The organism is Streptomyces sp. NPDC043952, assembly GCF_056435325.1.
The window spans coordinates 1-57,671 of record NZ_JBWKES010000001.1 but is presented as its reverse complement, the minus strand read 5'-3'; the positions used below and the strand labels follow the sequence as shown (position 1 = coordinate 57,671).

At 71.4% G+C, this 57,671-nt stretch carries 47 protein-coding genes and 2 tRNA genes (1 of these 49 running past the window's edge); 40 read left to right on the top strand and 9 right to left on the bottom strand.

What is annotated here, in order from left to right:
- A protein-coding gene (locus AC069R_RS00245; RefSeq protein ID WP_478763190.1) for an ROK family protein crosses the window boundary here: on the bottom strand, nt 1-1,057 show its 5' portion. 143 nt of this gene lie to the left of the window's left edge; 1,057 of the gene's 1,200 nt are visible here — the first part of the coding sequence; its start codon is at nt 1,055-1,057; the stop codon falls past the left edge of the window.
- 472 nt (nt 1,058-1,529) lie between these two features.
- Here AC069R_RS00245 and AC069R_RS00240 point away from each other — a divergent pair, with 472 nt between their 5' ends.
- Nucleotides 1,530-2,111 (top strand): biotin transporter BioY, encoded by a 582-nt coding sequence (locus AC069R_RS00240; RefSeq protein ID WP_478763188.1) that lies wholly within the window; start codon nt 1,530-1,532, stop codon nt 2,109-2,111.
- 222 nt (nt 2,112-2,333) lie between these two features.
- On the opposite strand, the gene AC069R_RS00235 is transcribed toward AC069R_RS00240, so the two are convergent.
- The gene (locus AC069R_RS00235; protein WP_478763186.1) at nt 2,334-3,755 is read right to left on the bottom strand and encodes an amino acid permease; all 1,422 of its coding nucleotides are present in this window, start codon (nt 3,753-3,755) and stop codon (nt 2,334-2,336) included.
- A 315-nt stretch (nt 3,756-4,070) separates the two neighbouring features.
- Between AC069R_RS00235 and AC069R_RS00230 the strand changes: the two genes are divergently transcribed.
- From AC069R_RS00230 to AC069R_RS00160, 15 genes are all read left to right on the top strand, one after another.
- Complete coding sequence (locus tag AC069R_RS00230) at nt 4,071-4,556, top strand: ribose-5-phosphate isomerase (protein WP_478763184.1); 486 nt, start codon at nt 4,071-4,073, stop codon at nt 4,554-4,556.
- Between the two features lie 224 nt (nt 4,557-4,780).
- Entirely contained in the window at nt 4,781-5,590 is an 810-nt protein-coding gene (locus AC069R_RS00225) for an Fpg/Nei family DNA glycosylase (RefSeq protein WP_478763182.1), read from the top strand.
- A gap of 125 nt (nt 5,591-5,715) precedes the next feature.
- A complete protein-coding gene (locus tag AC069R_RS00220) occupies nt 5,716-6,894 on the top strand; it encodes a SpoIIE family protein phosphatase (protein WP_478763181.1) in 1,179 nt (392 codons plus the stop codon).
- A 137-nt stretch (nt 6,895-7,031) separates the two neighbouring features.
- On the top strand, nt 7,032-7,364 hold the full coding sequence (locus AC069R_RS00215; protein WP_397985943.1) for a hypothetical protein: 333 nt from the start codon (nt 7,032-7,034) through the stop codon (nt 7,362-7,364).
- A 42-nt stretch (nt 7,365-7,406) separates the two neighbouring features.
- Nucleotides 7,407-7,721, top strand: a complete 315-nt coding sequence (locus tag AC069R_RS00210; protein WP_478763179.1) for a pore-forming ESAT-6 family protein — start codon at nt 7,407-7,409, stop codon at nt 7,719-7,721.
- Nucleotides 7,722-7,749: 28 nt separating this feature from the next.
- On the top strand, nt 7,750-8,151 hold the full coding sequence (locus AC069R_RS00205; protein ID WP_478763178.1) for a DUF6507 family protein: 402 nt from the start codon (nt 7,750-7,752) through the stop codon (nt 8,149-8,151).
- On the top strand, nt 8,148-10,667 hold the full coding sequence (locus AC069R_RS00200; RefSeq protein WP_478763176.1) for a YwqJ-related putative deaminase: 2,520 nt from the start codon (nt 8,148-8,150) through the stop codon (nt 10,665-10,667). Before AC069R_RS00205 ends, AC069R_RS00200 begins: the two co-directional genes overlap by 4 nt.
- A 28-nt stretch (nt 10,668-10,695) precedes the next feature.
- Nucleotides 10,696-11,172 (top strand): SUKH-3 domain-containing protein, encoded by a 477-nt coding sequence (locus AC069R_RS00195; RefSeq protein ID WP_478763174.1) that lies wholly within the window; start codon nt 10,696-10,698, stop codon nt 11,170-11,172.
- 13 nt (nt 11,173-11,185) lie between these two features.
- Complete coding sequence (locus tag AC069R_RS00190) at nt 11,186-11,551, top strand: YwqJ-related putative deaminase (RefSeq protein ID WP_478763680.1); 366 nt, start codon at nt 11,186-11,188, stop codon at nt 11,549-11,551.
- Nucleotides 11,552-11,774: 223 nt separating this feature from the next.
- Nucleotides 11,775-12,293, top strand: a complete 519-nt coding sequence (locus AC069R_RS00185) for an HD domain-containing protein (protein WP_478763172.1) — start codon at nt 11,775-11,777, stop codon at nt 12,291-12,293.
- A gap of 44 nt (nt 12,294-12,337) precedes the next feature.
- A complete protein-coding gene (locus AC069R_RS00180) occupies nt 12,338-12,634 on the top strand; it encodes a hypothetical protein (RefSeq protein WP_478763171.1) in 297 nt (98 codons plus the stop codon).
- Between the two features lie 13 nt (nt 12,635-12,647).
- Nucleotides 12,648-14,003 (top strand): type VII secretion integral membrane protein EccD, encoded by a 1,356-nt coding sequence (gene eccD / locus AC069R_RS00175; RefSeq protein WP_478763170.1) that lies wholly within the window; start codon nt 12,648-12,650, stop codon nt 14,001-14,003.
- Between the two features lie 25 nt (nt 14,004-14,028).
- Complete coding sequence (locus tag AC069R_RS00170) at nt 14,029-15,171, top strand: MinD/ParA family ATP-binding protein (protein ID WP_478763169.1); 1,143 nt, start codon at nt 14,029-14,031, stop codon at nt 15,169-15,171.
- A 47-nt stretch (nt 15,172-15,218) separates the two neighbouring features.
- The gene (eccCa, locus tag AC069R_RS00165; protein ID WP_478763168.1) at nt 15,219-19,196 is read left to right on the top strand and encodes a type VII secretion protein EccCa; all 3,978 of its coding nucleotides are present in this window, start codon (nt 15,219-15,221) and stop codon (nt 19,194-19,196) included.
- Between the two features lie 22 nt (nt 19,197-19,218).
- Nucleotides 19,219-20,649 carry a DUF6177 family protein gene (locus AC069R_RS00160; protein WP_478763166.1) on the top strand — a complete coding sequence of 477 codons (1,431 nt, stop codon included), beginning with the start codon at nt 19,219-19,221 and terminating at the stop codon, nt 20,647-20,649.
- Between the two features lie 114 nt (nt 20,650-20,763).
- On the opposite strand, the gene AC069R_RS00155 is transcribed toward AC069R_RS00160, so the two are convergent.
- Entirely contained in the window at nt 20,764-21,951 is a 1,188-nt protein-coding gene (locus AC069R_RS00155) for an acyltransferase family protein (protein WP_478763164.1), read from the bottom strand.
- A gap of 461 nt (nt 21,952-22,412) precedes the next feature.
- Here AC069R_RS00155 and AC069R_RS00150 point away from each other — a divergent pair, with 461 nt between their 5' ends.
- On the top strand, nt 22,413-22,607 hold the full coding sequence (locus AC069R_RS00150) for a hypothetical protein (protein ID WP_397985955.1): 195 nt from the start codon (nt 22,413-22,415) through the stop codon (nt 22,605-22,607).
- Between the two features lie 18 nt (nt 22,608-22,625).
- On the opposite strand, the gene AC069R_RS00145 is transcribed toward AC069R_RS00150, so the two are convergent.
- From AC069R_RS00145 to AC069R_RS00135, 3 genes are all read right to left on the bottom strand, one after another.
- Nucleotides 22,626-23,300: a TetR-like C-terminal domain-containing protein gene (locus tag AC069R_RS00145; RefSeq protein WP_478763163.1), complete on the bottom strand. Its 675-nt coding sequence runs from the start codon at nt 23,298-23,300 to the stop codon at nt 22,626-22,628.
- Nucleotides 23,297-23,683, bottom strand: a complete 387-nt coding sequence (locus AC069R_RS00140) for a VOC family protein (protein ID WP_478763162.1) — start codon at nt 23,681-23,683, stop codon at nt 23,297-23,299. The genes AC069R_RS00145 and AC069R_RS00140 overlap by 4 nt, the downstream gene beginning before the upstream one ends.
- A 127-nt stretch (nt 23,684-23,810) precedes the next feature.
- Nucleotides 23,811-23,884, bottom strand: a tRNA-Gly gene (locus AC069R_RS00135).
- Nucleotides 23,885-24,045: 161 nt separating this feature from the next.
- Here AC069R_RS00135 and AC069R_RS00130 point away from each other — a divergent pair.
- The 5 genes from AC069R_RS00130 (at nt 24,046) to clpX (ending at nt 29,058) form a co-directional block, all read left to right on the top strand.
- A tRNA-Pro gene (locus tag AC069R_RS00130) sits at nt 24,046-24,122 on the top strand.
- 210 nt (nt 24,123-24,332) lie between these two features.
- Nucleotides 24,333-25,703, top strand: a complete 1,371-nt coding sequence (gene tig / locus AC069R_RS00125) for a trigger factor (RefSeq protein WP_478763160.1) — start codon at nt 24,333-24,335, stop codon at nt 25,701-25,703.
- A gap of 557 nt (nt 25,704-26,260) precedes the next feature.
- The gene (locus tag AC069R_RS00120; protein ID WP_397987296.1) at nt 26,261-26,866 is read left to right on the top strand and encodes an ATP-dependent Clp protease proteolytic subunit; all 606 of its coding nucleotides are present in this window, start codon (nt 26,261-26,263) and stop codon (nt 26,864-26,866) included.
- A 70-nt stretch (nt 26,867-26,936) separates the two neighbouring features.
- Complete coding sequence (locus tag AC069R_RS00115) at nt 26,937-27,602, top strand: ATP-dependent Clp protease proteolytic subunit (protein WP_397985959.1); 666 nt, start codon at nt 26,937-26,939, stop codon at nt 27,600-27,602.
- A 169-nt stretch (nt 27,603-27,771) separates the two neighbouring features.
- Nucleotides 27,772-29,058 carry an ATP-dependent Clp protease ATP-binding subunit ClpX gene (clpX, locus tag AC069R_RS00110; RefSeq protein WP_093477665.1) on the top strand — a complete coding sequence of 429 codons (1,287 nt, stop codon included), beginning with the start codon at nt 27,772-27,774 and terminating at the stop codon, nt 29,056-29,058.
- A gap of 116 nt (nt 29,059-29,174) precedes the next feature.
- Here the strand turns inward: clpX and AC069R_RS00105 are convergent, their stop codons facing one another.
- Complete coding sequence (locus AC069R_RS00105; RefSeq protein WP_478763158.1) at nt 29,175-30,212, bottom strand: hypothetical protein; 1,038 nt, start codon at nt 30,210-30,212, stop codon at nt 29,175-29,177.
- A gap of 137 nt (nt 30,213-30,349) precedes the next feature.
- Between AC069R_RS00105 and AC069R_RS00100 the strand changes: the two genes are divergently transcribed.
- The 11 genes from AC069R_RS00100 (at nt 30,350) to AC069R_RS00050 (ending at nt 46,071) form a co-directional block, all read left to right on the top strand.
- Nucleotides 30,350-32,974, top strand: a complete 2,625-nt coding sequence (locus AC069R_RS00100; protein WP_478763156.1) for a valine--tRNA ligase — start codon at nt 30,350-30,352, stop codon at nt 32,972-32,974.
- Between the two features lie 402 nt (nt 32,975-33,376).
- Nucleotides 33,377-34,891, top strand: coding sequence for a bifunctional tetrahydrofolate synthase/dihydrofolate synthase (gene folC / locus AC069R_RS00095; RefSeq protein ID WP_478763154.1), 1,515 nt, complete (start codon nt 33,377-33,379; stop codon nt 34,889-34,891).
- A 10-nt stretch (nt 34,892-34,901) separates the two neighbouring features.
- Nucleotides 34,902-35,255, top strand: coding sequence for a DUF4233 domain-containing protein (locus tag AC069R_RS00090; protein WP_397985963.1), 354 nt, complete (start codon nt 34,902-34,904; stop codon nt 35,253-35,255).
- A gap of 65 nt (nt 35,256-35,320) precedes the next feature.
- Nucleotides 35,321-35,734: a nucleoside-diphosphate kinase gene (gene ndk, locus AC069R_RS00085; RefSeq protein ID WP_397985964.1), complete on the top strand. Its 414-nt coding sequence runs from the start codon at nt 35,321-35,323 to the stop codon at nt 35,732-35,734.
- A 208-nt stretch (nt 35,735-35,942) separates the two neighbouring features.
- Nucleotides 35,943-36,962 (top strand): rod shape-determining protein, encoded by a 1,020-nt coding sequence (locus tag AC069R_RS00080; RefSeq protein WP_046421714.1) that lies wholly within the window; start codon nt 35,943-35,945, stop codon nt 36,960-36,962.
- A 180-nt stretch (nt 36,963-37,142) separates the two neighbouring features.
- Nucleotides 37,143-38,153 carry a rod shape-determining protein MreC gene (gene mreC, locus AC069R_RS00075; protein ID WP_478763152.1) on the top strand — a complete coding sequence of 337 codons (1,011 nt, stop codon included), beginning with the start codon at nt 37,143-37,145 and terminating at the stop codon, nt 38,151-38,153.
- 13 nt (nt 38,154-38,166) lie between these two features.
- Nucleotides 38,167-38,844, top strand: a complete 678-nt coding sequence (gene mreD / locus AC069R_RS00070; RefSeq protein WP_397985966.1) for a rod shape-determining protein MreD — start codon at nt 38,167-38,169, stop codon at nt 38,842-38,844.
- Nucleotides 38,845-39,010: 166 nt separating this feature from the next.
- The gene (gene mrdA, locus AC069R_RS00065; RefSeq protein WP_478763150.1) at nt 39,011-41,269 is read left to right on the top strand and encodes a penicillin-binding protein 2; all 2,259 of its coding nucleotides are present in this window, start codon (nt 39,011-39,013) and stop codon (nt 41,267-41,269) included.
- Nucleotides 41,266-42,462, top strand: coding sequence for a rod shape-determining protein RodA (rodA, locus tag AC069R_RS00060; protein ID WP_478763148.1), 1,197 nt, complete (start codon nt 41,266-41,268; stop codon nt 42,460-42,462). Before mrdA ends, rodA begins: the two co-directional genes overlap by 4 nt.
- A 77-nt stretch (nt 42,463-42,539) precedes the next feature.
- Complete coding sequence (locus AC069R_RS00055; protein ID WP_478763146.1) at nt 42,540-44,039, top strand: CYTH and CHAD domain-containing protein; 1,500 nt, start codon at nt 42,540-42,542, stop codon at nt 44,037-44,039.
- 70 nt (nt 44,040-44,109) lie between these two features.
- Nucleotides 44,110-46,071, top strand: coding sequence for a TIGR03960 family B12-binding radical SAM protein (locus AC069R_RS00050; RefSeq protein ID WP_478763144.1), 1,962 nt, complete (start codon nt 44,110-44,112; stop codon nt 46,069-46,071).
- Between the two features lie 45 nt (nt 46,072-46,116).
- Here the strand turns inward: AC069R_RS00050 and AC069R_RS00045 are convergent, their stop codons facing one another.
- Nucleotides 46,117-47,058, bottom strand: a complete 942-nt coding sequence (locus AC069R_RS00045) for a YhjD/YihY/BrkB family envelope integrity protein (protein WP_478763142.1) — start codon at nt 47,056-47,058, stop codon at nt 46,117-46,119.
- A 196-nt stretch (nt 47,059-47,254) separates the two neighbouring features.
- Here AC069R_RS00045 and AC069R_RS00040 point away from each other — a divergent pair, with 196 nt between their 5' ends.
- The 7 genes from AC069R_RS00040 (at nt 47,255) to obgE (ending at nt 57,053) form a co-directional block, all read left to right on the top strand.
- Nucleotides 47,255-48,031 carry a TIGR03936 family radical SAM-associated protein gene (locus AC069R_RS00040; protein WP_478763141.1) on the top strand — a complete coding sequence of 259 codons (777 nt, stop codon included), beginning with the start codon at nt 47,255-47,257 and terminating at the stop codon, nt 48,029-48,031.
- 263 nt (nt 48,032-48,294) lie between these two features.
- The gene (locus AC069R_RS00035; protein ID WP_478763139.1) at nt 48,295-52,800 is read left to right on the top strand and encodes a ribonuclease E/G; all 4,506 of its coding nucleotides are present in this window, start codon (nt 48,295-48,297) and stop codon (nt 52,798-52,800) included.
- Nucleotides 52,801-52,919: 119 nt separating this feature from the next.
- Entirely contained in the window at nt 52,920-53,672 is a 753-nt protein-coding gene (locus tag AC069R_RS00030) for a phosphocholine cytidylyltransferase family protein (RefSeq protein WP_478763137.1), read from the top strand.
- Nucleotides 53,660-54,727, top strand: a complete 1,068-nt coding sequence (locus AC069R_RS00025) for an iron-containing alcohol dehydrogenase family protein (protein WP_478763135.1) — start codon at nt 53,660-53,662, stop codon at nt 54,725-54,727. Before AC069R_RS00030 ends, AC069R_RS00025 begins: the two co-directional genes overlap by 13 nt.
- A 170-nt stretch (nt 54,728-54,897) precedes the next feature.
- Nucleotides 54,898-55,218, top strand: coding sequence for a 50S ribosomal protein L21 (gene rplU / locus AC069R_RS00020; protein WP_009188585.1), 321 nt, complete (start codon nt 54,898-54,900; stop codon nt 55,216-55,218).
- Nucleotides 55,219-55,232: 14 nt separating this feature from the next.
- On the top strand, nt 55,233-55,487 hold the full coding sequence (gene rpmA, locus AC069R_RS00015; protein WP_030779398.1) for a 50S ribosomal protein L27: 255 nt from the start codon (nt 55,233-55,235) through the stop codon (nt 55,485-55,487).
- A 120-nt stretch (nt 55,488-55,607) separates the two neighbouring features.
- A complete protein-coding gene (gene obgE / locus AC069R_RS00010; protein ID WP_478763133.1) occupies nt 55,608-57,053 on the top strand; it encodes a GTPase ObgE in 1,446 nt (481 codons plus the stop codon).
- A 105-nt stretch (nt 57,054-57,158) separates the two neighbouring features.
- Here obgE and AC069R_RS00005 read toward each other — a convergent pair.
- Nucleotides 57,159-57,671: UTP--glucose-1-phosphate uridylyltransferase (locus AC069R_RS00005; protein WP_478763132.1), on the bottom strand; the 513-nt coding region annotated here is incomplete at its 5' end.

Here is a 57,671-nt window from a genome sequence, read left to right as displayed (position 1 = left end):
GCGCGTCGAGGCATTCCTCGAAGTGGATGACCCCCACCTCGGTGACCACGACCGTCTCCGGGTTGAGCACATCGAGCAGCAGCGCCGCCGCCCGTCCCGTCGCCCGTGCCCGCTCCACCAGCAGCCGCCGGGCCACCGCGTCCCCGCCCGCCGCCGCGGCCACCACGCGCATCGGGTTGGCCGAGCCGGTGACCCCGGCCGCCCGCGCCCTGCGGCACAACGTCCGTTCCCCCAGCTCCACCTGGAGGCAGCCGGTACGCCCGCACGGGCACGGCTCGGTGCCGCCCGGCACCGGCAGATGCGCGATGGCGCCGGCCGCGGACCGGGGGCCGTGGTGCACCTCGTCATGGGTGGCGAACGCGGCGTCGACCACATTGCCCACGAACAGATGCAGCACACTCCGGCTGCCGCGGGCCCGCCCGAACAGCCGCTCCCCGTTCACCAGCGCCCGTGCGTGCCCGTCCACCTCGACCGGCAGACCGGTACGGGCGGCGAGCAGGTCCCGCACCGGCACCTCCCGCCAGCCCAGCAGCTCGTGCTCCACCACGGTGCCCGTCGCCCGGTCCACCCAGCCGCCGACGGCGAGTCCGACCCCCAGCGGGCGGCGCCCCGGCGCTTGCGCGAGCAGCGCGGCGATCCCCTCGGCGGCCCGCGCCAGCACCCGCGCGGGATCGGTCCCTTCGTGCTTCAGCTCGCGCCGGGCCAGCACCCGGCCGCGCAGGTCCAGCAGCGCCACCGTGGTGTACGGCACCGCCACATGCACCCCGCCCACCACGAACCGGGCGTCGTCCAGCTCCACCGGCACATGCGGCCGGCCCACCCCGCGCGAACGGCGCGGCACCGGCGACTCCCGGATCAGCCCGAGCCCGGCGAGCCGCGCACAGTGCTCGGTCACCGACGCGGGCGACAGGCCGGTCAGCCGCGCCACCGTACTGCGCGCCACCGGCCCGTGCTCCAGCACGGAGCGCAGCACGACGCTGGCACTGGTGCGCCGCCGGTCGCGGTCGGCGGCGCGCGGTACGGGGGAGACAAGGGTGGAGGCCGCGCTGCGGGGCATGGAGAACCGTCCTCGGGAGCCGGTGCGTCGGAAGACCGGAAAGGACGGGGCGGCGCCAGGAAGGGGCCCGCCCCTATCCCGAGCGACGACAGGTGGCCGTGCCCTGCCGCCGCAGGTCGACATAGCGACGCGACGTGAAATACCGGGCCTGGGCAACCATGCCCCCGAAGCTAGCAAAGCCCTGACCCCCTGCCCACCCCGCGCCCACCGACCGAGACGACCGGGGCCGGCGCACCAGGGGCCACCCCCTCTTTGGTGGATCCCTACAGACCCGCCGCCGACTCCCGGAGTCTGCCGGAGCACCCCACCTCAGTGACCACCGTCACGCCGTACCCGGTGTGAACCGTACTTTTGTGCAGAGCCCACCAAGCTGCCGATCAACCCTTTGTCGAGCGCTGACGGTGATCGCGTTCGGGGCGCCGGTATAGCGTCGCGATGTTCCCACCTGTCCCCTTCTCCCCGCGGAGTCCCCATGAGCACCGCCACCGTCAGCGCCCGTCCGGGTGCCGTCCTCGCCGATCTGCTGCCCGCCTCCCGCGCCCGCGACGCCGCCCTCGTGCTCGGCGGTGCCGCGCTCACCGGGCTCGCCGCCCAGCTCTCGGTGCCCGTGCCCGGCTCCCCGGTGCCGGTGACCGGCCAGACCTTCGCCGCGCTGCTGGTGGGCACCGCCCTCGGCGCCCGCCGCGGCTTCCTCTCCCTCGCCCTGTACACGCTGGCCGGCATGATCGGCGTGCCGTGGTTCGCGGAGGGCGACTCCGGCACCGGCGCGGTCTCCTTCGGCTACGTCCTCGGCATGCTGCTGGCCTCCGCCGTCGTGGGCGCCCTCGCCCGCCGCGGCGCCGACCGCTCCCCGCTGCGCATGGCGGGCACGATGATCCTCGGCTCCGCCGTCATCTACGCCGTCGGCGTGCCGTACCTGGCCCTGGCCGCCCACCTCTCCCTCGGTCAGGCGGTCGCCGCCGGCCTCGTCCCGTTCCTGATCGGCGACGCCCTCAAGGCCGCCCTCGCGATGGGGCTGCTGCCCACCGCGTGGAAGTTCGCGGGCAAGCGCTAGTCGCCGACCGGCACCACGACGGCCGCGGGGGGGGGGGGGGGGGGGGGGGGGGGGGGGGGGGGGGGGGGGGGGGGGGGGGGGGGGGGAGGGGGGGGGGGGGGGGGGAGGTAGTGTCGACAACGCCCCAACCCCCCCCCCCCCCCCCCCCCCCCCCCCCTCCCCCCCCCCCCCCCCCCCCCCCCCCCCCCCCCCCCGCGGCCGTCGTACGTCCCGAGCCGTGGGTCAGCCGATGGAGACCTTGTCCACCGCGGCCTCGGCGGCCGGGGCCGGACGGTCGCCCGTGACCCTCTGCTTGATGAAGGAGATCGCCACCACGATCGCCGCGACGAGCAGCGACAGCAGCACGGTCTCGCGGCCGTCGTGCGCGGTGTCGAACAGCATGTACACCAGGACCGCCACGATCACCGCGGCCGCCGCCCAGGTCAGGTACGGGTACAGCCACATCCGCACGACGAGCTTCTCCGGCGCCTCGCGCTGGATGATCCGGCGCATCCGCAGCTGCGAGAAGCAGATGACCAGCCACACGAACAGGGCCACCGCACCGCTGGAGTTGACCAGGAAGAGGAAGACGGTGTCCGGGAACTCGTAGTTGAAGAAGACCGCCACGAAGCCGAAGACGACCGACGCCAGGATCGCCCACATCGGCACACCGCGCGAGGTGGTACGGGCGAACGCCTTCGGCGCGTCACCGCGCTGGCCCAGCGAGAAGGCCATACGGGAGGCCGTGTAGAGGCCGGAGTTGAGACAGGACAGCACCGCGGTCAGCACGATGACGTTCATGATCTGGCCGGCGTGCGCGATGCCGAGGGAGTTCAGCGCGGCGACGTACGAGCCCTGCTTCACCAGCGAGGCGTCGTTCCACGGCAGCAGCGTGACCACGACGAGGATCGAGCCCAGGTAGAAGACGCCGATACGCCAGATGATGCTGTTGGTGGCCTTGGTGACCGCGCGCTGCGGGTCCTCCGACTCGCCGGCGGCCAGGGTGGCGATCTCGCTGCCCATGAAGGAGAAGACGACCAGCAGCACACCGGTGAGGATCGCGCCCGGACCGTGTGGCAGGAACCCGCCGTGACTGGTGAGGTTCGCGAAGGACGCCTTGTCGGTGTGCGCGCCCGGCAGCACACCGAAGATCGCGAGCAGGCCGACGACGATGAACGCGGCGATCGCCACGACCTTGATGCCGGCGAACCAGAACTCGAACTCGCCGTAGGAACCGACCGAGACGAGGTTCGACGCGGTCAGCACCAGCATCACGATGAGCGCCCAGCCCCACTGCGGCACCGCCGGCACCCAGCCGGCCAGGATCTTCGCGCCGGCCGTTCCCTCGACGGCGAGCACGACGACCCAGAAGAACCAGTACAGCCAGCCGATGGAGAAACCGGCCCAGCGGCCGAGCGCGCGGTCGGCGTGCTCCGAGAAGGAGCCGGAGGACGGGTTGGCGGCGGACATCTCGCCCAGCATGCGCATCACGAGGACGACGAGGGTGCCGACGAGGGCGTAGGACAGCAGAATGCCCGGTCCGGCCGCGGCGATGCCGGAGCTGGAGCCGACGAACAGCCCGGCGCCGATCACACCACCGATGGCGATCATCGTCAGGTGCCGGTTCTTGAGGCCTGCTTGAAGTCCGGAACCAGGAGGGGTCATGGACGGATTCCTTTGCGCCTGTTGAGCGGGGGTTCCCGTACGGAAAACGGGGTGCCGTGTGGGGTCCGGTACGGGATTCGTACGAGCGGTGTACGAGTCGGTCCAGTGAATCCGAGGCGAACGAATTCGGGAACCTCTGAATCCGGATTGTTACTTGAGGTTCCCTTGAGGTTCTATGGTCCTGCTCACATTTGACGACGAACTCCGTAGGTCTCCCGGTGTCGCATGACTCACCCCCGGACGCCTTGACGGACGCCCTCCGGATGCCGTGGACCCCCGGCTGCTGCCCCGATTCCGGCGTGTCACACTCGTGTCATGCGCGTGTACCTCGGCTCCGACCATGCGGGCTTCGAACTCAAGAACCACCTCGTCGAGTGGCTCAAGGCGGCGGGGCACGAGCCCGTCGACTGCGGGCCGCACATCTACGACGCCCAGGACGACTACCCGCCCTTCTGCCTGCGCGCCGCCGAGCGCACGGCCGCCGACCCCGACGCCCTCGGCATCGTGATCGGCGGCTCCGGCAACGGGGAGCAGATCGCCGCGAACAAGGTGAAGGGCGTGCGCGCCGCGCTGGCGTGGAGCGAGGAGACGGCGTCGCTGGGCCGCCAGCACAACAACGCCAACGTGGTGGCCGTCGGCGCGCGGATGCACAGCACCGAGGAGGCGACCAAGTTCGTCGAGACGTTCCTCGCCACGCCGTTCTCCGGTGACGAGCGCCACATCCGCCGCATCGACATGCTGACCGCGTACGAGACCACGGGCGACCTCCCCCCGATCCCCGCCCACCACCCCCAGCAGTAACCCTCCCTTCTCTTCCCCGCGCCCACCCCTCGCCGACCCGCTCGGCGACGGGTGGGTGCCGCGCGTACGGGGCGACAAGGGCGGGCGCCGCCGCAGGACAAGGGCGGGCGCCGCGCGTAGGGGCGGGCGAGGCGCGCCTAGGCTGAGGGGGTGAGGGGCGCCCTCCGGCCGAGCGAGACGGGCGGGTGGGCGGCACGGAAAAGGACAGGAAAGGACGGCCCGCCTTGCCGGAAGGGCACACGATTCACCGGTTGGCGCAGGACTACGCCGCCCGCTTCCAGGGCACCGCCCCCCGCGTCACCAGCCCCCAGGGCAAGTTCTCCGACGCCGCCGCCCTGCTGGACCGCGCCGAGCTGACCGCCACCGAGGCCCACGGCAAACACCTCTTCCTGCGCTTCCGCGACACCGACTGGGTCCACATCCACCTCGGCCTGTTCGGCAAGGTCGGCTTCGGCGACGCCCCCGCGCCCCCGCCCACCGACACCGTCCGGCTCCGGCTCGCGAACGACCTGTCGTACGTCGATCTGCGCGGCCCCACCACCTGCGCCCTGATCACCGGGGACGAGAAGCGCGCCGTCCACGCCCGCCTCGGCCCCGACCCGCTCCGCGAGGACGCCGACCCGGCGGCGGCGTACCGGAAGATCAGCCGCAGCCGCACGACGATCGCCGCCCTGCTCATGGACCAGAAGATCGTGGCCGGCGTCGGCAACGTCTACCGCGCCGAGGTCCTCTTCCGCCACGGCATCGACCCCTACCGCGCGGGCCGCGACCTCAGCCCCGCCGAGTGGGACGCCCTCTGGAGCGACCTCGCCGCCCTGATGCGCGAGGGCGTCCGCCACAACCGGATCGACACCGTACGACCGGAACACACCCCCGAGGCCATGGGCCGCCCGCCGCGCGTCGACGACCACGGCGGCGAGGTCTACGTCTACCGCCGCGCCACCCAGCCTTGCCACATCTGCGGCGACCACATCCGCACCGCCGGCCTCGCCGCCCGCAACCTCTTCTGGTGCCCCACCTGCCAGAAGCACTGACACTCCTTCGGGTGGGTTTACGGAATTCCGGTGCCTGAGCGAACCTGTGAACCCGCGCCCCGCACGGGGGACAAGCAGGACCTCCCGTGCCAAGCGGCCGGTGCGATGGATAGGGTCCCGAACTAATGGCAGCAGGACGAGACACGCGCGCGAAGGCCGACACGCTCACGGCCCGGTGGAAGATGCAGTGGCACCGGGCCCGCGTCGGGCTGCGCAGAAGCGCCGTCGACTACTTCCGCGGCGACGGCCCCGACTGGATCGCCTTCGCCGGCCTGCTGCTCACCGTCCCGCTTTTCGCGGCCATGACCCTGTTCGACTCCGTGTGGTGCTCCCCGGCCCTGCTGGTCCTGCCGATCGTGGCCGGCGGGCTGCTGCTGCGCCCGGCCAGCCTGCTCGGCCTGTACGCGGCCGCGGCCACCGCGCTGATCGTGGAGTCGGTACGCCTGGGCCCGTACACCGAAGGCCCCTCCCGCGTCACACCCGGCGTCGTCCTGGTGGTGGCCGCCTGCGGCTTCTTCGGTCTGCTCACCGCCCAGTTCCGCAGCCGCGTCGGCGTGCCCTGGCGGCGCGGCGGCACCATGCTGTTCGACCTGCGCGAGCGGATCCGGGTGCAGTCCACCCTGCCCAAGCTGCCCCAGGGCTGGCACCACGAGATGGCGCTGCGCCCCGCCGGCGGCCAGTCCTTCTCCGGCGACTTCGTGGTGGCCGCCCGCACCAACGGCGGCCGCACCCTGGAGGTCGTCCTCACCGACGTCTCCGGCAAGGGCATGGACGCCGGCTCCCGCGCCCTGCTGCTGTCCGGCGCGTTCGGCGGACTGCTCGGCTCCCTGCCCCCGCACGCCTTCCTGCCCGCCGCCAACGGCTATCTGCTGCGCCAGGACTGGGAGGAGGGCTTCGCCACCTCCATCCACCTCGTCCTGGACCTCGACTCCGGGGACTACGAGCTGTACTCCGCGGGCCACCCGCCGGGCCTCCAGCTCAGCGCGGGCAGCGGCCGCTGGGAGGAGAAGTCCGCCGAGGGACCGCTCCTCGGGGTCTACGACGGCGCCCAGTTCGACTCCGTCAAGGGCTCGCTGCGCCCCGGTGACGTCCTGATGCTGTTCACCGACGGCCTGGTGGAGACCTCCGACCGGGACATCGTGGAAGGCATCGACCGCCTCACCGGCGAGGCCGACCGCTATGTCGCCGGCGGCTTCCACGGCGCCGCCTGGCACCTCATCGAGGCCGTCGCCAAGGACGTCAACGACGACCGGGCACTGCTGCTGATCTGCCGGCAATCGCCGACCGGGCAGGCGTCCCTCTGAGCCTTTGTCACGGAAGTTCGCTGATCCTGTGACAGCCCGCCCCCTGGGCTCGCCCCCCTCGGGTCCGGGAGTTCATAATCGGATGCGGTATGTGACAGGGCGGTGGTTGCCGTGGGAGTGCGTCCGAGGGAGGCGACATGAAGTTCGACATGGGTGCGCAGACGTTGTCGACGCTGATGCGTGAGTCGCGTGGGTCGAGTCAGGATCTTGGGACGCTGATCCGGCTGTTGGTGCAGGCGGCGGAGCCGTTGGAGGGGAAGTTCAACGGCGCGGGGCGTACGGCGTTCGATCAGTTCAAGGCGCGTGCGGACGGGATCACGAAGGAGTTGAACGGTTCGTTGTCGGCGATCCTGGGCGGTCAGTCGGGGATGGAGGGCGCGTTCGGCTCGGGTGATCAGGAGCAGGGTGAGAACGCGAGGGCGCAGATGGGTGCGGCCAATTTCGACGCGGCGCGGTTCTCGGGCCGCTGAGTTCTTCGGGATGTCCGGTTCTTTCACGGGGAGTGGTGTGTGATGGCGGGTTCTGGTGCGGATCGCCGGTCGTACGACACGGGTGCGTCGGCGGATGTGCAGGGGAATCTGGCGGGGGTGATCGCTCAGTTGGAGTCGGTGATCGCGGTGCGGGACAAGCAGGTGAAGAAGGCGATGGCGGACTTCACGGCCGATGGTGTGGCGGATGAGTACCACGGCAAGGAGCAGCGCTGGAACAGTGCGTCGCAGGAGGTGCGGAACATCATCCAGCTGCTGAAGACGACGATGGAGAAGAACGACTCGACGGCGCATGCGACGCTGGCGAGGGCGAAGTCGGCGGTGGACAACATCGGTTGACCGGGCGGCTGGTTCACGGGGGGCTGCTATGACGGGCTGGGATCTGCGTCCGCAGGGCATCGGTCAGGTGCTGTCGGCGACGGGGAAGACGGCGTCGCATCTGGAGACGCAGGCGAAGGATTTCGGGGCGCATCTTCAGTCGGCTGCGTCGAGCGCGGGCACGATCTCCGCCGACGGGTCGAGCGGTTCGGGCGGCTCGGGCGGTTCGGGTGGTGGGGCGCCGGGTGGTCTGGTGGCGCTGGCGTTGTCGCAGTACGCCGAGCATGCGACGAGGGATCTGCAGTTCATCGCGGCGCGGGCGGGTAAGTCGTTGCGGGGCGCGGTGGATGCGACGACGGCTTATCTGGACGGGGACGAGGTGATGGCGGCGCGGGCGCAGCGGGAGGCGTCGGCGCCGGGTGTGCGGATGCCGGGGGTGGGCGGGGCGTGATCAGGCCGGAGGAGATTCCGGAGTTCACCGGCGATCTGGAGCAGTTGGAGAAGGACTACGCGGCGCTGAAGAAGGACGCGGGGAACGTCCGTTCCACGGGTGCGGATGTGCACGCGCAGTTCCAGGGGCTGTCGGCGTATTACCAGGCGCCGGAGGCGGATCGGTTGTTCGCGTCGACGAAGCCGGTGGCGGATCGTGCGGACGCGTTCGGGTTGGATCTGGAGACGGTGGCGTCGGCGCTGTCGGGGTACGCGGCGGAGATCCGTCCGCTGGTGGAGAAGCTGAGGCAGCTCAAGCACGACGCGCAGGCGTTCGTCGACTCGGTCGAAGGTGACGACGACTGGCAGTACGACAAGGACAAGGTCAGGAAGAACAACCAGCTCCGTGATGATGTCACGGCGGCGGTGGCGGCGTTCTGGGCGGCGGAGCGTGCCTGTCACAACAAGATCACGGCGTTGTGGCACGGCACGCAGATGATCGCCGGTGACGGCAGCGACAAGAAGAACATGTACGGCTACAGCGCGGCCGATCTCAAGGGCGCGAAGGGGCTGCCGTGGGGTGATCCGGTGGAGCAGAAGCACCACTGGTACGACATCGGGCACTGGGCGAAGTCGTTCGTCTGGGACGGCCTGGTGGTGGACGGTATCTGGGGAACCGTCAAGGGCCTGGGCACCCTGGTGGGGGTGGACGGCTGGGATGCGATGAAGACGGCCTGGAAGGGGCTGGCGCAGCTGGCCACGGGGCTGGCGTTCATGAGCAACCCGGTGCTGGCTGCGGCGTTCTGGGCGACGCCGGACACGTACATGCCGTCGTGGCTGCGTGAGTCGCGCAACACGATGAAGCAGACCGGCAAGGCGCTGCTGGCGTGGGACGAGTGGGGCAAGAACCCGGCCCGTGCGGCCGGTGCGGTCACGTTCAACGTTGTGACCGCGGTGTTCACCGATGGTGCGGGGGCGGCGGCCGAGGGGGCGGGAAAGGCGGGCGCGGTCGCGAAGGCGATCTCGTTCGCGGGCAAGGCCGGCAAGGTCATCGACCCGATGACGTATGTCATGAAGGGCGCGGGCGCCGGTCTGTCGAAGATCGGCGATATCGGCAAGGCCCTCAAGGGCGCCGGGAAGATCGACCTTCCCAAGCTCCCCGACAACGCGATCACCCTGCCCCGCGGAACCGTCCACCTCCCCGACGGCACGGTCCGCCTCCCCGAGGGCGCATCACTCCCGAAGGGCGCGCTCCAACTCCCCGACGGCAACGTCCGGTTGCCGCATGACGCACCTTTGCACCCGGCGGGCACGGACCCCCTGCACACCCCCGAAGGCACGCCCCCGCTGTTCGCCGACGAACACGGCAACATCGTGGACCACAAGGGCGACGTCCTGATGCACCACGACGGCGGCCCCCTGGACATCACTCACCGACCCCCCACCGGCTCGGACCTCCCCCACACCCCGTCCCCGGCCAAACAACCAGCCCTGACCGGCGCGGGCGCCCACGGCGCGGAACGGGCCGGCGAACACATCAAACTCGGCGACAGCACCGGCCACGACCTCGGCGATCGCGTCCCGGCGAGCCCGGCGGTTCATGCAGGCGGTGACAGCGTCCCGGCGGTTCATGCGAGTGACGACTTGCCAGGTGGTCGAGTCGGCGACGTCCACGGCAGCGGCGCCGGGGAACATTCACCGGACGGAAGCGGGCGCCACGTACCAAGCGGCACAGCTCATGATCATGGTTCGGAAACCTCCGCCCATCATCAGTCTGTGTCCGGCCATGCAGACCACGGGGACGCAGGCGGACACGAACACGGGCAGCACGAGGGCCACGGGGGCCACCACGGTGAGGTCGGCGGAGGCGGCTCCAGCGACTCTGGTTTCCCCGGCGCCCACTCTTCGGAGGTGGACCCGCAAGGCACTCCCCTGGAACCGCAACCGGACTGGCATGGGCAGAGCGCGGACAACATGCGGCACTACCGCCGCCCAGCCCTGGATCTTTCCCACTTGCCGCGGAACGAGCAACTCGTCGTGCTCAAGGAAGAGTCGGCCGCGCTGGCGGACGACGCTCGCAACGCGCCCGGTGGAGCGGCGGAGCCTGGCACGAACCATCTTGATTCTGGCTGTGCGGGGAGTTTGCTGCACGACAATGTAGTGACGGCGCATAGCAGTACAACGAAGATGCACGGGCAGAAGCTGCCTCGTACGCATAGGGTATTGGCAGGTATACTGGAAAAGATTCAGAGTGATGCGGTGGCTTCCGGACGGAAGGCCGGGCTGGGGCACGGAAAGTGCGCCGAAATTTCCCTCATCAGTGACCGCCTGCATCAGTTGGACCCGACTGGGGAAAACATCCAGACCGTCTCCGAAGCGAGAAAACTGCTTGAGGGGAGCGTGATGCACACCCGTCAAATCGGTGATCTCGTCGACCGCAAGACTGGTGAGCTGGTACGACAACATGGAGAATTTCTGGCGCCCTGTGAAACATGCAAACACGTGCTGCCTCAACTGGGTATACACGTAGCTTACTGAAACTTTGGCTTGGAGAATGGATCGGCACATGACTTTGGAGCAGCCGACACAAGAAGTAGCCGACTGGCTCGTCGTAAATGGCTGGTTTCCTGGCCGTGACATCGGTGCAGAGGCCGACGAGCTGGCCGGAGTGCGTGTGCGGGACTCCGAGCGGCAAGGTGTGCCGCTGACTCCGGTCCAACCAGCGCTCCAGGTCATCCACGCATACGGCAAGCTCAGGCTTCCCCAGCCGAATACGCCGGGTATGGCATGGGTGATGGATCCGACCGTGGGCTATGACGGGGACGCCGCCGCCATCATGGAAGTGGCCGGAGGGCTCGGCGCAGCGCTGTTTCCTGTGGGATATGAGGCCTCGGAGTCCGGAATCCTGCTGGTGGATGAGAAGGGCCGCTTCTTTCACCTCCATCACACAGGGGGATATTATCTGGGGGAGAATGAATTCGACGCATTTTCGCGATTCTTGAAGGGGTTGCCAGATCCCGACGTGGAGGACTATTTTGTCTGATCAGTTCCCCGCCGTGGCCTCTTCGCTCCTGGTCAATGGGACAGTCCTGAGTCACACGAGCGTCATCGGATCGGGGCAACTCAATCTGCACCCTGCTGTTCGTGGCTTCGTTGAGTCGCTGCCTCAGGACGAACGGAGATCTTATACAGGGCGTTGTGCCGAGATGGCGCTGGTGTCGGACCAGTTCTGGCAGTTGGACGCCGAGCGGACAGACGGCCGGACCACCACGATTCGTGAGGCTACCGCGCACTTCGAGGGCGCCGCGTTGATATCGCGCATGATTCGTGAACCGGGAAACCCGGACCACGGGAGGCCGACGGAACCCTGCCCCGTCTGTTCCGCGCTCCTCTCGGCACTGGGCATCCAGGTCATAGGGTAAGTCGAGCCCCTGCCGGCTATGGAGTCGGTGTGGCCGACGCCCGTACCTGGCCCACGCGTACCGGAGGGCGGCCTCCCCGGTGGGATGCTGCATACGCCTCGGCGCCCTGGGTATGCCGGTTCCGTGGAGGACTCCCGGTTGCGTCCGCGAAACCGGTCGACCCGGCTGTGCCACCCGCGCGTTCGTGTTCTATCTTGCACGGGCAAAGTGAGGGGGACCCTGTATGCCGGACGACGGGCTGTCCGAAACGCCGGGCATGACGCTCGCCGAGGTCGAGGCCGTCGCGTGCGCCGCGCACGCCGGGCAGCGGGACAAGGCCGGACGCCCCTACGCCGAGCACCTGCGGGCCGTCGCCGAGGGCGTACGGGCCCGCGGCGGGGGCGAGGAGCTGATCGCCGCCGCCTGGCTGCACGACGCGGTCGAGGACGGCGTGCTCAGCGAGGAATGGCTGGCGGCGGCCCCGCTCGCCCAGCGCACCAAGGACGTCGTACGGGCCGTGACCAAGCGGCCGGGCGAGGAGCCGCGGGCGTACGCGGGGCGGATCCTGGCCACGCCGGGCGCGCGGCTGGTCAAGGCGGCCGACCTCGCGCACAACGCCGACCCGCGCCGGCTGGCCGCCCTGGACGAGCCCACCGCGCGGCGGCTGACCGGGAAGTACGCCGCCATGCGCGAGTACCTCGGGCTCACCACCGAAGCCACCGCCGACGGCGCCGCGTCCGCCCCCACCACCGCCGCCGACTGACCGACCACCGACCGCAGAGAACACAGGCACGGGGGACCAACTCAATGGCACGGGACTACGACAGCCAACTGCTGGAGTCGGTGGCGGTGCGCCGGCGCCGGCTGCGTGACGCCCTGCTGTTCGGCGCGCAGCGCGCCCGGCGCTCCACCGACGAACGGCTCGGCAAGGTGTTCGCGGGCATCGCCATCGCGGCCGTCCTGTGCGCCGGCTGCGTCGGCTGGTCCTTCCTCCAGGCCACCCTGGCGAAGCAGAAGCAGCAGCAACAACAGCAGCAGCAACAGCTGTACGGCACCCCCTCCGCACCGCCGTCCTCAACCCCCTCGGCCCCGATTTCGCGATGATAGGTTCCGGTGAGTGGTGAGCACAGCAACGACGTCCCGGACCCAACTGAGCCGGGTCACGCTGGTCGGTGAACGCCGGCGGGCCGACATCGTCCTGCCGTCGGACACCCCGATCGGCCAACTGCTGCCGGACATACTCCAGTTGCTCGACGACCGGGCCGCCGCCCGGCCCATGACCCGGCAACTGGTCACCTCCGACGGCTCGGTACTGCCGCACGACGCCACGCTGGCCTCGGCCGACGTGCCCGACGGCGCCGTGCTCCAGCTGGTGCGCGCCCATGCCGCGCCGCCCGCCCCGGTCGTGCACGACGTCACCGACCAGGTCGCCGACGACCTCGACCTGCGCGCCTGGCGCTGGCGGCCCGCCGCCCGCCGGGTCAGTGCCGGGGTGGCCACCGCCCTGTTCGCCGTCGCCGCGGCCCTGCTGGCGCGGCGCGAGTTCGCGCTCGGCTCCGTCGCCCTCGCGCTCGCCGCCGTCACCGTCGTCTTCCTGGCGACCGGCGCGCTCGTCGCCCGGATCGGCACCGGCAACCGGGGGCTCGCCACCGCGCTGCTGTTCGCCGCCGGGGGACTCGGGGTGCTCGCCGCCTGGACCGCCGCCGACGCCCACGGCTGGTCGGGCCCCGCCCGGCTGGCCGGTGTCGCCGCGGCACCGGTGCTCACCCTCGTCCTGCTCGCCTACTCCTCCCCGTTCGGCCGCGGCGCGCTCATCGGCGCGGGGGCGGGCGCCGGCATCACCCTGGTGTGGGAGGCGGTCGCCGCCGTACAGGACCGGCCGGACCGGCTCGGCGCGGTGATGGCCGTGTTCTCCGTCGTCCTGCTCGGACTGCTGCCCCGGCTCGCGCTGATGGCCTCCGGGCTCACCGGACTCGACGACCGGCGCTCCGCGGGCGCGTCGGTCAGCCGCCACCAGGTCGCCAACGCGCTCGCCGCGACCCACCGCGGGCTCGCGCTGGCCACCGTCGCCACCGTCGCCTCGGCCGCCGCCGGGGGCTGGCTGCTGACCGCGGCCGGGCGGCCGACCGGGTGGACGGTGGCCCTCACCTCGCTCACCGCCGTCGTCCTGCTCTGCCGGGCCCGTGCCTTCCCGCTGGTCGCCGAGGTGGTGGCGCTGTTCGGCGCGGCCGCGCTGCTCGTCGTACGGCTCGCGGCGCAATGGGCGGCCCACGCGGGCGGGGCCGGCCCGCTGGTGCTGCTGTGCGCTGCCGGGGCGCTCCCGCTGCTGGCCCTCGTGGCCCAGCCGGCCGAGTATGTGCGGGTGCGGCTGCGGCGGATCGGGGACCTGATCGAGTCTGCCGGCCTGATCGGGCTTTTCCCGCTCGTCGTCGGCGTGTTCGGCATCTACGGGCAGCTGCTCGACAAATTCTGAGGCCAGGTCGGGAGTGAAGGGCGACATGCCGAACGGGGACAACTGGCAGGGCGACGTACTGCGCGAGCTGAGAGGCGGCACCCCGCAGCAGCCCGCACCCGAGCAGCCGGGACCGGGCGCCACGGCCCCGGCGCACAGCCGGCCACAGCAGCAGCCGTACCACCCCCCGCAGCCGTACCACCCTCAGCACCAGCAACAGCAGCCGCGCCCCCCGGCCCCACCGGGCGCCCCCGCCGCGCCGCGCGTCACCCCCGACTCCCGGCCCGTGCTCGACAAACAGCTCGCGGCCACCGCGCTCAAGCCGCGCCGGGGCGAACCCTTCGGCACCCGCGCCCTGCGCGCCGTACGCCGTACCGTCTCCTCCTCCGCGGCCCGCGAGGTCGCCGGTGCCGCCGCGACCGCCGAAGTGCTCCAGCAGGCCGTCACCACCGGCCGCCAGATCGCGGTGACGTCCATCCGCGGCGGCTGCGGCAAGACGACCGTCACCGCGCTGCTCGGCACCACCTACGCCCACTACCGCCAGGACCCGGTGCTCGTCGTCGAGGCCGACCCGGCGCTCGGCTCGCTGCCGCTCCGGCTCGGCGCCCAGGCGCTGCGCTGGACCACAGGCGACCTCGCCGCCCTGGTGGAACCGCAGATGTCGCTGCTCGACGTCACCGGCTACCTGGTCCAGCTCCCCGGCAACGCCTGGCTGCTGCCCGGCAGCCAGGGCCAGGTCGGCGCCATGCTCGACACCAGGGCGTACGAACGGGTCATGGTCTCGCTGCGCCGCTACTTCGGGGTGACCGTCGTCGACTGCGAGACCCTGCCCGCCGAGGTCGCCCGCACGGCGCTGGCCGCGGCACAGGCCCGCGTGCTCACCGTGCCCGCGACCCTGGAAGGCATCGCCAGCACCCGCGCCGTCCTGGAGTGGATGCGCAACCTGCCCCGGCACGTGCTCGCCTCCACCGTCGTCGTCCTCACCGAGACCGCCCCGCACCCCGGCCTCGACCTGCGCAAAGCCACCGAAGAACTCACCGCGGCCGGAGTCACCGTGGCGGCCCTGCCCTACGACCGCCACCTCGCGGCCGGCGGCACCATCCACACCGGACTCCTCGCCCGCGCCACCCACGACGCCGTCACCCGGCTCGCCGCCGAAGTCTTCCGGCTCTCCCAGAAACAGCGCTGACCGCCCGACAGGAAGGGACCGAGGAACCCGAGGACGAGGCAACGAAGATGAGCACCCGACTGATCCACCGCCCCGCGCGCACCACCCGGCCGCCGGCCCCGCCCGAGCCGCGCACCATAGAGGCGCCGCCCAACCTGCCCGAGGGCAAGGCCGGTTCGGTGCTGCACTCGCTGCTGCCCATCGCCGGGGTCATGTCGTCCGTCGTGATGATGACCGTCGTACGCAACAGCCAGTTCGCCGGGCTCGGCGCGATCATCCTCGTCGTCACCCTGACCGGCTCCCTCGCCATGGCCTTCTCGCAGCGCGGCAAGGCCCAGCGCACCCGCCGCACCCAGCGCGAGGCATACCTCGCCTACCTGGAGGAACTGCGCGAACAGCTGGCCGGCGAGGAACGCGAGCGGCGCGAGCGCGCCCAGGTGCTCGACCCGCCGCCGGACGCCCTCTACGACATCGTGCGCGACCCCGCCCGGCTGTGGGAACGGCGCCGCACGGACGGGGACTTCCTGCGGGTGCGGGTCGGCACCGGACAGATGCCGGTGCGCGATCTGAAGATCGCCCAGCAGGGTTCCTCCGTGCTCACCCCGCCCGACCGGTTCATGCTCAACGAGGCCTCCGCGCTGACCGCCCGCTTCGGCACCGGCTCCGAGCTGCCGCTCACCGTCCTGCTCGACCGCGTCGGCAACGTCAGCGTCATCGGCCCGCGCGCGGACACCCTGCGCGTCGCCCGCGCGCTGTTCCTCCAGACCGCCGCCGCCCACGCCCCGGACGACGTGGCCCTCGCCGTCGCGGCCCCCGGCGACCGGCTGGCCGACTGGGAGTGGGCCAAGTGGCTGCCGCACCTGCTGGACACCGAGCAGTACGACGGCCCGGTCGCCGCCCGCCGTATCGCGCCCTCGCTGCCCCAGCTCGCCCGGCAGCTCGGCGCCGAGCTGCGCCGCCGCGCCTCCTACGCGGCCGAGGTGCGCCGCGGACTGTCCGGCAAGGACGCCCTCGCCATGGCCTCCCGGCTCCTCGTCGTCGCCGACGCGCACGGCGAGGACGCCGTGGAGCTGCCGCGCCCCGACGACGCGGTCGGGCTGCGGGAGATGGGGGTCACCGTGCTGCACCTGCTCGACGAGCGGGTGCGGGAGCCCGGCAGCGTCGGGGTGCGGATCACCGTCGACGGAACCCGCATCCTCATCGAGGACCTGCGCGCGGACGAGCCGGTCAGCTCCAGCGGCACGGTGGACGAGGCCGGTACCGCGCTCGCCGAGGGACTGGCCCGGATGCTCGCCCCGCTGCGGCTGTCCGCGGAGTCCCTGGTCGACGCCCCGCTGACCGGCCCGGTCGACTTCGCGGAGCTGCTCGGCATCGAGGACGTCGCCCGGCTCGACCTGGACCGGCTGTGGGCACCGCGCGGCGAACGCGCCTTCCTGCGCGTCCCGATCGGCGTCGGCGACGGCCACGAGCCCGTGCTCCTCGACCTCAAGGAGTCCTCCGAACTGGGCATGGGCCCGCACGGACTGTGCGTCGGCGCCACCGGCTCCGGCAAGTCCGAGCTGCTGCGCACCCTCGTCCTCGCACTCGTCGCCACCCACCCGCCGGAGGACCTCGCGCTGGTCCTCGTCGACTACAAGGGCGGCGCCACCTTCGCCCCCTTCGCGGGCCTCCCGCACGTGGCCGGTGTGATCACCAACCTGGAGAACCAGGCCGGCCTGGTCGAACGCGTCCACGCCTCGCTGGCCGGCGAGGTCAAGCGGCGCCAGCAGGTCCTCAAGGAGGCCGGCAACGTCGCCGACATCGGCCACTACGCCGCACTGCGCGCCGAGCGGCGCCCCGACCTCGACCCGCTTCCCCACCTGTTCGTGGTGATCGACGAGTTCGGTGAACTGCTCACCGCCAAGCCGGACTTCATCGACCTGTTCCTGTCCATCGGCCGCATCGGCCGCTCCATCGGTGTCCACCTGCTGCTGTCCAGCCAGCGGATCGAGGGCGGCAAGCTCAAGGGCCTGGACACGTATCTGTCGTACCGGCTCGGCCTGCGCACCTTCTCCGCCGACGAGTCCCGTACCGTCCTCGACACCACGGACGCCTTCCACTTGCCGCCGCTGCCCGGCTTCGGCTACCTCAAGGTCGACACCAGCCACTACGAGCGGTTCAAGGCGGGCTACGTCTCCGGCGGCTACCGCGGCCCCGTCCAGCGGGAGACCGGGGACACCGGGCCGCTCGCCCTGGAGTACCCGGCGTACAACACCCTGGGCCGGGAGGAGGACACCGGGCCCGAGGAACCGCAGATGCGGCGCCGGGAGACCGGGCCGACCGAGATGGGCGTCATGGTCCGGCAGATCGAGGACTCCGGCGCCCCTGCCGTGCGCCAGATCTGGCTGCCCCCGCTGCCCGACGCCATCGCCCTCGACCAGGTCGCGGGACCCGTCGAGGTGGGCGCCCGCGGCATGCAGCTGTCCCGGCGCCGGGGCCCGCTCCAGGTGCCGCTGGGCATCCTGGACGACCCGACCCGCCAGTGGCAGGGCCAGTGGTACCTGGACCTCACGGTGGCGGGCGGCCACGCGGCGGTCATCGGCGGCCCCCAGTCCGGCAAGACCACCCTGCTGCGCACCCTCGCCCTGTCCCTGGCGCTCACCCACACCCCGCAGGAGGTCGGCGTCTACGGCCTCGACCTGGTCGGCGGCGGCCTCCAGGCGCTGTCCGTCCTGCCGCACGTGGGCGGGGTCGCGGGCCGGGCCGACCGGGAGCGCTGCGCCCGCACCATCGACTCCGTGCGCGCCATGCTGGACCAGCGCGAGGAACTGTTCCGGCTGCACCACGTGGACTCCCTGGAACAGCTGCGGACCCTGCGCGCGGCCGGGCGCGTGCCCGAGCTGGCCTCCACCGAGATCGTGCTGCTCATCGACGGCTTCGGCGCCCTGCGCGACGACTTCGAGGAACTCGACGACGCGGTCGGCGACATCCTCAAGCGCGGCAGCGGCTACGGCATCCACGTGGTCGCCGGCATGCTCCGCTGGAACGACGTGCGCATCGCCGCCCAGTCCCAGTTCGGCACCCGCGTGGAGCTCCGGCTGAACGACGCGGGCGAGTCCAGCATCGACCGCAGGCTCGCCCAGACCCTCGCGCCCGAGGAGAAGGGCCGCGTCCTCACCGACGGCAAGCTCTTCGCCCAGGTCGCCCTGCCCCGCACCGACGGCATCGCCGACACCGCCGACCTCGGCGCGGTCCTGGAGCGCACGGCCCGTACGATCCGCGCCACCTGGACCGGCGAGACCGCCCAGCCGGTCCGGGTGCTGCCACACCTCCTGGAGCCCCACCTGCTGCCCGGCCCGGCGGCCGAACCGCACCGGGTCCCGATCGGCCTTGACCAGACCCAGCTGGCGCCGGTCCTGCTCGACCTGTTCCGGCACGACCAGCACCTGCTGATCATGGGCGACAGCGAGTGCGGCAAGACCAACCTGCTCAAAGCCGTCGCCGGGGGCCTGATCGAGCGCTACGGCGAGGAGGAACTGGTCTTCGGCGTCATGGACCCGCGGCGCGGGCTGCGCGGCGCCATCCCGGAGGAGTACCGGGGCGGCTACGCCTACAACGCCAAGCTGAGCGCGGCCCTGTCCGCGGGCATCGCCACCGAACTGGAGAAGCGGATGCCCGACGAGAGCGCGGACGGCGCGGACCTGGAACCGGGCAGCTGGGGCTCGGGCCCCCGGATCGTGATCCTGGTCGACGACTACGACGTGCTCACCACCGCGGGCCAGCAGCCGCTCGCGCCCTTCCTGCCGTACATCCCCTCGGCCCAGGACATCGGGCTGCACTTCGTCCTCACCCGCCGGGTGGCCGGCGCCTCCCGCGGCCTGTACGAGCCGTTGCTGCAAAGCCTGCGCGAGTCCGGCGCCTCGGCGCTGGTGATGGCGGGCGACCGCGGCGAGGGGCAGCTGTTCCCCGGTGTGTACGCCGGCCAGCAGCCGCCCGGCCGGGGTGTCCTGGTCCGCAGGGGCGAACCGAACCGGCTGATCCAGACCGTGTACGTGGGCGACAGGTAGAACAGGCAGGGACGGGAAGACCATGACGAAGGACATCGTCGCTCTCACCAGGAAGATGCCCGACCCGCTCAGCGTGCTCGCGGCCCTGCTCGCCGGCGGCCCGGACGTACTGGCCGGCGCGGCGGGGGGCGGCGCGGTGGTGCAGCTCTGCGACGACCGGGGCCGCCCCCTGGTCTCCGTCGAGGCACCTCTGCTGGTGCAGGTCAGGGGAGAGGCACGGCGGCTGCTCGGGGCGAGCGAGCCGGAGCTGCCGTACTGGTGGACGGAGGCCCGTGCCACCACCGGGGTCAAGCAGGCCGAGGAACTCGCCGGGACCTTCGCGGCCCGGATCGCCACCCTGGTCGGCGGCACCGCCTGGCCGCGGGAGGCGGCGCGCTCGCTGGCCGTGGTGAAGACGGACGGGGTCCGCGCGGTGCCGGCCCCGGCCGCGGCGCAGCCCGCCGTGGACGTGCTCACCGACAAGGTCGCCGTGGTGATCCAGGACCGCCCGGTGGTCGCGATGACCGCCTGGCTCTCGGACGCCTTCCGGGCCGTCGCCGACGCCGGACTCGGCCTCCAGATCGTCACCCCCGCCGGTACCCGGCTCTCCCCGGCGGTCCGCAACAGCCTGCCGGGCTGGCCCTCGCGCTGGGTCGTGCAGGACGAGCGGGACGGCTACTACGACGGCCTGTCCGGAGCCGTACTGCACTGGCACGACGGCATGTTCGCGCCGGTGCCGTCCCCGGACCCGGAGGCGACCCCGGAGGACCCCCGCACCCCGATGGCGAAGGCGTTCGCCCCCGCGACCGCGGACGCCGGCGAACGCCAGCTGGCCGTGTCCTTCCGGGCCGTGCACCCGGCGGACGAACGGCTCGTGCTCGGCGGCGCCCTGGAGGCCGTATGGCGTGAACTGACCGGCGAGCCGCCGGCCGGCTGGGGCACCGAGGAGCCCGTCAACCTGCCGTGGTCGCCGCGGGCGTTGACGGACGTGGCGTACGAGCGGGCACCCCGGCCGACCTGGCTGGTGGCCGTCGGCAGCCCCGAGCGCCCCGCACTCGCGACGGTCCGGATCAGCCGGACCGAGGGCGGGGTGGAGGAGGACGTCACGCTGGCGTTCGGCTACGGGCCGGACGAGGAACTGCCGGCGGAGACCGCCGTGGTCCGGGCGGCCGAGGCCCTCGCCACCCGGCACGACCTCCAGTCGATGCTGGTCCAGGTCCGCCGGGCCCGCCGCGATCTGTCCGTGCCGCCGCGCTTCGAAGGGCCCGGCGTCCCGTACGCCTTCGTGCTCGGCGCCGACGAGGTGCGGGAGATGCCCGGCGAGCGGGCCCGCCGCACCCCGCTGCCCCGGCCGCCGCGCGAGCTGGGCCCGAAGCGCCGCCCGGCGTTGTACTACCCCTTGCCCGGCAACCCCTCGGACCTGTCGGGCTGGGCGGACTTCGACCGGCTGATGAGGCACCTCAAGGGCAACTGAGGGGCCTCATCGGCGCGCGGCATCGGGCGCCCGGCATCGGGCGCCCGGCATCGGCGCCCGGCTTCGGCAGCGGCCGGCGGCTTCGGCCTCGGCGGGTGGCTTCGGCTCCCGCCCTCAGACGCCCGCCTTCACCGGCTCCCGCTCCTTGCCCTGCCGTTCGCGGGCCAGTTGCGTCGCGTCCTGGACGAAGGCCCACGCCATCCTGGGTTCCATGGCGAAACGGAACAGCCGCTGCACCGGCTTGGTGCACAGGACCGTGACGGTGGCCACCGCGAGGACGGTGACGACGGCCGAGCCGTAGTCGCCGTAGCGCAGGGCGATGTCGAAGCCGCCCAGGAAGAGCACGCTCTTGATCACGAAGCCGTGCAGCAGATAGCCGTACAGCGTGCCCGCGCCGAGCGCGGTGAACCAGGTACGGCGGCCCGGCACCCACGCCAGGAAGCAGGCGGTGAGCAGCACGGCGCAGCCGAACATGGCCAGCGTCATCAGCGGCCCGATCCACCAGGGGGCGCCCAGTTCCTGCGCGGAGTCCTGCCGGTAGAACCAGTTGTCGTTCATGTGCGGCGCGGTCCACCAGCCGATGGCCAGCGCCGCCGCGAACACCGGCAGCGACAGGATGCGCATCCGCCGGGTGCGCATCAGCGCGAAGTGCTCCGGCTTCAGCAGCAGTCCGAGGACGAAACACGGCAGGAACTGGAGGATGCGGCCGAAGTCCAGGCTGTCGTCGACCCCCGGCGTGACCGAGCCGAGCATGGCGAGCCCGAGCGCGACCGGCAGCGGCCAGCGCACCAGCTTCCACAGGGGACTGGTCATCCGCCACACGAACAGCGCGAGCAGGAACCACGTCAGGTAGTACGGCGAGAACAGGTTGATCGGACCGTCCATGTGGCCCGCGTACCGCTTGAACAGCGAGTAGGCGAGCTGGAACAGCACATACGGCACCGCGACGCCGGTGACCAGGCGCTTCACCCGGTCCGGGCGCATGTCGAAACTGCGCGAGAAATAACCGGAGATGACGATGAACGCCGGCATGTGGAAGGTGTAGACGACGTTGTACAGGTCTTCGAGGGCCCGGTTGTCGGTCTTCAGGGGGGACCAGGAGTGCCCGATCGCGACCAGCGCGATGGCCAGGTACTTGGCGTTGTCGAAGAACGGATCGCGTTCTTTGCCGGGTCTGACCGCCTTCGCCGGCTCCTCCTGCGGGCGCTGCGGGGCGCGCGGTCCGGGCACTCCGTCCGCCGGCGACTGTGCCGGGGGGAGTGGCCGTGGGTTCTGGCCGGGGGAGGAGGCGGCGTCAAACATCTCAGGCACCCTAGCGTCGTCGGCGGGATTCCGTAAAACCCCCGTCGTCATTCCTGGTTATCGCCTTCGTATGCCCTGGGGTTTTCCGAACTCGCCTCCCCGGTGCACGTGATGATGCACACACAGAGGTCCGCCGTTGGACCCTGATGTCCAGATTCATCCCCAATAATTGGGGCATACCGCACCTCGGCGCCTGTGGGCTGCCATACGGGTGACATCAATTCGAATTACCTGCACACGAGATGTGTGGACATGGAAACGAACCGGCCCGATTTCGGCCGGAGTACCGTGCGGGCGTCCTTCGAATTGCAGTGCGGTGCGTCGCCCGCGCCGGGACGGCCGGTACGACATCCCGTCAGCGGCCGCATGGAGCAGGCCCGTTGGTGGCACGATGGTTCTGGCGGGGGTGCGGGCCGTATCCCCGGGCCGGGAGCGGGACCGACCGAGGGTTGTGATCAGTTGTGGCCATTTCGCTGTCCGTAGTGGTGCTGTTGGCGGTCATCCTGGTGGTGCTCATCAGGGGGAAGAGCCTCAAGACCGGACCGGCCCTCGTGGCCGTCCTCTTCGGCTTCTTCCTGGCCTCCAGCGGTATGGCGCCGTCCATCCAGCGGTTCCTGAACTCGATAGCGGACTCGATCTCCTCGATCAAGTTCTGACCGGCCGCCACTCGTGGATCAGGCCGGCCGCCGCTCGTGGGCCCCGGCCGGCCGCCGCTCGTGGAACCGGTGCCGCTGCTCGGCCGGCTGCCGGCTGATGGACACGAGGCGGTCGAAGTCCACGGCCACCCCGCGCAGCAGCAGGTCCACCAGCGCGCGCGCCGCCGGCGCGTCGACGGGGGCCACGCCGAACAGCTCCCGCCGGTACACCACCGAGGCGAGCAGATCCACGAACAGCTCGGGGTCCACGTCCGGCCGCAGATCGCCGCGGTCGAGGGCCCGCCGCACCGCGACCGCGGCGGCCGCCCGGCCGGGCCGTACGAGGCTGTGCAGCAGGTACTCGTGCAGCTCGGGGTCGGCGGAGCAGTCGGCGAGCAGCGGCGCGAGCACCCCGGCCGGCAGCCGCTCGTGCAGCACCTCGGCGAGCAGCCGCACGCTCTGGTGCAGATCGCAGCGCGTGCAGCCGTTGTCCGGGGCGGGCGGTACGACGAGGACCGAGGCGAGCGCGTCGATCACCAGGCGCTGCCGCTGGGGCCGGCGGCGGATGGCGGCCTTGCTGGTGCCCGCGACGGCCGCCACCTTCTCCAGCGCGAGCCCCCCGTAGCCGTCCCCGCGCAGCAGCCGTACGGTCGCCGCCAGCACCGCCGCGTCGATCGCCGGGTCCCTGGGGCGCCCGCCGGCCGCGGGGCTCATCCGGCGGCGTCCTTGGGGTACCAGCGCAGCTCCACGGTGTTTCCCTCGGGATCGCGCACATAGATCGACTCGGCGGAACCCCGCGCGCCCCACCGCGGCACGGGCCCCTCGATCACGTCGAAGGTGCCGGAGTCGACGACCTCCTGCCAGTCCAGCGGGTCCACCACCAGGCAGATGTGGTCGACGTTGGACTCGCCGCGGGGCCGCTCGCACAGATCGATGACGGTGGTGGGGCTGACCCGCACCGACGGAAACGACACCTCTCCGGCCCGCCACTCCTCGACCCGCTCCCCGGCGAGCCCCGACACCCCGGTGTAGAACGCCAGCGCCCGCTCGACGTCCGAGACGTTGAGCACCAGATGATCGAAGTCCCTGACCCGCATGATCTCTCCCAGGCATCGAAGCGGTGCTTGCTGTGAGCGGGGGAGGGGGGCTGCGTCGGCCGACTGACGACAAAGGCCCAGGTTGGACGGGGTAAATTTACCCCCTCTGACCTGGGCCTTCGCCGGATGGAGCGGGCGACGGGAATCGAACCCGCGTAGCTAGTTTGGAAGACTAGGGCTCTACCATTGAGCTACGCCCGCAGCGCTGCGCCGCAGGTCCGGGGACCGCGGCACTCAGGCATCGTAGCGGGTCGTCCGCCGCTTGGGCCAACACGTTCCGTCCGCGGACACCACGCGCCCCGCCTCGGAGAATGCGGCCGACGCGGACCGCCCGGCCATGTACCCTACGTGTCGCACACAAACGGGGTGTGGCGCAGCTTGGTAGCGCGTCCGCTTTGGGAGCGGAAGGCCGTGGGTTCAAATCCCGCCACCCCGACCACCGATCGGCCCTTTGGCCGACTTCTGGCCGCGTCCGCCGGCGGCGCCGCGAAGATCGCCTTTTGGGGCGCCGAACGCCTGCGGTTACTATGCAAGCTGCACGCCCGTGTGCCCCGGCCCTCACGGCCTACGTACTTCTCCGGGCGGCGAATCCGCCGGACCTGTCTGGCTCCGGCAGAACCCAAGCAGTCAGCCACAAGGAGACCGAACCGTGAAGAGCGCCGTGGAGACCCTGAACCCGACCCGGGTTCGGCTCACTGTCGAGGTGCCCTTCGAGGAGCTCAAGGACAGCCTCGACGCGGCGTACAGCAAGATCAACCAGCAGGTCACGGTGAAGGGCTTCCGCAAGGGCAAGATCCCTGCCCGCGTCATCGACCAGCGGTTCGGCCGCGGTGCGGTCCTGGAGGAGGCGGTCAACGACGCGCTTCCGAAGTTCTACACCGAGGCGGTCAACGAGGCCGAGCTGAGCCCGCTGGGCCAGCCCGAGGTCGACATCACCGAGCTGAAGGACGGCGAGACGCTGAACTTCACCGCCGAGGTCGACGTCCGCCCGGCCCTGGAGATCCCGGACTACTCCGGCATCGAGGTCGAGGTCGACGCCATCGAGGTCACCGACGAGGACGTCGAGAAGTCGGTCGAGCAGCTGCGCGAGCGCTTCGCCTCCACCTCCCCGGTGGAGCGCGCCGCCGAGGACGGCGACGTCGTCACCATCGACCTGGAGGCCAAGGTCGACGGCGAGGTGCTGGAGGACGGCATCGCCAGCGGCGTCTCGTACACCATCGGCTCCGGTGAGCTGCTGGACGGCATCGACGACGCCGTCAAGGGCCTGTCCGCCGGCGAGGAGAGCACCTTCACCTCCGAGCTGAAGGGCGGCTCCGCCGCGGGCAAGGAGGCCGAGGTCACCGTCAAGGTCACCCAGGTCGCCAAGCGTGAACTGCCGGAGCTGGACGACGACTTCGCGCAGCTCGCCTCCGAGTTCGACACCCTGGACGAGCTCAAGGCGGACAGCCGCAAGCGCCTCGCGAACATGAAGGAGTTCGACCAGGCCACGCAGGCCCAGGAGCGCGTCCTGGAGAAGCTCCTGGAGCTGGTCGAGGTCCCGGTCCCCGAGAAGCTGCTCGAGGACGAGGTCAACACCCGCAAGCACAACCTTGAGCACCACCAGCTCGGCCAGATGGGCCTGACCCTCGACAAGTACCTGGAGATCCAGGGCAAGACCGCCGAGGAGTTCGAGACCGAGACCCGTGAGGCCGCGGTCAAGGGCATCAAGACCCAGTTCGTCCTGGACGAGCTGGTCAAGAAGGAGCAGCTGAACGTCAACCAGGAGGAGCTCACCGAGCACCTCATGCGGCGTGCGGCCTCCTCCGGCATGTCCCCCGACCAGTTCGCCCAGGCCGTCGTCGAGGGCGGTCAGGTGCCGCTCCTGGTCGGCGAGGTCGCCCGCGGCAAGGCCCTGGCCGTCGTGGTCGAGGCCGCCACGGTGAAGGACACCAACGGCGAGATCGTGGACCTCGGCGACGACGAGGACGAGGCGACCGAGGCCCCCGAGGCCGAGGCCACCGAGGAGCCCACCGAGGCCTGAGCCGCCTCACGGCACCTCTGAAGCTCGCACGACGGGCCTCCGGGACTTCCCGGAGGCCCGTCGTCGTACCCCCCCCGGCCAAGCCACTACAAGGGCACCTCGTCATCCCGGCGAGACCGCCGCCCCCAAAGGCACCTCGTCACTCCGGCGGGATCAGCCAACCCCAGGGCCGCCTCGTCATCCCGGCGAGACCAGCCGGCCCGAAGGGGCGCGGGGAACTGCGCGACAAGCCACATACGGCCCGCACCCCGACGACCACCCTCACCCGCCCCCGATCCGCACCCGGCACCTCCTGATCCGCACTCGGCCCCCCCCGATCCGCACTCGGCCCCCCCGATCCGCACCCGGCGCCTCCCGATCCGCACCCGCCCCCACCCGCGGAGCGCTACGCCCCCGGCGAACAGCCGCTACTCCGGGATTCCCCGAAGGTGCCCGAGCGTTAGGGTCCATGAGTACGGGGGCAGGGGAGTCTCCTGAAACTCCCGAACCCCCGGCAGGACGACGTGAGACGGCCCGGCGCCGTCGTGAGACGAGCAGGTGGATACGTGACGAATCTGATGCCCTCCGCCGCCGGCGAGCCCTCCATCGGTGGCGGCCTCGGCGACCAGGTCTACAACCGGCTGCTCGGCGAGCGGATCATCTTCCTCGGCCAGCAGGTCGACGACGACATCGCCAACAAGATCACCGCTCAGCTGCTGCTCCTCGCCGCTGACCCGGACAAGGACATCTACCTCTACATCAACAGCCCCGGTGGCTCGGTGACGGCCGGCATGGCGATCTACGACACCATGCAGTACATCCCGAACGACGTGGTCACCATCGCGATGGGCATGGCGGCCTCCATGGGCCAGTTCCTGCTCACCGGCGGCGCCGCGGGCAAGCGCTTCGCGCTGCCGCACGCGGACATCATGATGCACCAGGGCTCCGCGGGCCTCGGCGGTTCGGTCACGGACATCAAGATCCAGGCCGAGTACCTGCTGCGCACCAAGCGCCGCATGGCCGAGCTGACCGCGCTGCACTCCGGCCAGACCTTCGAGACGATCACCCGCGACGCCGACCGCGACCGCTGGTTCACCCCGGAAGAGGCCAAGGAGTACGGTCTCATTGACGAGATCATCACGAACGCCTCGGGTGTTCCGGGAGGCGGCGGCACCGGTGCCTGACCGGCCCGGCCACGCCACGCACCGCCACTACTCACGCCCCCCAGAACGCCACCAGGACGGTGAACATCCCATGAGCAACTTCCCCGGCGCGGCCAGCGGCCTGTACGAAGGGCCCCGGCCCGACGCCCGCTACGTGATCCCGCGCTTCGTCGAGCGCACCTCCCAGGGCGTCCGCGAGTACGACCCGTACGCGAAGCTCTTCGAGGAGCGCGTGATCTTCCTGGGCGTCCAGATCGACGACGCCTCCGCCAACGACGTCATGGCGCAGCTGCTGTGCCTGGAGTCGATGGACCCGGACCGGGACATCTCGATCTACATCAACAGCCCCGGCGGCGACATGACCGCCCTGACGGCGATCTACGACACGATGCAGTTCGTGAAGCCCGACATCCAGACGGTGTGCATGGGCCAGGCGGCCTCCGCCGCGGCCGTGCTGCTCGCCGCCGGCACTCCGGGCAAGCGCATGGCGCTGCCGAACTCCCGCGTGCTGATCCACCAGCCGGCCGGCTCCACCGGCCGCGGCCAGCTCTCCGACCTGGAGATCATCGCCAAGGAGTTCACCCGGATGCGCGAGCAGCTGGAGAACATGCTGGCCAAGCACTCGAACCAGCCGCTGGAGAAGATCCGCGAGGACATCGAGCGCGACAAGATCCTCACGGCCGAGGAGGCGCTGGAGTACGGCCTCGTCGACCAGATCATCTCCACCCGCAAGCTGAACAACGCCGAGGTCCGCTGACGCGGAGCGGCGCGCTCTCACGCCCCCCGCGGCAGGGCTCACGGCAAGTGAACCCTGCCAAGGGGGGCCCGAACATCGGGCCCGGCAAGGTACCGTCGGACATAAGGCAGCACCAGGAGCCGCTGGAACGCAGTGTCCAGGCGGCTCCCAGGCGAAGGGGAAGCACACCGTGGCACGCATCGGTGACGGCGGCGATCTGCTCAAGTGCTCGTTCTGCGGCAAGAGCCAGAAGCAGGTCAAGAAGCTCATCGCAGGGCCCGGTGTGTACATCTGCGACGAGTGCATCGATCTCTGCAACGAGATCATCGAGGAGGAGCTCGCCGAGACCAGCGAGGTGCGCTGGGAGGAGCTGCCCAAGCCCCGCGAGATCTACGAGTTCCTTGAGGGCTACGTGGTCGGCCAGGAGGCCGCCAAGAAGGCCCTGTCCGTCGCGGTGTACAACCACTACAAGCGGGTCCAGGCGGGTGAGAACGGCGGCGGGAGCGGCCGTGACGACGCCATCGAGCTGGCGAAGTCCAACATCCTGCTGCTGGGCCCCACGGGCTCCGGCAAGACCCTCCTCGCCCAGACCCTGGCCCGCATGCTGAACGTGCCGTTCGCCATCGCCGACGCGACCGCGCTGACCGAGGCGGGCTATGTCGGCGAGGACGTGGAGAACATCCTCCTCAAGCTCATCCAGGCCGCCGACTACGACGTCAAGAAGGCCGAGACGGGCATCATCTACATCGACGAGATCGACAAGGTGGCCCGCAAGAGCGAGAACCCGTCGATCACCCGCGATGTCAGCGGCGAGGGCGTGCAGCAGGCCCTGCTGAAGATCCTGGAGGGCACCACCGCCTCGGTCCCGCCGCAGGGCGGCCGCAAGCATCCGCACCAGGAGTTCATCCAGATCGACACGACGAACGTGCTGTTCATCGTGGGCGGCGCCTTCGCCGGTCTGGAGAAGATCATCGAGGCGCGCGCGGGCGCCAAGGGCATCGGCTTCGGCGCCACCATCCTCTCCAAGCGCGAGCTGGAGGCCAAGGACGTCTTCGAGGACGTCATGCCGGAGGACCTGGTCAAGTTCGGCATGATCCCCGAGTTCATCGGCCGGCTGCCGGTGATCACCTCGGTGCACAACCTGGACCGCGAGGCCCTGCTGAAGATCCTCGTCGAGCCGCGCAACGCGCTGGTCAAGCAGTACCAGCGCCTCTTCGAACTCGACGGCGTGGAGCTGGACTTCGAGCGCGAGGCCCTGGAGGCCATCGCCGACCAGGCCATCCTCCGCCAGACCGGCGCCCGCGGCCTGCGCGCCATCATGGAGGAAGTCCTCCAGGGCGTGATGTACGAGGTCCCGTCCCGCAAGGACGTCGCCCGCGTCGTCATCACCGCCGACGTGGTCCTCTCGAACGTCAACCCGACCCTGATCCCGCGCGACGCCCGCGGCCGGGGCTCGGGCGAGCAGAAGACGGCGTAACCAGCCGCCCGTACGACGCCGAAGGGGCCCCGGTCACCGGACCGGGGCCCCTTTCACGCGCCTTGGGGGTGTTCGGCAGGCCGACAATAAGGCAACAGGCTTGTATGCCCGAGCGGTTACGCCTTGACCCGCACGTCGTTGCGCAGCTTCGCCGTCAGGTCCGCCGTGTCGTCCAGGGAGCCGGCCTGGCCCGAGGCGAGGGAGGCCACGCTGTAGTTCGTCACGAGCGCGACGGTGCTGTGGTCGCCCCAGATGCACACCGGCATCTTGAAGCTCTTGGGCATGCCGGCGTCCGAGGACGAGGAGTCGGTGCTGTCGATCTGCGCCATCTGGCACTTCATGACGCCGTTGGAGAACCCGGCCGGATGGACGGTCTCCGGGCTGCCGATCAGCTTGCCCGTGACGTCGGAGTCGCTCTGGTCCTTCGACGCCTCCGACTTGGCCTTGGCGAACATCGCGTCCACCACGCTCTCGGGGTCGTCGATGGCGCCGTACACCCCGCTGAGGGACAGGCCCTTCTTCGTCAGCCCGGTCCCGGACTCGTAACCGGCGCTGACCTCGGTGGGGTTCTTGACGCCCCACTTCTGGAAGTCCGCCTTGTCGGAGTCGTCGAACCCGCCCGAGGTCCCGTCCGAGCCGTCCTGCTTGGTGTACGTCCCGTTGATCACCGAGCTCGGGGTGATCAGCTTGTGCGGTCCGTCGTCCGCGACGCTGCCGCTGCCGCCACCGAGCAGGACGGCCGCGCCCGCCACGATCGCCGCCACGACCACGACCGAGCCGATGATCAGAGCGGCCTTCTTCTTGCCGCCGCCCGGCTGGGGCGGCTGCGGCATGCCGCCGTACGGCTGCTGCTGACCGTAAGGAGCCTGGCCGTAGGGCTGCTGGCCGTACGGGTTCTGCTGCGGGGGTGTCCCCGGCTGCTGGGGGTAGCCGTAGCCCGGCTGCGGCGGGGCCTGCTGCGGGTAGCCGTAACCGGGCTGCGGCGGCGCCTGGGGCGGGGCCTGCGGCGGCTGACCGTACGGGCCGGCCGGGGGCTGCTGGCCGTACGGACCGGGCTGCGGCGGCTGCCCGTACGGGCCGGGCTGCCCCGGCGGGCCGTAGGGGCCCGGCTGCTGGGGTGGCTGGCCGTACGGGCCCGGCTGGTTGGTGCTCATCTCTGGGATCCCCCTAGGACGCTTATATGTCCCTGACATCCTGAACCAGCCCGCGAGGGCGCAGGGCACCGGGGGCCGCACCGTTACAGAACAAACGCGTTTCGGGACCCGCCCGTGACCCCTCTAAACTGACCCCCGTGACCGAGAACGCTCAGCAGCAGCCACCCGCGCCCGACACCGAACTGCCGACCCAGTACGCGCCGGCCGATGTAGAGGGGCCGCTGTACGAGCGCTGGGTAGAGCGGGGCTACTTCGAGGCGGACGCGACGAGCGACAAGCCGCCGTACACCGTCGTCATCCCGCCGCCCAACGTCACCGGCTCCCTCCACCTGGGCCACGCCTTCGAGCACACCCTCATCGACGCCCTGACCCGCCGCAAGCGCATGCAGGGCTACGAGACCCTGTGGCAGCCCGGCATGGACCACGCCGGCATCGCCACCCAGAACGTGGTCGAGCGCGAGCTCGCCAAGGAGGGCAAGTCCCGCCACGACCTGGGCCGCGAGGCGTTCGTCGAGCGCGTCTGGAAGTGGAAGGGCGAGTCCGGCGGCCAGATCTCCGGCCAGATGCGCCGCCTCGGCGACGGCGTCGCCTGGTCCCGCGAGCGCTTCACCATGGACGAGGGCCTCTCCCAGGCCGTCCAGACCATCTTCAAGCGGCTCTACGACGACGAGCTGATCTACCGCGCCGAGCGCATCATCAACTGGTGCCCGCGCTGTCTGACGGCCATCTCGGACATCGAGGTGGAGTACCAGGACGACGACGGCGAGCTGGTCTCCATGCGGTATGGCGACGGGGACGACTCGATCGTCGTCGCCACCACCCGCGCCGAGACGATGCTCGGCGACACCGCCGTCGCCGTCCACCCCGAGGACGAGCGCTACCGGCACCTCGTCGGCAAGCTCATCAAGCTCCCGCTGACCGACCGCTCCATCCCGGTCGTCGCCGACGCCCATGTGGACCCCGAGTTCGGCACCGGCGCCGTCAAGGTGACCCCGGCGCACGACCCGAACGACTTCGAGATCGGCCAGCGCCACGACCTGCCGTCCATCACCGTGATGGACGAACACGCCGTGATCACCGTCCACGGCCCCTTCCAGGGCATGGACCGCCTGGAGGCCCGCTCCGCCATCGTCGCCGCGCTGCGCGCCGAGGGCCGGATCGTCGCCGAGAAGCGGCCGTACGTCCACTCGGTCGGCCACTGCTCGCGCTGCAAGACCACCATCGAGCCGCGCCTGTCCATGCAGTGGTGGGTCAAGGTCGGCCCGCTCGCCAAGGCCGCGGGTGACGCGGTCCGCGAGGGCAAGGTCAAGATCCACCCGCAGGAGATGGAGAAGCGGTACTTCGACTGGGTCGACAACCTCCACGACTGGTGCATCTCGCGGCAGTTGTGGTGGGGCCACCGGATCCCGGTGTGGTACGGCCCCGAGGGCGAGGTCGTCTGCGTCGGCCCCGGCGAGCAGCCGCCCGCCGGCGAGGGCTGGCACCAGGACACCGACGTCCTCGACACCTGGTTCTCCTCCGGCCTGTGGCCCTTCTCCACCCTGGGCTGGCCGGAGCGGACCGAGTCGCTCGCGAAGTTCTACCCGAACTCCGTCCTGGTCACCGGCTACGACATCCTCTTCTTCTGGGTCGCCCGGATGATGATGTTCGGCCTGTACGCGATGGACGGCACCCCGCCGTTCCACACCATCGCCCTGCACGGCATGGTCCGCGACCAGTTCGGCAAGAAGATGTCGAAGTCCTTCGGCAACGCGGTCAACCCGCTGGACTGGATGGACAAGTACGGCAGCGACGCCCTGCGCTTCACGCTGGCCCGCGGCGCCAACCCCGGCGTCGACGTGCCGATCGGCGAGGACTGGGTCCAGGGCTCGCGCAACTTCGCCAACAAGATCTGGAACGCGACGCGCTTCGCGCTGATGAACGGCGCGACGGTCGAGGGCCCGCTGCCGGACGCCTCGAAGCTCTCGGCGACGGACCGCTGGATCCTCTCCCGGCTCAACTCGGTCGTGGCCGAAGTCGACGCGCTGTACGAGGACTTCCAGTTCGCCAAGCTGTCGGACGCCCTGTTCCACTTCGCGTGGGACGAGGTCTTCGACTGGTACGTCGAGCTGTCCAAGACCGTTTTCCAGGCGGGCGGCGAGCCGGCCGAGGTCTCCAAGCGGGTCCTGGGCGAGGTCCTGGACGTCACCCTGAAGCTGCTGCACCCGGTGGTCCCGTTCGTCACGGAGACGCTGTGGACGACGCTGACCGGCGGCGAGTCCATCGTCATCGCCGAGTGGCCGGCCGACAGCGGGTTCCGCGACGCGGCCGCCGAACAGGAGATCTCCGCGCTCCAGTCGGTGATCACCGAGGTCCGCCGCTTCCGCGCCGACCAGGGCCTCCAGCCGGGCCAGCGGGTCCCGGCCCGGCTCACCCTGGACGGCACGTCGCTCGCCCCGCACGAGGCGGCCATCCGCCAGCTGCTGCGCCTCCAGCCGGAGGGCGACTCCTTCACGGCGACGGCCACCCTGCCGATCGCCGGCGCCGAGGTCGCCCTCGACCTCTCCGGCACCATCGACGTGGCCGCCGAGCGCAAGCGCCTGGCGAAGGACCTGGCCGCCGCGCAGAAGGAACGCCAGCAGGCCGAGGCCAAGCTGGGCAACGAGGCCTTCCTGGCGAAGGCCCCGGACCACGTCGTGGAAAAGATCCGCACCCGCCTCACCAAGGCCGGCGAGGACATCTCCCGCATCGAAAACCAACTGGCGAAGCTGCCGCAGGCGTAACGGCCCGTACGGCCCCGAGGGCCCCGGCACCGACAAGGTGCCGGGGCCCTCGGGCGTCTTCGGGGCGGGAAGCCGTTGGAAGCGTGAACCGGTGACTTGGAAGCCGCTGGAAGCGTGAGGCGTTTCGCGTTGCCGATCGCTTTGGTGCCGGCGAGGCGTCGGGATGCGTGCCCTCTCCGGGGCCGCGAGGCCGCTGGCAGCGTGAACCGGTTCACGTGGCCGACAGCGCCGAATGCCGACCAGGCGCCAGGGCCATCGCCGAGCGAGGGCGCGGGGCGGTACTGGTGTGCGGCTCCGCCGCGGCGGCGTGACAAGCCCCGACGCGCCCGCACTCGTACGCGCCGTTCAGCCACCCCCGAACCGCCGCCGCGCGCCCCCGTGCCGCTCCGTAGACTGATACCCGTGAGCGACCTCCCGCACGAGAACGACCGGCCCGACCCCCTCGACTCCTTCGAGGAGATCATCGAGGCCGAGACCGACCGCGACCCCGACCTCGCCGTCATCGAGGCCGGCAGCCGTACCCTCCGTACCCAGGGCGGCGCGCCGCAGGCCGACGTGCCCGCGCGGCCCGAGGACCCGGAGGTCGACAAGGCGCTGCGCGAGGTCGAGGCGGAGCTGGCGACCCGCTGGGGCGAGACCAAGCTGGAGCCCTCGGTCAGCAGGATCTCCGCGCTGATGGACGTCCTGGGCGACCCCCAGCGCTCGTACCCCTCGATCCACATCACGGGCACCAACGGCAAGACCTCCACCGCCCGCATGATCGAGTGCCTGCTCGGCGCCTTCGAACTGCGCACCGGCCGCTACACCAGCCCCCACGTGCAGTCCGTCACCGAGCGGATCAGCCTGGACGGCGCCCCGGTCTCCGCCGAGCGCTTCATCGAGACCTACCAGGACATCAAGCCGTACATCGAGATGGTGGACGCCGCCCAGGAGTACCGGCTGTCCTTCTTCGAGGTCCTCACCGGCATGGCCTACGCCGCCTTCGCGGACGCGCCGGTCGACGTGGCCGTCGTGGAGGTCGGCATGGGCGGCTCCTGGGACGCCACCAACGTGATCGACGGCGACGTCGCCGTCGTCACCCCGATCGGCCTGGACCACACCGACCGCCTCGGCGGCACCACCGGGGAGATCGCCGGCGAGAAGGCCGGCATCATCAAGCAGGGCGCCACCGTCATCCTGGCCCAGCAGCCCGTGGACGCCGCCCAGGTGCTGCTGAAGAAGGCCGTGGAGGTCGACGCCACCGTGGCCCGCGAGGGCCTGGAGTTCGGCGTCATGGGCCGCCAGGTCGCCGTCGGCGGGCAGATGCTCACCCTGCGCGGCCTCGGCGGCGAATACCCCGAGGTCTACCTCCCGCTGCACGGCGCCCACCAGGCGCACAACGCGGCCGTGGCGCTCGCCGCCGTGGAGGCGTTCTTCGGCGTCGGCGCCCAGCGCGCCGAACCGCTGGACATCGACACCGTCCGCAAGGCGTTCGCCGCCGTCTCCTCGCCGGGCCGCCTGGAGGTCGTACGGCGGTCTCCCACCGTCGTCCTGGACGCCGCGCACAACCCGGCCGGCGCCGAGGCCACCGCGGAGGCGGTGCGCGAGGCGTTCGACTTCACGCGGCTGATCGGCGTGGTCGGCGCGAGCGGCGACAAGAACGTGCGCGGGCTGCTGGAGGCCTTCGAACCGATCTTCGCCGAGGTCGTCGTCACCCAGAACTCCAGCCACCGCGCCATGGACGCGGACGAACTGGCCGCCATCGCCGTCGAGGTCTTCGGCGACGAGCGGGTCCAGGTCGAACCGCGGCTGCCCGACGCCCTGGAGGCCGCGATCACGCTGGCCGAGGAAGAGGGCGAGTTCGCGGGCGGCGGGGTGCTGGTCACCGGTTCCGTCATCACGGTCGGCGAGGCCCGGCTGCTGCTGGGCAAGGGCTGAGGAGTCCGACGTGCGTACGCTCTGTTCATCCACGCTGATCGGCGAGTTCTTCGTCATCGGCTTCGCCGGTCTGGTCGCCATGAAGGATCCGAGCCTGTCGGTCTCCACCGTCTGGCTGGTCAGCGGCATCGCCATGGTCCTGTGCGTGCTGCTGTGCGGCATGGTGACCCGTCCCGGCGGCGTCGCCCTCGGCTGGGCCCTCCAGATCGCCCTGATCGCCTCCGGCGTCTTCGTGCCGACCATGTACTTCATGGGCGCGGTGTTCGCGGCCCTGTGGTGGGCCTCGGTGCACTTCGGCCGGAAGGTGGACGAGGCGAAGGCCCGGTTCGCGGCCACCGCCGAGCCCCCGGCTGACGCTGCGTAACGGGCGCACGGACACGCCCTGTAACCTCGTCCCACCGCACACGTCCCACGCGTAAGGAGTCCCCCGTGAGCCAGCGCACCCTCGTCCTGCTCAAGCCCGACGCCGTCCGTCGCGGCCTGACCGGCGAGATCATCAGCCGTATCGAGCGCAAGGCCGGCTGGCAGATCACCGCGCTGGAACTGCGCACCCTGGACCAGGACACGCTGGAGCAGCACTACGGCGAGCACAAGGGCAAGCCCTTCTACGAGCCGCTGGTAGCGTTCATGTCCTCCGGTCCCGTCGTCGCCCTGATCGTCGAGGGCGAGCGGGTCATCGAGGGCGTGCGGCAGCTGGCCGGCCCGACCGACCCGATCGCGGCCCAGCCCGGCTCCATCCGCGGCGACTTCGGCGTCATCGTCCGGGAGAACCTGATCCACGCCTCCGACTCCGAGGAGTCCGCCGAGCGCGAGGTGAAGATCTTCTTCCCGGCGCGCGCGTAATACCGGCGATAGAGGGAACGAGCGCCCCCGAACGCCCGTCTCCACAAGCGGGGCGGCCCGCCATCTGGTGACAATGGCCAGGACCCTCGCGCAGTGTTCGTGCAGGCGCGTTTACGATAGAGGCCTTCACGTCACAGCACCCGCCTCGCCTTGCCTGACATGCCCTCAAAAGCTCAGGAAGGCCAGATGAATCCGGATGGGGAACTCAATGTCGTTCATCGGCCGTGACATGGCTGTCGACCTCGGGACCGCCAACACGCTGGTGTACGTCAGGGGTCGCGGAATCGTACTGAACGAGCCGTCCGTCGTCGCGATCAACACCAACACCGGTGGCATCCTGGCGGTCGGCGCCGAAGCGAAGAAGATGATCGGCCGGACGCCGGGGAACATCGTGGCGGTCCGGCCGCTGAAGGACGGCGTCATCGCCGACTTCGAGATCACCGAGCGGATGCTGCGCTACTTCATCCTGAAGATCCACAAGCGCCGCTATCTGGCCCGCCCGCGCGTCGTCGTCTGCGTGCCCTCGGGCATCACGGGCGTCGAGCGCCGCGCGGTGATCGAGGCCTCCACCCAGGCGGGCGCCCGCCAGGTGCACATCATCGAGGAGCCCATGGCCGCGGCCATCGGCTCCGGCCTGCCGGTCCACGAGGCCACGGGCAACATGGTGGTGGACATCGGCGGCGGCACCACGGAGGTCGCGGTCATCTCCCTCGGCGGCATCGTCACGGCCCAGTCCATCCGGGTGGCGGGCGACGAGCTGGACAACGCGATCATCCAGTACATCAAGAAGGAGTACAGCCTTCTCCTGGGTGAGCGCACCGCCGAGCAGATCAAGATCACCATCGGTTCCGCGTACGAACTCGACTCCGACGAGCACACCGAAGTGCGCGGCCGGGACCTGGTGTCCGGGCTGCCCAAGACCGTCGTCATCTCGGCCGCCGAGGTCCGCAAGGCGATCGAGGAACCGGTCAACGCGATCGTGGACGCGGTCAAGACGACCCTCGACAAGTGCCCGCCGGAGCTGTCCGGCGACATCATGGACCGGGGCATCGTGCTGACCGGCGGCGGCGCCCTGCTGCGCGGTCTGGACGAGCGGCTGCGCCGCGAGACCGGCATGCCGATCCACATCGCCGAGGACCCGCTGGACAGCGTGGCGCTCGGCTCCGGCAAGTGCGTCGAGGAGTTCGAGGCGCTCCAGCAGGTTCTGGACGCCCAGCCGCGTCGATGACACGGCGCACCGATTCCGCCGTACGAGACGTTCTCCTCTCGTACGGCGGATCGTTGATATAGAGGCATAAGCTCCCCCAAAGCTCCCCCCGATGGGCGGCTTGGATTTGCGCCGCACCTTTCGCGCTTTTTCCGGGGGGTCCCACGAATTCCTACTTGAGGAAGGGCACGGCCGCCGCACGTGAGGGACACCAAAGAGAGCCGGCTGCTCCTGGTCCTGCTGATCGCCATCGCGTTCGCGTTGATCACCGTGGATATCCGAGGGGGCCGGAACTCCCCGGTCGACGGTGCCCGGCAGGTCGCGGCCACCGTGTTCGGCCCGGTGGAGGACGGACTGTCCTCGGCGGTCGACCCGGTCGGCAACGCCGTCTCCGCGATCCGCGACTCGGGCTCCCGGCACAGCAGACTCGCCACGCTGGAGAAGGAGAACGCGGCCCTCAAGGCGAAGCTCGGCAGCGACGACCGCGACCGCAGCCGGCTCAAGCAGCTCGACGGCATGCTGAAGCTCGCGGGCGAGGGCCAGTACGGCATCAAGGGCGCCCAGGTCATCGCCATAGGGTCGGCGCAGGGCTTTTCCTGGACCATCACCATCGACGTCGGCGCGAGCGACGGCATCAAGCGGGACATGACGGTCCTCAACGCCGACGGCCTGGTCGGCCGGGTCACCACGGTCGGGCCCGACACCTCCACGGTGCTGCTCGCCAACGACCCGGACTTCACCGTCGGCACCCGGATGGAGGGCACCGACGAACTCGGCTTCGCCTCCGGGCAGGGCGACCGCCCGCTGCGCGTCCAGCTCCTCAACGGCAAGGCCGAGGTGAAGAAGGGCGACCGCCTGGTCACCTTCGGCTCGGAGTCCGACAAGCCGTTCGTGCCCGGCGTGCCGGTCGGCGTGGTCTCGCGTGTCGACCCCTCCGGCGGCGGCCTGACCCGCACCCTGTACGTCACCCCGTACGTCAGCTTCACCAAGCTGGACGTCGTCGGCGTGGTCGTCCAGGCTCCGAAGAAGGACCCGCGCGACGAGGTCCTGCCGGCCAAGCCCAAGCCGGTCCCGACGCCCACCGTGACTGTCACGGTGACCCCGTCCGCGGGCACCGGCTCGGGCGGCGGGCAGAGCGACGGGTCACCGGGCGACCAGTCGTCGGGCGGCCCGTCCCCGTCCGATGAACCGCAGACCGACGACCAGCCGTAGGAGCCCCATCCCCATGCGTGTCAACCGGATCCTGCTCTCCGTGCCGCTGGTCGTGGTCGCCCTGGTGATCCAGGTGAGCGTCCTCGCCCGCCTCCATCTGCCGGGTGCCGTCCCCGATCTGCTGCTGCTGACCGTCCTCGGCCTGGCCATGGTGTACGGCCATGTCGGGGGCGCCCTCGTCGGGTTCGCCGCCGGTCTGCTGGCCGACCTGGCCCCGCCCGCGGACCACGCGGCCGGCCGCTACGCCCTGGTGCTCTGCGTGACCGGCTACTTCGCCGGGCTGGTCAAGCCGGACCACGGCCGGCTGCGGTCGGCGACCGGCCCGATGGCCGTGGTCGTCGTGGCCGCGATCGGCTCCACGCTGCTGTACGCCGGGGTCGGCGCCCTGGTCGGCGACACCGCCGCCCGCCATGTCGGGCTGCCCGGCCTGCTCATCTCGGCCGCCCTGTACGACCTGCTGCTGGCCCCCTTCGTGGTCCCGGCGGTGATGTGGCTGGCCCGCCGCGGCGAGCACGACCCGCTGGCCGAGACCGCCACCAGCGCCAAGGCGGCCGACATCTCCTCCGGCTGGCTGTCCTCCGGCACCGGGCTGCGCATCGGCAGCCAGCGCGGCGGGCTCGGCGCGCTCAAGGCCAAGGCCCGCACCCGCTCCGCGCGGGTCGGCCGGATCAAGGGGGTCAAGCGCCTGTGAACGCGCGTCAGGCCCCCGGCGACCGGGGCGATTCACTCGAACGGGTCGGCTTTCGCGGAACGCGGGCTCACAGACTGATCGTTCATCATTCGTACGCGCGCGGTCCGGTCGCACACACGTGCCGCGCGTCCGGACGTCCGTGCGCTGAGAGGGGGAGCAGCCCGCAGTGACCAACATCCCCGAGACCGGCCGGACCCCACGGGTCCAGATCCGGCTCGTCGTGATCCAGATCCTCGTCCTCTCCCTGCTCGGCACGCTCGGCGGCCGGCTGTGGTACCTCCAGATCCGGGAGGGCGCCCAGTACCAGAAGGAGGCGTCGGGCAACCACGTCCAGCAGGTCGTCCAGCCCGCCGTGCGCGGCGAGATCCTGGACGCCCGCGGCGTGCCCCTCGCGGACAACGAGACGCGGCTGGTGGTCTCCGCCTCCCGCACCGACCTGCTCAAGCAGAAGGACGACGGCAAGGCGGTCCTGACCAAGCTGGCCGGGGTCCTCGGCATGCCGACCGAGGACGTCATGCAGAAGGTCCGCCTCTGCGACGCCAAGACCCCCCAGCCGTGCTGGAACGGATCGCCGTACCAGCCCATCCCGATCACCGACAAGGCCACGCCCCGCCAGGCCCTCCAGATCCGCGAGCGCTCCGAGGACTTCCCCGGCATCACCGCCGAGCCCGAGGCCGTGCGCCGCTATCCGGGCCCCGGCAAGTCCAACACCGCGCAGGTCCTCGGCTATCTCTCCCCGGTCACCGACGACGAGATCCAGAAGGCCAAGGACACCAGCTCGCCCTACCTGCGCTCGGACATGGTCGGCCGCTCGGGCCTGGAGCGGGAGTACGACAAGGAGCTGCGCGGCAAGGCCGGCGTCACCCGTTACGAGGTGGACAACCTCGGCCGCGTCATCGGCAAGGCCAAGTCGGACGCCGCCCAGCCCGGTTCGAACCTGGTCACCAGCATCGACTCCCGCGTCCAGCGCGTCGCCGAGTACGAACTGGACAAGGCGATGAAGGCCGCCCGCACCCAGTACGACTCCATCACCGGCGAGAACTACAAGGCCGACTCCGGCGCCGTCGTGGTCATGGAGGCCAAGACCGGCCGCATCGTCGCCATGGCCTCCGCGCCCACGTACGACCCGAACGCCTGGGTGGGCGGCATCTCCGCCAAGGACTACAAGGCCCTCACCGGCAAGGACTCCGACTACCCGCTGCTCAACCGGGCCATACAGGGTCAGGCCGCGCCCGGCTCGACCTTCAAGGTGGTCTCCACGGCCGCCGCCGTCCAGGCGGGATACGCGTGGAACGGCGGCTACCCGTGCACCAGCGACTACCGGGTGGGCAACCAGGTCTTCAAGAACTTCGAGGGCGAGAACTACGGCGACATCTCGCTGGGCCGCGCCCTGGAGGTCTCCTGCGACACCGTCTTCTACGGCATCGCCGACAAGGAGTGGAAGAAGGACGGCGGCATCAACCCCAAGAAGGGGCAGCCGAAGGACTACTTCTTCAAGACCGCCCACCAGTTCGGCCTCGGCAAGCCGACCGGCGTCGACCTGCCGAACGAGGTGAGCGGCCGCGTCCCGGACCGCCAGTGGAAGCTGGACTACTGGAAGGCCAACAAGGACTCCTGGTGCAAGACCGGCAAAAAGGACGGCACATACGTCGAGAAGATCGCCTACGAGAACTGCCTCGAAGGCGACAAGATGCGCGAGGGTGACGAGATCAACTACTCCATCGGCCAGGGCGACACCCTCGTCACGCCGATCCAGGAGGCGATGATCTACGGCGCCGTCGCCAACGGCGGCACCGAGTACGTCCCGACCATCGGCAAGGCGATCATCAGCCCCGACGGCAAGACCGTCCAGGAGATCAAGCCCAAGGTCGAGCGCAAGCTGCCGGTCACCCAGGCCACCCTCAAGGGCATGGACGACGCCTTCGCGGGCGTCATCACCCGCGGTACGGCCGCCTGGAAGTTCAGCGGCTGGCCGCAGGACAAGATCCCGCTGCACGGCAAGACCGGTACGGCGGAGGTCTACGGCAAGCAGACCACCTCCTGGATGGCCACCTACTCCAAGGACTACACGGTGATCATGACGATCGCCCAGGCCGGTACGGGTTCCGGAGCCTCCGGTGAGGCCGTGCGCAACATCTACAGCGCGCTCTACGGCGTCCAGGGCGACGGCTCCATCGACACCAGGAAGGCGCTGCTGCCCCAGCCGCAGCAGACCCTGCCCAAGGTCCGCACGGACGGCACCATCGTCGCCCCGGCCGTCCCCAAGGACCCGGCGAAGGACACCGAGGCCGCCCAGAAGAACAACCCGAGCAACGGCGGCGACCAGCAGCCCGCCGGCACCGCACCACCCACGAACACGAACGGCAACAGCAACACCCGAAGGCGCCCGCGCCGCAAGCGGGGAAGCCGGAGGATGCCCTCATGACCGGCGTGAACAGCTTCTCCGTCTCCGGGTACGGACCCGCGCGGGCCGGCTGGACCAGGATCTTCGCCCGCGACTCGCTGACGCGGCGCCTGGACTGGCCGATACTGCTGGCCGCGCTCGCCCTGTCGCTGATCGGCTCGCTGCTGGTCTTCTCGGCGACCCGCAACCGCACCGAGATCAACCAGGGAGACCCGTACTTCTTCCTGGAGCGGCACCTGATGAACCTGGGCATCGGGTTCGCCCTGATGGTCGCCACCCTCTGGCTGGGCCACCGCGCCCTGCGCAACGCGGTGCCGATCCTCTACGGCGCCTCCGTCCTGCTCGCTCTGGTGGTGCTCACCCCGCTCGGCGCGACCATCAACGGCCAGCGGAACTGGATCGTGATCGGCGGCTTCTCCGTCCAGCCCGCCGAGTTCCTGAAGATCGCCATCATCCTCGGCATGGCGATGCTGCTGTCCGCGCGGGTGGACGCGGGCGACAAGCCGTTCCCGGACCACCGCACGGTGGCGCAGTCGCTCGGCCTGGCCGCCGTGCCCTGCATGATCCTGCTGCTGATGCCGGACCTCGGTTCGGTGCTGGCGATGGTGGCCATCATCCTGGGCGTGCTGCTCGCCTCCGGCTCCTCCAACCGCTGGGTGTTCGGGCTGCTCGCCGCCGGGGTGGTGGGCTGTATCGCCATCTGGCAGCTGCACATCCTGGACCAGTACCAGATCAACCGCTTCGCGGCCTTCGCCAACCCGGACCTCGACCCGGCCGGCGTCGGCTACAACACCAACCAGGCCCGCATCGCCATCGGCTCCGGCGGACTGACCGGCGCCGGGCTGTTCCACGGCTCGCAGACCACCGGCCAGTTCGTGCCCGAGCAGCAGACCGACTTCGTGTTCACGGTCGCGGGCGAGGAACTGGGCTTCCTGGGCGCCGGTTTCATCATCTTCCTGATCGGCGTCATCCTGTGGCGCGCCTGCCGGATCGCGCGGGACTCGACCGAGCTGTACGGCACCATCGTGGCCGCGGGGATCGTGGCCTGGTTCGCCTTCCAGTCGTTCGAGAACATCGGCATGACCCTCGGCATCATGCCGGTCACCGGTCTGCCGCTGCCGTTCGTGTCGTACGGCGGGTCATCGATGTTCGCGGTGTGGGTGGCCGTGGGACTCCTGCAATCGATCAAGGTGCAGCGGCCGATGTCGGCGTAAGGCTCACCACCCGGCGCAGGGCGTCCCCGCGGGGGCGCCCTCTGCCGTACCCGCCCGGCGCGCACTAGATTCGGTTCATGGCGGAGACGAAACGCGAGATCGAGCGCAAGTACGCATCCGATGACAGCGGGCTGCCCGACCTGACCGGCGTCGGCGGGGTGGCGACCGTCCTCGACAGGGGCCTGGTCGAACTCGACGCCACCTACTACGACACCGCCGACCAGCGCCTCGCCGCCGCCTCGCTCACCCTGCGCCGCCGCACCGGCGGCTCGGACGCCGGCTGGCACCTCAAACTCCCGGTCGCCCCCGGCGTCCGCGACGAGATCCGGGCCCCGCTCTCCGACACCCTTCCCGCGGAACTCGCCGCCCTGGTCCGCTCACGGGTCCGGGAGGCGGAGCTGGTCCCGCTGGTCCGGCTGCGCTCCGCCCGCGACGTACGCCATCTGGTGGACGCGGACGGCGCCTTGCTGGCCGAGGCGAGCGTGGACGCCGTGACCGCCGAGCGGCTCACCGGTCCGGGCGGCACCGCCCAGTGGACCGAGATCGAGATCGAGCTGGCCGACGGGGGAGACCCCGCCTTCCTCGACCAGGTGGAGAAACGGCTGGCCAGGGCGGGCGTACGGCCGTCCGCCTCGCCCTCCAAACTGGCCCGCGCCCTCGAACACACCGGGGGCCTGCGCCGCCCGCCCGGCAGCTCCGCCGAGCCGGTCACCGCGGGCGACCACGTCCTCGCCTACCTCCGCGCCCAGCGGGACGCCCTGGTCGCCCTCGACCCCGCCGTCCGCCTCGGCACCCCTGACGCCGTGCACCGGATGCGGGTCGCCACCCGTCGCGCCCGCGCCACCCTGCGCACCTTCCGCACCGTCCTCGACCGCGCCGCGACCAAGCCCCTCGCCGCCGAGCTGAAATGGCTCGCGGGCGAACTGGGCGTGGACCGCGACCAGGAGGTGCTGGCCGAGCGGCTGACCACGGCCCTCGACGCCCTCCCGCCCGACCTGGCCACCGGCCCCGCCCGCGAGCGCCTTGCGTCCTGGGCGCGAGCCGGAGGCGCCGGCGCCCACGCCCACCTCGCCGGCGTCCTGGACTCCCCCCGCCACCTCGCCCTGCTGAACACCCTGGACGCCCTGCTCGCGGACCCGCCGCTGCGCAAGGCCGCCGCGCGGAAACCGAAGAAGGCGCTCGGCAAGGCCGTACACAAGGACCTCGCGAAGCTCACCACCCTCGTGGAGCGGGCGCTGGCCCTGCCGCCCGGCACGGAGCGCGACCTCGCCCTGCACGAGGCCCGCAAGAAGGCCAAGCGCACCCGGTACGCCGCCGAGGCCGCCACCCCCGCCCTCGGCGCCCGCGCCCGCGCTCTCACCGCCGCCATGAAGTCCCTCACCACCCTCCTCGGCGACCACCAGGACAGCGTCATGGCCCGCCGCACCCTGCGCGAGCTGGCCGCGGTCGCCCACGCGGCGGGGGAGAGCGCGTTCCCCTACGGGGTGCTGTACGGCAGGGAGGAGGCACGGGCGGCGGCAGCGGAGGCCGAACTGCCGAAGCGGTGGCGGAAGGCCGCGGACCGCTCCTCGGGCTGACCGTTCGGAGGAGGTCCGCGGGCGGGTTACGCTGGATGGTCCCCCCTGTCAGCTCATGAAGGTTCGCGAGATGCCTGTCGAGTCGGTTTTCCCGCAGCTCGAAGCTCTGCTCCCGCACGTGCAGAAGCCGATCCAGTACGTAGGCGGAGAACTCAACTCCACCGTCAAGGACTGGGACGAGTGCGACGTCCGCTGGGCACTCATGTACCCGGACGCGTACGAGGTCGGTCTGCCCAACCAGGGCGTCATGATCCTCTACGAGGTGCTGAACGAACAGGACGGCGTCCTCGCCGAGCGCACGTACAGCGTGTGGCCGGACCTGGAGGCGCTGATGCGCGAGCACCGCGTCCCGCAGTTCACGGTGGACAGCCACCGCCCGGTGAAGGCGTTCGACGTGTTCGGCCTCAGCTTCTCCACGGAGCTGGGCTACACGAACATGCTCACCGCGCTCGATCTGGCCGGCATTCCGCTGGAGTCCAGGGACCGCACCGAGGACGACCCGATCGTCCTGGCCGGCGGCCACGCGGCGTTCAACCCGGAGCCGATCGCCGACTTCATCGACGCGGCGGTCATCGGCGACGGCGAGCAGGCCGTGCTGGACATGACCCGGATCATCCGCGAGTGGAAGGCCGAGGGCCGCCCCGGCGGCCGCGAGGAGGTCCTCTTCCGGCTGGCGAAGACCGGCGGGGTGTACATCCCGGCGTTCTACGACGTCGAGTACCTCCCGGACGGCCGGATCGCCCGTGTGGTGCCGAACCGGTCGGGTGTGCCGTGGCGGGTCTCCAAGCACACCGTCATGGACCTGGACGAGTGGCCCTACCCCAAGCAGCCCCTGGTGCCGCTCGCCGAGACCGTCCACGAGCGCATGTCGGTGGAGATCTTCCGCGGCTGCACCCGCGGCTGCCGCTTCTGCCAGGCGGGCATGATCACCCGCCCGGTGCGCGAGCGCTCGATCACGGGCATCGGCGACATGGTGGAGCGTGGCCTGAACGCGACGGGCTTCGAGGAGGTCGGCCTCCTCTCCCTGTCCTCCGCGGACCACTCGGAGATCGGCGACATCGCCAAGGGCCTGGCGGACCGCTACACGGACGACAAGATCGGCCTGTCGCTGCCCTCCACCCGCGTGGACGCCTTCAACGTCGACCTGGCCAACGAGCTGACCCGCAACGGCCGCCGCTCCGGACTGACCTTCGCCCCCGAGGGCGGCTCCGAGCGCATGCGCAAGGTCATCAACAAGATGGTCTCCGAGGACGACCTGATCCGTACGGTCGCCACGGCCTACGGCAACGGCTGGCGCCAGGTGAAGCTGTACTTCATGTGCGGCCTGCCCACGGAGACCGACGAGGACGTGCTCCAGATCGCCGACATGGCGACCCACGTCATCCAGAAGGGCCGCGAGGTCTCAGGGTCCAACGACATCCGCTGCACCGTCTCGATCGGCGGCTTCGTCCCCAAGCCCCACACCCCCTTCCAGTGGGCCCCGCAGCTGTCGGCGGAGGAGACGGACGCGCGCCTGGAGAAGCTGCGCGACAAGATCCGCGGCGACAAGAAGTACGGCCGTTCCATCGGCTTCCGCTACCACGACGGCAAGCCCGGCATCGTGGAGGGCCTGCTGTCCCGCGGCGACCGCCGGGTCGGCGACGTCATCCGCGCGGTCTACGAGGACGGCGGCCGCTTCGACGGCTGGCGCGAGCACTTCTCCTACGACCGCTGGATGGCCTGCGCCGACAAGGCCCTCGCCGCCCACGGCGTGGACGTCGACTGGTACACCACCCGCGAGCGCACCTACGAGGAGGTCCTCCCCTGGGACCACCTCGACTCCGGCCTGGACAAGGACTGGCTCTGGGAGGACTGGCAGGACGCCCTCGACGAGACCGAGGTCGAGGACTGCCGCTGGACCCCGTGCTTCGACTGCGGCGTCTGCCCGCAGATGGACACGCACATCCAGATCGGCCCGACGGGCAAGAAGCTGCTGCCGCTGACGGTCAAGAACGCGGGGCCGGCGCCGGCTTCGAGTGGCCACGCGCACTGAGGTGAGCGAGTGACGCTTGAGCCCCTTTCCGGAGCGGAAAGGGGCTCATCGCCGTTTCGGCCCGGATCGTGGCCGGTCCGTCGTCCCGCCCCGTAGGGAGCGCCAGCGGGAGTGGGTTCGGGTGACGACGTCGTTCCACTGGCGGCGGACCTCGTCGTCGGGGGTGCGTTCGCCGTGGGAGATGCGGGTCAGTTCGTCGCGGATCTCGCGGCCCACTACGGAGGCGCCGACGATGCAGAGCATCACCGCGAACAGGGCCGAGATCATCGCGAAGACGGCGCCGACGACGCCGTAGCGCTGGGCCGAGGCGTTGAAGAGGTGGGGGAGGTAGAGGGTGGCGCCCACGGAGTAGGCCGCGATGGCCACGGCGCCGGTGACGCCGAAGGGGATCAGGTCCCGCCAGGCGATCCGGTGGGCGGACAGCAGGACGCCGGTCCAGACGAGGAAGACCGCGGTCACCGGCAACTCGACCGCCACGCTCAGCAGATGCGCCCGGCTCTCGCTCGGCAGCGCCTGGACCAGGCCGCTCACCGCCAGGTAGCAGGCGCCGGAGAGCAGCCAGCCCAGACCGTTGCGGGTGTTGCGCACGCTGAGGGACTTCAGCTCCCAGGTCTGCTCGAACAGGCGTTGCAGGGCTCGGGTGAAGCTCAGTGCCGAGACCGCGAGGAACAGCACGCCGAGGACACTGACGTCCGCCTTCTCCTGCTCGGGCGCGAAAAGCGCGTCGACCGCCGCGGCGCCCTCGCCCGTCAGGCCGTACCGCGTGATCAGCTGCCGCGCCACGTCGTACGACCCGACGCTGGTCAGCACCGCCGCGCCCAGGATCACCAGCGGCACCAGCGCGGTCAGGGCGCTGGAGGCGAGGGCCATGGAGCGGTCGAAGCCCGCGACCCGCTGGAAACGGCCCAGCACCCGCAGTGTGAACGCGGGACGCAGCCAGAAGGTGAGGGTCCTGAGCAGGCGCCGGCCACGGTTGTCAGCCGTCATACCCTCCGGGGCAGCGTTCAGAAGGGGGCGAAGGAGCAAAAGGGAGAGTAGTCGTCCGCGGCCGTCCCGCTCCCGGTCGACACGGCGGGAACCTCGGGGCGCCGCGGCACGTACTCTTGAGAGAAGTACGACCGCTCTCACGAAGGACAGGACACTGGGCAAGCGACAGCCCGAAGGCCCGCCGCCCGCACCCGCGGTGCAGCGCATCCGACTGCGCTACACCAAGCGCGGCCGCCTGAGGTTCACCAGCCACCGAGACTTCCAGCGCGCCTTCGAGCGTGCGCTGCGCCGCGCCGACGTACCCATGGCGTACTCGGCCGGATTCACGCCGCACCCGAAGGTGTCGTATGCCAATGCCGCACCCACCGGCACCGGCAGTGAGGCGGAGTACCTGGAGATCGCGCTCACCGCGCCGCGCGACCCCGAGAAACTGCGCGTCCTCCTCGACGAGTCGCTGCCCGCCGGGCTCGACATCGTCGACGCGGTCGAGGCGCACACCTCGGGTCTCGCCGACCGGCTGACGGCCTCCGTCTGGGAGCTCAGGCTCACCGGAGTCGATCCGGCCGACGCCGAGCGCGCGGTCGGGGCCTTCAACGGAGCCGGGTCCGTGGAGGTGCAGCGCATGACCAAGAACGGCGTGCGCACCTTCGACGCCCGCCCGGCCGTGGCGAGCCTTCAGGCGTACGGCGCACCGGCTGATGGGCCGACCGACCAGCCCTGTGCGATACTGCGGCTGGTTGTTCGGCACGTGACGCCTGCCGTACGACCCGACGACGTCCTGTCCGGTCTCCGCGCCGTGGCCGACCTGGCGCCGCCGGTCCCCGCAGCGGTGACCAGGCTGGCGCAGGGGCTGTTCGATGAAGAGACCGGCACGGTGACCGACCCGCTCGCGCCCGACCGCGAGGCGGCCAAGGCCCCCAGGGCCGTACCGGCCGCCGCCGCGACGGCGCAGGTGCCGGAAGGTCCCGCGTAGGGACGGACGCCGTAGCGCCGCCCTCGTACTCGGGAGCCACCTGGGTCGGGCAGCGCACCGACCAGAAGACTTTCGCCAGGCCGTACCGACAAGGCGTACGGAACCGGCGAGACAGGACACAGAGTGCTCCCGTGCGGCGCCCGCGCCCCGGACGGCGGCCATCGCGCATCGCGCGGGCCGCGGACGTCACCGGTGGACGGCCCCTTCGGGCCGGTGCCGGAACCAGGCGCGGCGCCCGGGAGCCTGACGGGAGACAAGCCCGCATGCTCGAGCCGACCGAACCCACCGAGGGTTCCGAACTGAACACACCGAGCGACACCCTGCCGCCGCGCAGGCGTCGCCGTGCCGCCTCCCGGCCCGCGGGTCCGCCCGTCGCCGCGGAGGCGCCCGCCGAGGTGACCGTCCCGGCCATACCGGCCGCGGAGGACACCGAGGAGGACGCCGAGGGGGCGGCGGAGACCGCCGCCGCGGCCCAGGCCGCCCCGCAGGCGACCGAGGAGGCCGGGGAGGCCGCGCCCGCGCGTCCGCGCCGCCGTGCCGCGCGCCGTGCGTCGGCGCCCGCCGGCGCACCCGCCGCCGAGACCGTCGAGTCCGCGGAGACCGTCGCGCCGCCCGCTGCCGCCGAGGTCGCCGAGGGCGGCGAGGTCGTCGTCGGCGAGGAGGCCGCCCCGCGGCGCACCCGCCGCCGGGCCACCCGCAGTGTCGCGACGCCGGGCGCGGAGGCCGAGGCCGCCGTGCAGACCCCGGCCGTGCCCGAGACCCCGGCTGCGGCTGAGGCAGAGGCCGCCGCGCCCGCCGCGCGTCCGCGCCGCCGTACCAGCCGTCGTGCCGCCGCGCCCGCCGCCGAGGTCACCGAGACCGCCGTACCGGCCGCCGGGGCGGACCAGGCCCCGGCCGCCGACGCAGGGACGGCCGGGGAAGAGGCGCCTGCCGCGCGGCCGCGCCGCCGGGCCGCGCGCCGTGCGTCGGCGCCCGCAGGTGCGCCCGCCGCCGCGGAGACCGTCGAGTCCGCGGAGACCGGCGCGCCCGCCGCCGCCGAGGTCGCCGAGGCCGTCGAGCAGGCGGAGACCGTCGCACCGGCCGTCGCCGAGGTCGCCCGGCAGACGGAAGCCGTCGCCCGTGAGGCCGCCGAAGAGGCCGCGCCCGCCGCCCGTACCCGTCGCCGGGCCACCCGCCGCGCCACCGCGCCCGCCGGTGCGCCCGAAGCCGCCGAGGCCGTCGTCCAGATCACCGCCGAGGACGCTCCCGAGGCCCCGCCGGCCGAGGAGGAGCCCCCGGCCGAGGCCGCCCCCGCCCGTACCCGCCGTCGCGCCACCCGCCGCGCCACGGCACCCACCGGCGCGCCGAAGGCCGCCGAGGAGGCCCCGGCCGCGACCGAGCAGGACGAGCCCGCCGCCGAGGCGCCGGCCCCCGTTCCCGGGGCACCGGCCGCCGCCGAGGACACCGAGGACGCCGCCCCGCGGCGTACCCGCCGCCGCGCCACCCGCCGGGTCACCGCGCCCGAGAGCGCCCCCGCGGAGGCCGCGCACACCCCGGAGGTTCCCGTCACCACGCACACCACCGAGGCCGCGCCCGCCGCGGAGTCCGTGCCGGCCGCCGCCGAGGTGTCCGGGGCCGCCGAGAGCCCCGCACCGCGCCGGGCCCGGCGCCGGGCCGTGCGCCCCGCGTCCGGGTTCTCCGAGCCCGCGCGCTCGGCGGGAGGCGAGGAGGGCGCGCGCCGTCCCGCCCGTCCGGCCGTCGCCGTCTTCCAGGCGCCGGTGTTCGCCGAGCCGCGCTTCCAGACGCCGGAGCGGGCCGCCGCCGAAGCCGCGGCGGAGGCCGCCGAGCCGGTCGAGGCCGAGCGGCCCGCGGAGCCGCGGCGCGAGGAGTACGCCGAGGAGCGCGCCGAGACCGGTTCGCGCCGTCGCCGTCGCCGCCGTGGCGAGCGGTCCGAGGAGGCCCCGGCCGCCCCGGTCGCCGTCGAGGACGAGGACGAGGAGCCGGAGGGCGCCGAGGGCGAGGCCGAGGACGGCGAGGGCTACGAGGAGTCGTCCTCGCGCCGCCGTCGCCGCCGGGGCGGCCGTCGCCGCCGCCGCGGAGACGCCGCCGAGGGCGAGGGCGGCGAGGAGTCCGAAGAACTGGCCGCCGAGCAGGCCGCGCAGGACGCCGAGGACACCGCCGAGCAGGAGGAAGAGGACGCCGAGGAGGCGCACGGCGAGGAGCCCGCCGGTTCCAGCGCCGGCAGCCGTCGCCGTCGTCGCCGTCGCCGGCGCGCCGGGGAGAGCGCCGTGGACGGCGAGCCGTCCGCCGACGACCCCGAGCGTACGGTCGTCAAGGTCCGCGAGCCGCGCAAGCCGAGCGAGCCGTCCGACGAGGTGCAGTCCATCAAGGGCTCGACCCGTCTGGAGGCGAAGAAGCAGCGCCGCCGCGAGGGCCGTGAGCAGGGCCGCCGCCGCGTCCCGATCATCACCGAGGCCGAGTTCCTGGCCCGCCGGGAGGCCGTCGACCGTGTGATGGTCGTCCGCCAGCACGGCGAGCGCACGCAGATCGGCGTTCTTGAGGACAACGTGCTCGTGGAGCACTACGTCAACAAGGAGCAGTCGACGTCGTACGTCGGCAACGTCTACCTCGGCAAGGTGCAGAACGTGCTGCCGTCGATGGAGGCCGCCTTCATCGACATCGGCAAGGGCCGCAACGCCGTGCTGTACGCCGGCGAGGTCAACTTCGGCGCGCTCGGCATGGGCAACGGCCCGCGGCGCATCGAGTCCGCCCTCAAGTCCGGGCAGTCGGTCCTGGTGCAGGTCACCAAGGACCCGATCGGGCACAAGGGCGCGCGGCTGACCAGCCAGGTCTCCCTGCCGGGCCGCTACCTCGTGTACGTCCCCGAGGGCTCCATGACCGGCATCAGCCGCAAGCTGCCCGACACCGAGCGGGCCCGGCTGAAGACGATCCTCAAGAAGATCGTCCCCGAGGACGCGGGCGTCATCGTGCGCACCGCCGCCGAGGGCGCGAGCGAGGACGAGCTGCGCCGCGACGTCGAGCGGCTCCAGGCGCAGTGGGAGGACATCCAGAAGAAGGCCAAGAACGGCAACGCCCCGACGCTGCTGTACGGCGAGCCGGACATGACCGTCCGGGTCGTGCGCGACATCTTCAACGAGGACTTCTCCAAGGTCATCGTCAGCGGTGACGAGGCCTGGCAGACGATCCACGGGTACGTCTCGCACGTCGCCCCGGACCTCGCGGGCCGCCTGTCGAAGTGGACCTCCGAGGTCGACGTCTTCGCCACCTACCGGATCGACGAGCAGCTCGCCAAGGCGCTGGACCGCAAGGTCTGGCTGCCCAGCGGCGGTTCGCTGGTGATCGACCGGACCGAGGCGATGGTCGTCGTCGACGTCAACACCGGCAAGTTCACCGGCCAGGGCGGCAACCTGGAGGAGACGGTCACCAGGAACAACCTGGAGGCGGCCGAGGAGATCGTGCGCCAGCTGCGGCTGCGCGACCTCGGCGGCATCATCGTGATCGACTTCATCGACATGGTCCTGGAGTCCAACCGCGACCTGGTGCTGCGCCGCCTGCTGGAGTGCCTGGGCCGCGACCGTACGAAGCACCAGGTGGCCGAGGTGACCTCGCTGGGCCTGGTGCAGATGACCCGCAAGCGGGTCGGCCAGGGCCTGCTGGAGTCCTTCTCCGAGACCTGTGTGCACTGCAACGGCCGCGGTGTCATCGTGCACATGGAGCAGCCCGGCTCCGGCGGTGGCGGCGGCAAGCGCAAGAAGCGCGGCCGTGGCGGAGACGCGCAGGAGCAGCCGCACGAGCACGAGCACGTGCACGAGACCGCCGCGGTCGCGGTGGAGAGCGGCGAGGCCGTCGAGCCGGAGATCGAGACGGCCGCCGAGGTGGCCGCCGAGATCGCCGAGCCGGTCGCCCTCACGCCGCCGGAGTTCGCGCCGGACGAGGAGCTGTACAGCAGCGTCGCCGAGGCGGAGGCGGCGGCCGGCCGCGGCCGTACCCGCCGCCGGGCGAGCCGCCGCGCGTCGGCCCCGGCCGGCGCGCCGAAGGCGGAGAAGTCCGCCCGGAAGTCCGCCCGGACGAAGGACGCCGAGCAGGTCGCCGCCGAGGACGTCAGCGCCGGGGCCGCCGTGCCGACCGCGCAGGACGTCACCGCCGAGGAGGCCGCGGCCCGCCCGGTGCGGCCCGAGCCGGCCGCCGAGGCGCTGGCCGAGCCGGTGGCCGCCGAGGACCAGGTGGTCCCGGCGCCCGACGCCGCCGAGGAGGCGCCCAAGGGCCGTACCCGCCGTCGGGCGACCCGGAAGGTGTCCGCACCGGCCGGTTCCCCCGCGGGTGCCGAGGCCGCCGTGGTGACCGTCGCCGAGACCGCGCCCGCGGCCCCGGTGGCGGAGCCCGCCGCCGAGGAGGCGCCGGCGCCCGCGGAGAGCGCCGCGCCGGCCCGTCCGCGCCGCCGTGCGGTACGGCAGGCTGCCGCACCGACCGCGTCCGAGGAGACGGCCGTCGTGGTCGTCCCCGCCGCCGAGGCCCCTGCTGCCGAGGCCCCCGCCGCGGAGGCTCCCGCCGAGGAGAGTGCCGCCGAGGAGGCTCCGGCCAAGAAGACCGCCCGCAAGGCGGCCAAGAAGGCCACGGCGAAGAAGGCGGCCACCAAGAAGACGGCGGCGAAGAAGACCGCCGCCAAGAAGACCGCCGCGAAGAAGACGACGGCCAAGAAGGCAGCCGCCACGAAGAAGACGGCGGCCAAGAAGACCGCCGCGGCCCCGGAGTCGACCCCCGTCGACTGACCGGTCACGGCACGTCTGGGTGCGGTCCTGTCCGCGAGGAGAGGGCCGCACCCGCTTTTTCAGCGGGCCGGGGCACCGCGCCCTGCGCCCGCGCCTCTGAACCGAAGGAGAGAACCGCGATGATAGGCCTCGTGCTGGCGGCCGGCGCCGGACGGCGACTGCGCCCCTACACGGACACCCTGCCCAAGGCCCTGGTGCCGGTCGGCGCGGAGGAGGGGCCCGAGGCGGTCTCTGTCCTGGACCTGACCCTCGGCAACTTCGCCCGGATCGGTCTGACCGAGGTCGCGGTCATCGTCGGCTACCGCAAGGAGGCCGTCTACGCGCGCAAGGCCGAGTTCGAGGAGAAGTACGGCCTGAAGCTGACGCTCATCGACAACGACAAGGCCGAGGAGTGGAACAACGCCTACTCCCTGTGGTGCGGCCGGGACGCGCTCAAGGACGGCGTGATCCTCGCCAACGGCGACACCGTGCACCCGGTCTCCGTCGAGGAGACGCTGCTGGCCGCGCGCGGTGACGGCAAGAAGATCATCCTCGCGCTCGACACCGTGAAGTCCCTGGCGGACGAGGAGATGAAGGTCGTCGTCGACCCCGAGAAGGGCATGACGAGGATCACCAAGCTGATGGATCCGGCCGAGGCGACCGGCGAGTACATCGGCGTGACGCTGATCGAGGGCGACGCGGCCGGGGAGCTGGCCGACGCCCTGCGCGCCACCTTCGAGCGCGACCCGCAGCTGTACTACGAGGACGGCTACCAGGAGCTCGTGAACCGCGGCTTCCGGATCGACGTGGCGCCCATCGGCGACGTCGACTGGGTCGAGATCGACAACCACGAGGACCTCGCCCGCGGGCGGGAGATCGCATGCCGGTACTGACCCGGCTGTTCCCCTCGCCGATCGTCATGGACATCCGCGCGGGTGCCCTGGACGATCTGGCGGGCGTGCTCGCCGACCAGCGCATCTCGGACTCCGGGCGGCTCGCCGTCGCCGTCAGCCGCGGCTACGGCGCCCAGCTGCGCGAACGGCTCGCCCCGGCGCTGCCCGCCGCCACCTGGTTCGAGGTGGGCGGCGGCACCCTGGACGAGGCGGTCGACCTGGCCGACCGGATGAAGTCCGGCGACTTCGACGCGGTCGTGGGCATCGGCGGCGGCAAGATCATCGACTGCGCCAAGTACTCCGCGGCGCGCATCGGCCTGCCCCTGGTCGTCGTACCGACGAACCTCTCGCACGACGGCATCTGCTCGCCCGTGTCCAACCTGGACAACGACGCCGGACGCGGCTCCTACGGAGTGCCCGCGCCCGTCGCCCTGTTCATCGACCTGGACGTGATCCGCGAGGCCCCGCTGCGCTTCGTGCGCTCCGGGATCGGCGACGCCCTGTCCAACATCTCCGCGGTCGCGGACTGGGAGCTGGACCACCGGGTCAACGGCGAGAAGATCGACGGTCTCGCCGCGGCCATGGCCCGCCAGGCCGGCGAGGCGGTGCTGCGGCACCCCGGCGGCTGCGGCGACGACGGGTTCCTCACCGTGCTGTCCGAGGGGCTGGTGCTCACCGGCATCGCCATGTCGATAGCCGGGCACACCCGGCCCTCCTCGGGCGCCTGCCATGAGATCAGTCACGCGCTGGACCTGCTCCACCCGCGCCGGGCCGCCGCGCACGGCGAACAGGTGGGCCTCGGCGCCGCCTTCGCCATGTACCTGCGCGGCGACCACGACGGCTCCCGGCTGATCGTGGAGGGCCTGCGCCGGCACGGGCTGCCCGTGCTGGCCGGGGAGATCGGCTTCAGCGACGAGGAGTTCGTCCGGGCCGTGGCCTTCGCGCCGGAGACCCGGCCGGGCCGCTACACCATCCTGGAGCACCTCGGCCTGTCCGCGGAGGGGATCGCGGAGGCGTACGCCGGGTACGCCGCCGCGGCCGGACGCCCAGTTTGACCCCTACGGCCCCGGCCCGTAACCTTGACCGTCGGCGTGTCATCGAGCCCGCCACATCCCCGTAAACCTGTTCCTCCCGGACGCTGGGCCGGCCGGGAGAGGTCGCCCATGCGTATGCCGGGCGGCTGGCCTGCGGGGGTGCCGTTTCTTCGAGCGAAAGAGAGATCCGCGTGTACGCCATCGTGCGCAGCGGTGGTCGCCAGCACAAGGTTGCTGTCGGCGACATCGTTGAGGTTGACAAGATTTCCACCGCCAAGGTTGGCGACACGGTCGAGCTCTCGACCCTGCTCGTTGTCGACGGCGACGCTGTGACCAGCGACCCGTGGGTGCTGGCCGGCATCAAGGTCCAGGCCGAGGTCGTGGACCACCACAAGGGCCAGAAGATCGACATTCTGCGCTACAAGAACAAGACCGGCTACCGCCGTCGGCAGGGCCACCGCCAGCAGTACACGGCGATCAAGGTCACGTCGATCCCCACGGCTGCGAAGTAAGGGACTGAGAAGACATGGCACACAAGAAGGGCGCATCGTCCACCCGGAACGGTCGCGACTCCAATGCCCAGCGGCTCGGCGTGAAGCGCTTCGGCGGTCAGGTCGTCAACGCTGGTGAGATCCTGGTCCGCCAGCGCGGCACCCACTTCCACCCCGGCGCCGGCGTCGGCCGTGGCGGCGACGACACCCTGTTCGCCCTGCTGCCGGGCGCGGTGGAGTTCGGTACCCACCGTGGCCGCAAGGTCGTGAACATCGTTCCGGTCGCCTGAATCAGCTGATTCGGCACCGAGCGTTTCGCGAGGCGGACCTCACTTCCCGGTCGGGAAGGCGGGTCCGCCTTTCGCGTGTTAGTACCTAGACATACCCGTACTTTCTGGAGGCACTGAACCATGACCACCTTCGTGGACCGCGTCGAACTGCATGTCGCCGCGGGTAACGGAGGCCACGGCTGTGCCTCCGTCCACCGCGAGAAGTTCAAGCCGCTGGGCGGCCCGGACGGCGGTAACGGCGGGCGTGGCGGTGACGTCATCCTGACCGTGGAGCAGTCGGTCACCACGCTGCTCGACTACCACCACTCCCCGCACCGCAAGGCCACCAACGGCAAGCCCGGCGAGGGCGGCAACCGCTCCGGCAAGGACGGCGAGGACCTGATCCTGCCGGTCCCGGACGGCACCGTGGTGCTCGACAAGGCGGGCAACGTCCTCGCCGACCTGGTCGGGCAGGGAACGTCGTACGTCGCCGCCCAGGGCGGCCGCGGCGGGCTCGGCAACGCGGCGCTGGCCTCGGCCCGCCGCAAGGCGCCCGGCTTCGCGCTGCTCGGCGTGCCCGGAGACGTCCAGGACATCGTCCTGGAGCTGAAGACCGTCGCCGATGTGGCGCTGGTCGGCTACCCGAGCGCCGGCAAGTCCTCGCTGATCTCGGTGCTCAGCGCCGCCAAGCCGAAGATCGCGGACTACCCGTTCACCACCCTGGTGCCCAACCTCGGTGTGGTGACGGCCGGTTCGACCGTCTACACCATCGCCGACGTGCCGGGGCTGATTCCGGGCGCCAGCCAGGGCAAGGGCCTGGGCCTGGAGTTCCTGCGGCACGTGGAGCGGTGCAGCGTGCTGGTGCACGTCCTGGACACCGCGACCCTGGAGTCCGACCGCGACCCGCTCTCCGACCTCGACATCATCGAGGAGGAGCTGCGGCAGTACGGCGGCCTGGAGAACCGGCCCCGGATCGTCGTCCTGAACAAGGTCGACGTGCCCGACGGCAAGGACCTCGCCGAGATGGTCCGCCCCGACCTGGAGGCCCGCGGCTACCGCGTCTTCGAGGTGTCGGCCGTGGCCCACATCGGCCTGCGCGAGCTGTCCTTCGCCCTCGGCGACCTGGTCGGCAAGGCGCGTGCCGCCAAGCCGAGGGAAGAGGCCACGCGGATCGTCATCCGGCCCAAGGCCGTGGACGACGCCGGGTTCACCGTCACCCGTGAGGAGATCGGCGGGGAGCCGCTGTTCCGGGTGCGCGGCGAGAAGCCCGAACGCTGGGTGCGCCAGACCGACTTCAACAACGACGAGGCCGTCGGCTACCTCGCCGACCGGCTCAACCGCCTCGGTGTGGAGGAGCAGTTGATGAAGGCGGGCGCCCGCGGCGGCGACGGCGTCGCCATCGGCCCCGAGGAGAACGCGGTCGTCTTCGACTGGGAGCCGTCGGTCACGGCGGGCGCCGAGATGCTCGGCCGCCGCGGCGAGGACCACCGCTTCGAGGCACCCCGGCCCGCGGCCCAGCGCCGCCGGGACAAGGAGGCCGAACGGGACGAGGCCGGCCGGGAGTTCGACGACTTCGAGCCGTTTTAAACGGAGCCGATGACAAAGGGCGGGCCCGGAGGATTTCCCCTCCGGGCCCGCCCTTCGTCGTATCCGCCGTGCCGGGCGGCCTGCCGTGTCCGGCGTGCCGGGCGGTCAGTCCTCGGTCAGCTCCTGGCCGACGTAACCGCGGAGCCAGGTCCGGAACTCCGGGCCCAGGTCCTCGCGTTCGCAGGCGAGCCGCACGATGGCGCGCAGGTAGTCGGCGCGGTCGCCGGTGTCGTAGCGGCGGCCGCGGAAGACGACGCCGTGCACGGGGCCGCCGAGCTTCTCGTCGGCGGCGAGCTGCTGGAGCGCGTCGGTCAGCTGGATCTCGCCGCCGCGGCCCGGCTCCGTCTTGCGCAGGACGTCGAAGATCTCCGGTGCGAGCACATAGCGGCCGATGATCGCGTAGTTCGACGGCGCCTCGGCCGGGTCGGGCTTCTCGACCAGGCCGGTGACCTTGACGACGTCGCCCTCGGCGGTGGCGTCCACGGCCGCGCAGCCGTAGAGGTGGATCTGCTCGGGCGCGACTTCCATGAGGGCGATCACGCTGCCGCCGTGCCGCTCCTGGACCTCGATCATGCGCTGGAGCAGGGGGTCGCGGGGGTCGATCAGGTCGTCGCCGAG

Excerpts from the sequence above, each read along its gene's own strand:
- AC069R_RS00025 (WP_478763135.1), top strand. The coding sequence starts at position 53,660 with ATGCCGGTACTGACCCGGCTGTTCCCCTCGCCGATCGTCATGGACATC.
- AC069R_RS00235 (WP_478763186.1), bottom strand. The coding sequence starts at position 3,755 with ATGACCCCTCCTGGTTCCGGACTTCAAGCAGGCCTCAAGAACCGGCAC.
- AC069R_RS00140 (WP_478763162.1), bottom strand. The coding sequence starts at position 23,683 with ATGCGGGTCAGGGACTTCGATCATCTGGTGCTCAACGTCTCGGACGTC.
- obgE (WP_478763133.1), top strand. The coding sequence starts at position 55,608 with ATGACCACCTTCGTGGACCGCGTCGAACTGCATGTCGCCGCGGGTAAC.
- AC069R_RS00050 (WP_478763144.1), top strand. The coding sequence starts at position 44,110 with ATGCCTGTCGAGTCGGTTTTCCCGCAGCTCGAAGCTCTGCTCCCGCAC.
- AC069R_RS00230 (WP_478763184.1), top strand. The coding sequence starts at position 4,071 with ATGCGCGTGTACCTCGGCTCCGACCATGCGGGCTTCGAACTCAAGAAC.
- AC069R_RS00145 (WP_478763163.1), bottom strand. The coding sequence starts at position 23,300 with ATGAGCCCCGCGGCCGGCGGGCGCCCCAGGGACCCGGCGATCGACGCG.
- AC069R_RS00195 (WP_478763174.1), top strand. The coding sequence starts at position 10,696 with ATGACTTTGGAGCAGCCGACACAAGAAGTAGCCGACTGGCTCGTCGTA.
- AC069R_RS00160 (WP_478763166.1), top strand. The coding sequence starts at position 19,219 with ATGACGAAGGACATCGTCGCTCTCACCAGGAAGATGCCCGACCCGCTC.
- rodA (WP_478763148.1), top strand. The coding sequence starts at position 41,266 with ATGACCGGCGTGAACAGCTTCTCCGTCTCCGGGTACGGACCCGCGCGG.
- AC069R_RS00215 (WP_397985943.1), top strand. The coding sequence starts at position 7,032 with ATGAAGTTCGACATGGGTGCGCAGACGTTGTCGACGCTGATGCGTGAG.
- AC069R_RS00030 (WP_478763137.1), top strand. The coding sequence starts at position 52,920 with ATGATAGGCCTCGTGCTGGCGGCCGGCGCCGGACGGCGACTGCGCCCC.
- AC069R_RS00120 (WP_397987296.1), top strand. The coding sequence starts at position 26,261 with ATGCCCTCCGCCGCCGGCGAGCCCTCCATCGGTGGCGGCCTCGGCGAC.
- mreD (WP_397985966.1), top strand. The coding sequence starts at position 38,167 with ATGCGTGTCAACCGGATCCTGCTCTCCGTGCCGCTGGTCGTGGTCGCC.
- AC069R_RS00205 (WP_478763178.1), top strand. The coding sequence starts at position 7,750 with ATGACGGGCTGGGATCTGCGTCCGCAGGGCATCGGTCAGGTGCTGTCG.
- AC069R_RS00170 (WP_478763169.1), top strand. The coding sequence starts at position 14,029 with ATGCCGAACGGGGACAACTGGCAGGGCGACGTACTGCGCGAGCTGAGA.
- AC069R_RS00035 (WP_478763139.1), top strand. The coding sequence starts at position 48,295 with ATGCTCGAGCCGACCGAACCCACCGAGGGTTCCGAACTGAACACACCG.
- AC069R_RS00105 (WP_478763158.1), bottom strand. The coding sequence starts at position 30,212 with ATGAGCACCAACCAGCCGGGCCCGTACGGCCAGCCACCCCAGCAGCCG.
- AC069R_RS00055 (WP_478763146.1), top strand. The coding sequence starts at position 42,540 with ATGGCGGAGACGAAACGCGAGATCGAGCGCAAGTACGCATCCGATGAC.
- AC069R_RS00155 (WP_478763164.1), bottom strand. The coding sequence starts at position 21,951 with ATGTTTGACGCCGCCTCCTCCCCCGGCCAGAACCCACGGCCACTCCCC.
- AC069R_RS00180 (WP_478763171.1), top strand. The coding sequence starts at position 12,338 with ATGGCACGGGACTACGACAGCCAACTGCTGGAGTCGGTGGCGGTGCGC.
- AC069R_RS00045 (WP_478763142.1), bottom strand. The coding sequence starts at position 47,058 with ATGACGGCTGACAACCGTGGCCGGCGCCTGCTCAGGACCCTCACCTTC.
- AC069R_RS00080 (WP_046421714.1), top strand. The coding sequence starts at position 35,943 with ATGTCGTTCATCGGCCGTGACATGGCTGTCGACCTCGGGACCGCCAAC.
- AC069R_RS00185 (WP_478763172.1), top strand. The coding sequence starts at position 11,775 with ATGCCGGACGACGGGCTGTCCGAAACGCCGGGCATGACGCTCGCCGAG.
- eccCa (WP_478763168.1), top strand. The coding sequence starts at position 15,219 with ATGAGCACCCGACTGATCCACCGCCCCGCGCGCACCACCCGGCCGCCG.
- AC069R_RS00115 (WP_397985959.1), top strand. The coding sequence starts at position 26,937 with ATGAGCAACTTCCCCGGCGCGGCCAGCGGCCTGTACGAAGGGCCCCGG.
- rpmA (WP_030779398.1), top strand. The coding sequence starts at position 55,233 with ATGGCACACAAGAAGGGCGCATCGTCCACCCGGAACGGTCGCGACTCC.
- AC069R_RS00210 (WP_478763179.1), top strand. The coding sequence starts at position 7,407 with ATGGCGGGTTCTGGTGCGGATCGCCGGTCGTACGACACGGGTGCGTCG.
- AC069R_RS00220 (WP_478763181.1), top strand. The coding sequence starts at position 5,716 with ATGGCAGCAGGACGAGACACGCGCGCGAAGGCCGACACGCTCACGGCC.
- AC069R_RS00240 (WP_478763188.1), top strand. The coding sequence starts at position 1,530 with ATGAGCACCGCCACCGTCAGCGCCCGTCCGGGTGCCGTCCTCGCCGAT.